Source organism: Pseudomonas sp. MF5691 (assembly GCF_016405645.1).
GTDB lineage: Bacteria > Pseudomonadota > Gammaproteobacteria > Pseudomonadales > Pseudomonadaceae > Aquipseudomonas > Aquipseudomonas shahriarae.
The window spans coordinates 1-43,481 of sequence record NZ_JAEKDC010000034.1 but is presented as its reverse complement, the minus strand read 5'-3'; the positions used below and the strand labels follow the sequence as shown (position 1 = coordinate 43,481).

The following is a 43,481-nucleotide window of genomic DNA, read 5'->3' as shown; positions in this document are numbered from 1 at the left end:
GAACTCAGTAGTGAAACGATGCATCGCCGATGGTAGTGTGGGGTTTCCCCATGTGAGAGTAGGTCATCGTCAAGATTAAATTCCGAAACCCCAATTGCGAAAGCAGTTGGGGTTTTGTTTTGGGCGGTCGAAAAGGTTCTGGCCTATCGCCATTGCATAGAAAGCAAGCTGTCCCTGCGCTCTCGCCATAAGCCAGCTTGCTTTCTATGCAATGGCTCTGCGCATGGCTATCATGCGTGCCTCATTGTGAGGCGAGACTTGCATGCTGACGTTGTTAAAACTTCTGAAAGATGGCCGATTCCACTCGGGTGAAGCGCTAGGCGCCGCCCTGGGCGTCAGTCGTAGTGCTGTGTGGAAGCAACTCCAGCATCTGGAGATCGAGCTGGATCTGACAATTCACAAGGTCAGGGGGAGGGGCTATCAATTGGCGTCCCCGCTGGTTCTATTGAGCGCTGATGAGATCGCCCTCAAGTCACAGGTCTGCGCAGGTTCAGTTTTTATATCCGAGACCATCGGCTCCACTAATGCCGAGGCTTTGCGCCTTATTGAGGCGGGGCAGGTGGCGCCGTTTCTTGTTCTCTCAGAACAGCAGACCGCAGGAAGGGGGCGTCGAGGGCGTAAATGGGTCAGTCCATTTGCACAGAATGTTTACTACAGCCTTGTGCTTCGTATCGATGGCGGTTTACGACAGCTAGAAGGGCTGAGTCTCGTCGTGGGCTTGGCGGTGATGCAAACGTTGCGCGACTTTGGTGTCCACGGTTCGGGTTTGAAGTGGCCTAATGACGTGCTCGTTGGTTCGAAGAAGATAGCTGGCATCCTTCTTGAGTTGGTAGGGGACCCTGTTGACGTATGCCATGTAGTGCTCGGTATTGGTATCAATGCGAACATGCAGAGCGCCGCGGAAGTGGATCAGCAGTGGACATCAATACAGCTCGAAACAGGTCGTGCGGTAGACCGAAATCATCTGGTCGCACACCTGAGTCAGGCGTTACAAGGTTATCTCGATCATCATAGAGATTCCGGCTTTTCGGTAATTCGCCAGGAGTGGGAGCAAAATCATCTATGGCAGGGAAAGGCGGTGTCATTGATCGCAGGTGTTAACCAGGTGGACGGGGTTGTGCTGGGTATTGATGATCAAGGCGCTCTACGTCTCGAAGTAAACGGTGTTGAGAAAATATACAGTGGTGGTGAGTTAAGCCTGAGGTTGCGTGATGATTCTTGAACTCGACTGTGGGAATAGTTTCATCAAATGGCGAGTGCTCGAGGCAAGCCACTCAGCCGTTTTTGCTGAAGGGGTTGTTGATTCCGATGTGGCGTTGCTGGGTAGCCTTCATTCGTTGACTGGACTGTCGCTGCAGCATTGCAGATTGGTCAGCGTTCGCGCGCAGGAAGAGACGAACCGCCTGGCGGGTGTGTTGGTTGCGGCCTTTGGTGTTTCTATCAGCTGTGCTGCGCCGTCGCGTGAAATGGCCGGCGTGCGCAATGGGTATGAAGACTACGCCCGTCTAGGGCTGGATCGTTGGCTGGCGATGCTTGGAGGCTTCCAGCTAGCCTCGGGAGCATGCCTGGTGCTTGATTTTGGTACGGCGGCCACTGCCGATTTCATCACGGCTGATGGCGAGCATCTTGGAGGATTTATCTGCCCGGGCATGCCCCTGATGCGCAATCAGCTGCGAACCCATACCCGTAAAATACGGTATGACGATGTTGCTGCTGAGCGTGCGTTGGAAAGCCTGGTGCCTGGCCGTACCACTGCCCAAGCCGTTGAACGAGGTTGCACGCTCATGCTCCGCGGTTTTGCTCAGTCACAACTGGAACTGGCCCGCAGTTATTGGGGGGAAGACTTCTCGGTGTTTCTTACGGGGGGGGATGCGGAGTTGGTCGCTGACGCCTTGCCGGGCGCTCGCTTCGTTCCGGACCTGGTATTTGTTGGCTTGGCGATGGCGTGCCCTTTGTCCTGAGGTTTTTATGCGTTGGTTGTTTCTGTTGCTGCTGGTCCTCAATGTTTTTTATTACGTCTGGCACCAGCAAGAGGCTCCGCTGCGTGCAAAGGATGTCACTCCGTTGGCGCTGTACCGGGGCTCCCAGCAAGATATTCAGCTGCTGAGCGAGTCGGCGGACTCTGTGTCGCGGCGTGACAAGGCCAAGGCTCCGGAGGCGCCTGCTGGCTGCTTGTATATCGGAGGGTTTTCGAGTCATGAGCAAGCGCAGTTCCTGGAGCAGCGGCTTATCAGTCTGGATATCAGGGTCCGGATCCAGTCGTTGGTCTCAGCGGGTGCGCCTTCTTTCTGGTTGCGTGTAGCGCCTGAAAGCCGCCGCCTGGCTGACGATCTGCCTTTTGAAAGCCTTGCTAATGAATTCAATGAGTTAAAACATAAAATAATGCCGTGCGAAGGCATTGCAACTGTCGAATAGTTTGCATAGAATGGCGCCCGCTCCACAGTGATGACCCTCTTGGGAAGTTGGTGTGAAGCGATCGTCACGCAGCTAACCTCATATTTTTTATGAGAAAATGCTTGACAGAAGGTCGGCGTAATGTAAAATGCCGGCTCGCTTAGGAGGGGTTCCCGAGCGGCCAAAGGGATCAGACTGTAAATCTGACGTCTACGACTTCGAAGGTTCGAATCCTTCCCCCTCCACCATTTTTAGCGTGAGCTGCAAGCTCCGCGGGTATAGTTTAGTGGTAGAACCTCAGCCTTCCAAGCTGATGATGCGGGTTCGATTCCCGCTACCCGCTCCAAGTTTGCAGGTTGTGCAAGGTGTTTCGCTCTTGTAGCTCAGTTGGTAGAGCACACCCTTGGTAAGGGTGAGGTCAGCGGTTCAAATCCGCTCAAGAGCTCCATATAACAAGGCAGATATGAAAATATCTGCCTTTGTTTTAACAGCTGCCTCGGCTTGATCTTGTTTTGCCTGGTGTTATCGGGTTGTTTCAAGTCTATTGGGGTTGGTTGTTGTAAAGTCTTTTTCAGGCCTGCATAATGGTCGGCCTGATTTTGTTTTAGGTCAGTAGCTCAATTGGCAGAGCGACGGTCTCCAAAACCGTAGGTTGGGGGTTCGATTCCCTCCTGACCTGCCAGATTCACGTGGTGTATCTGGCTTTCTTTTCACAGGATCTTCATAGATGACTCCTAAGGCTGAAGCTCAAAGCTCTCGTTTCGATCTGGTTAAGTGGCTCGCTGTCGTCGCTTTGGTGGTCGTAGGCGTTGTTGGCAATCAGTATTATTCTGCTTCGCCGATCCTGTACCGCGTACTCGTATTGCTTGCTCTTGCTGCTGTGGCCGTTTTCATTGGTCTGCAGACAGTAAAGGGTAAGTCTTTCGCTGTGCTGGTAAAGGAAGCTCGCACCGAAATACGTAAAGTCGTTTGGCCAACTCGCCAAGAAACCACGCAGACCACGCTGATTGTTGTGGCTGTTGTTCTGGTTATGGCGTTGCTGTTGTGGGGTCTTGATTCCCTGCTCGGCTGGCTTGTTTCCTTGATTGTTGGCTAAGGGTGTCCCGTGGCTAAGCGTTGGTACGTTGTGCATGCTTACTCGGGTTACGAGAAGCATGTTATGCGCTCTTTGCTAGAGCGCGTAAAGCTGGCAGGCATGGAAGATGGCTTCGGCGAAATTCTGGTTCCCACTGAAGAAGTGGTTGAAATGCGTAATGGCCAGAAACGCAAAAGCGAGCGCAAGTTCTTCCCTGGCTATGTGCTGGTACAGATGGACATGAATGAGGGTACTTGGCACTTGGTCAAGGACACTCCTCGCGTCATGGGCTTCATTGGCGGTACCGCTGATAAGCCTGCACCGATCACTGACAAGGAAGCAGAAGCGATTCTGCGTCGTGTTGCTGACGGTAGCGACAAGCCGAAGCCGAAGACGTTGTTCGAGCCGGGTGAGGTTGTTCGTGTCACTGATGGTCCGTTTGCTGATTTCAACGGCACTGTCGAAGAAGTTAACTACGAAAAGAGCCGGATCCAAGTGGCGGTGCTCATTTTCGGTCGCTCTACTCCGGTAGAGTTGGAGTTCAGCCAGGTCGAAAAGGTCTAGCTGACAAAGCATCCCAACCCCGCAGCCTTAGGCTGTGGGGTTTTGTCGTCACTGGGATAAACGCGCAAGTAACCGGGGAGCCTTTCGAGGCGCTTGAACCCGTAATTGGAGTGCCTCATGGCCAAGAAGATTACCGCTTACATCAAGCTGCAAGTGAAGGCCGCTCAGGCCAACCCTAGCCCACCCGTCGGTCCAGCTCTGGGTCAGCACGGCGTGAACATCATGGAATTCTGCAAGGCCTTCAACGCCCGTACCCAGGGTATTGAGCCAGGTCTGCCGACTCCAGTGATCATCACTGTATACAGCGACCGTAGCTTCACTTTCGAAACCAAGTCGACCCCGGCTTCGGTTCTGTTGAAGAAAGCTGCTGGTTTGACTAGCGGTTCCGCTCGTCCGAACACCGTTAAGGTTGGCACCGTAACTCGTGCTCAGCTGGAAGAAATCGCGAAAACCAAAAACGCGGATCTGACTGCAGCTGATATGGATGCAGCCGTGCGTACCATCGCCGGTTCTGCTCGTAGCATGGGCCTTAACGTGGAGGGTGTGTAATGGCTAAGCTGACCAAGCGCCAAAAGGCTATCGCCGGCAAAATCGAAGCGGGCAAGTCCTACAACTTTGTAGACGCTGCTGCTCTGCTGACCGAGCTGTCGACTGTCAAGTTCAGCGAGTCCGTTGACGTTGCTGTAAACCTGGGTGTTGACCCACGTAAATCCGACCAGGTCGTTCGTAGCGCTACTGTGCTGCCACACGGTACTGGCAAGACTGTACGTGTTGCTGTCTTCACCCAAGGCCCGGCAGCTGAAGCTGCTCTGGCCGCTGGCGCTGATCGCGTTGGCATGGACGACCTGGCTGCCGAAATGAAAGGCGGCGACCTGAACTACGACGTAGTTATTGCCTCCCCGGATGCAATGCGCGTTGTAGGTCAGTTGGGTCAGATCCTGGGTCCACGTGGTCTGATGCCTAACCCGAAAGTCGGTACCGTAACTCCAGACGTAGCTACCGCGGTTAAAAACGCCAAGGCTGGTCAGGTTCGTTATCGCACCGACAAAAACGGCATCATTCACACTTCCGTTGGCAAGGTCGGCTTCGACGCCGTCAAGCTGAAGGAAAACGTTGAAGCCCTGATCGCTGATCTGAAGCGTATCAAGCCAGCTTCTTCGAAAGGTATCTACGTCAAGCGCGTTACCCTGAGCACCACTATGGGCCCAGGTCTGGTCATCGACCAGGGTTCGCTGGACGTATAAGACACAGGTTGGCGCAAGTGATTGCGCCAATTGAAAAATTGGGGTCCCTGCCTGGCGGGGGCTATCCAAGACCGTAGGCGACGCAAGTCTTAAACCATCAAGCCTACGCAGATGGTGCTCCCGGTTCCTTACCGAATCAGACACCAAAACGACATCCGGCCTAGGCCAGATGAAACGGTAACAAGCAGGAGTTAAACCCGTGGCAATTAATCTCGAAGACAAGAAGGCCATCGTCGCTGAAGTCAACGAGGCTGCCAAAGCTGCTCTGTCCGCTGTCGTGGCTGATGCCCGTGGTGTGACAGTAGGCGCTATGACCGGACTCCGTAAAGAGGCTCGTGAAGCTGGCGTATACGTACGTGTTGTACGTAACACCCTGCTCAAGCGCGCTGTTGCTGACACTGAATACAGTGTCCTCAACGACGTGTTCACCGGCCCGACTCTGATCGCGTTCTCCAAGGACCATCCAGGCGCTGCTGCCCGTTTGTTCAAGGAATTCGCCAAGAGTCAGGATAAGTTCGAGATCAAGGCAGCTGCGTTCGAGGGCAAGTTCCTCGCAGCTAACCAAATCGACGTACTGGCAACACTGCCGACCCGTAACGAAGCTATTTCGCAGCTGATGAGCGTGATTCAAGGCGCTACCAGCAAGCTGGCTCGTACTCTGGCCGCAGTTCGCGAGCAAAAAGAAGCTGCAGCAGCCTAAGGCTGAGCAACGTCTCTCGCGTTTTTTTGTTTATTTCGATGGCCGCGTAGGCCGTCCCCCAATTCAGGAAATACAGCAATGTCTATCTCCCAAGACGATATCCTCAACGCCGTAGCTGAAATGTCGGTTCTGCAGGTTGTTGAGCTGATCAAAGCTTTCGAAGAAAAATTCGGCGTTTCCGCTGCCGCTGCTTCCGCTGGCCCAGCTGTTGCTGCTGTTGCTGCTGAAGAGCAAACCGAATTCAACGTCATGCTGCTGGAAGCTGGCGAGAAGAAAGTAAACGTGATCAAGGCAGTACGTGAACTGACCGGTCTGGGCCTGAAAGAAGCCAAGGCTGTAGTTGACGGCGCTCCTGCCCAGGTTCTGGAAGCTGTGTCCAAAGACGCTGCTGACAAAGCCAAAGCAGTACTGGAAGAAGCAGGCGCTAAAGTCGAGCTGAAGTAAGCATCGACCTTGCGTTTCCAGCCCAAGCGTTAAGCTGAAGGCTGATGGCTGGTGGCTCTTGCCACCGGCCTTTTTCCGTTCTTGGCTGTCGACTCGGTCGCCGCCACTAACGCGCTGTAGCCACCCGATGCGGTGGTGCAAACCAAGGGGTTTGCAAGATTTTCTGGCTGCTCCCGTCGGGGGGGCCAAACAAGCAGGTGACCAAGCTGGGGAACGCTGATGGCTTACTCATATACTGAGAAAAAACGTATCCGCAAGGACTTTAGCAAGTTGCCGGACGTCATGGATGTCCCGTACCTTCTGGCTATCCAGCTGGATTCGTATCGTGAATTCTTGCAGGCGGGAGCGACCAAAGATCAGTTCCGCGACGTGGGCCTGCATGCGGCCTTCAAATCCGTTTTCCCGATCATCAGCTACTCCGGCAATGCTGCGCTGGAGTACGTCGGTTATCGCCTGGGCGAACCGGCATTTGATGTCAAAGAATGCGTGTTGCGCGGTGTTACGTACGCCGTACCTTTGCGGGTAAAAGTTCGTCTGATCATTTTCGACAAAGAATCGTCGAACAAAGCGATCAAGGACATCAAAGAGCAAGAAGTCTACATGGGCGAAATCCCATTGATGACTGAGAACGGTACCTTCGTTATCAACGGTACCGAGCGTGTAATCGTTTCCCAGCTGCACCGTTCCCCGGGCGTGTTCTTCGACCACGACCGCGGCAAGACGCACAGCTCCGGTAAGCTCCTGTACTCCGCGCGGATCATTCCGTACCGTGGTTCGTGGTTGGACTTCGAGTTCGACCCTAAAGACTGCGTGTTCGTGCGTATCGACCGTCGTCGCAAGCTGCCGGCCTCGGTACTGCTGCGCGCGCTCGGCTATACCACTGAGCAAGTGCTGGACGCTTTCTACACCACCAACGTATTCAGCCTGAAGGATGAAACCCTCAGCCTGGAACTGATTGCTTCGCGTCTGCGTGGTGAAATTGCCGTCCTGGACATCCAGGATGAGAAGGGCAAGGTCATTGTTGAGGCTGGCCGTCGTATTACTGCGCGCCACATCAACCAGATCGAAAAAGCCGGTATCAAGTCGCTGGACGTGCCTCTGGACTACGTCCTGGGCCGCACTACCGCCAAGGTTATCGTTCACCCGGCGACAGGCGAGATCCTGGCTGAGTGCAACACCGAGCTGAACACCGAGATCCTGGCAAAAATCGCCAAGGCCCAGGTTGTTCGCATCGAGACCCTGTACACCAACGATATCGACTGCGGTCCGTTCGTCTCCGACACCCTGAAGATCGACTCCACCAGCAACCAATTGGAAGCGCTGGTCGAAATCTATCGCATGATGCGTCCTGGCGAGCCACCAACCAAAGACGCTGCCGAAACCCTGTTCAACAACCTGTTCTTCAGCCCTGAGCGCTATGACCTGTCTGCGGTCGGCCGGATGAAGTTCAACCGTCGTATCGGTCGTACCGAGATCGAAGGTTCGGGCGTGCTGTGCAAGGAAGACATCGTTGCGGTCCTGAAGACTCTGGTCGACATCCGTAATGGTAAAGGCATCGTCGATGACATCGACCACCTGGGTAACCGTCGTGTTCGCTGCGTAGGCGAAATGGCCGAGAACCAGTTCCGCGTTGGCCTGGTACGTGTTGAGCGTGCGGTCAAAGAGCGTCTGTCGATGGCCGAAAGCGAAGGCCTGATGCCGCAAGACCTGATCAACGCCAAGCCAGTGGCTGCGGCGGTGAAAGAGTTCTTCGGCTCCAGCCAGCTCTCGCAGTTCATGGACCAGAACAACCCGCTCTCCGAGATCACCCACAAGCGCCGTGTTTCTGCACTGGGCCCGGGCGGTCTGACCCGTGAGCGTGCTGGCTTTGAAGTTCGTGACGTACACCCGACGCACTACGGTCGTGTTTGCCCGATCGAAACGCCGGAAGGTCCGAACATCGGTCTGATCAACTCCCTGGCTGCCTATGCGCGCACCAACCAGTATGGCTTCCTCGAGAGCCCGTACCGCGTGGTGAAAGACGCCCTGGTCACCGACGAGATCGTCTTCCTGTCCGCCATCGAAGAAGCTGATCACGTGATCGCTCAGGCTTCGGCCACGATGAACGACAAGAAAGTCCTGATCGACGAGCTGGTAGCTGTTCGTCACTTGAACGAGTTCACCGTCAAGGCGCCGGAAGACGTCACCTTGATGGACGTATCGCCCAAGCAGGTAGTTTCGGTTGCAGCATCGCTGATCCCGTTCCTGGAACACGATGACGCCAACCGTGCGTTGATGGGTTCCAACATGCAGCGTCAAGCTGTACCGACCCTGCGCGCTGACAAGCCGCTGGTAGGTACCGGCATGGAGCGTAACGTAGCCCGTGACTCCGGCGTTTGCGTCGTGGCTCGTCGTGGCGGCGTGATCGACTCTGTTGATGCCAGCCGTATCGTGGTTCGTGTTGCCGATGACGAAGTTGAAACTGGCGAAGCCGGTGTCGACATCTACAACCTGACCAAATACACCCGCTCGAACCAGAACACCTGCATCAACCAGCGTCCGCTGGTGCGTAAGGGTGATCGCGTTCAGCGTAGCGACATCATGGCCGACGGTCCGTCCACCGATATGGGTGAGTTGGCTCTGGGTCAGAACATGCGCATCGCGTTCATGGCGTGGAACGGCTTCAACTTCGAAGACTCCATCTGCCTGTCCGAGCGTGTTGTTCAAGAAGACCGTTTCACCACGATCCACATCCAGGAACTGACCTGTGTGGCACGTGACACCAAGCTTGGGCCAGAGGAAATCACTGCAGACATCCCGAACGTGGGTGAAGCTGCGCTGAACAAGCTGGACGAAGCCGGTATCGTTTACGTAGGTGCTGAAGTTGGCGCTGGCGACATCCTGGTCGGTAAGGTCACTCCGAAAGGCGAGACCCAACTGACTCCGGAAGAGAAGCTGCTGCGTGCCATCTTCGGCGAAAAAGCCAGCGACGTTAAAGACACCTCCCTGCGCGTACCTACTGGTACCAAGGGTACTGTCATCGACGTACAGGTCTTCACCCGTGACGGCGTCGAGCGTGATGCTCGTGCACTGTCCATCGAGAAGACTCAACTCGACGAAATCCGCAAGGATTTGAACGAAGAGTTCCGTATCGTTGAAGGCGCGACCTTCGAACGTCTGCGTTCTGCCCTGGTAGGCCACAAGGCTGAAGGCGGCGCAGGTCTGAAGAAAGGTCAGGATATCACCGACGAAATCCTCGACGGTCTTGAGCACGGCCAGTGGTTCAAACTGCGCATGGCTGAAGATGCTCTGAACGAGCAGCTCGAGAAGGCCCAGGCCTACATCGTTGATCGCCGCCGTCTGCTGGACGACAAGTTCGAAGACAAGAAGCGCAAACTGCAGCAGGGCGATGACCTGGCTCCAGGCGTGCTGAAAATCGTCAAGGTTTACCTGGCAATCCGTCGTCGCATTCAGCCGGGCGACAAGATGGCCGGTCGTCACGGTAACAAAGGTGTGGTCTCCGTGATCATGCCGGTTGAAGACATGCCGCACGATGCCAATGGCACCCCGGTCGACGTCGTCCTCAACCCGTTGGGCGTACCTTCGCGTATGAACGTTGGTCAGATCCTTGAAACCCACCTGGGCCTCGCGGCTAAAGGTCTGGGCGAGAAGATCAACCGTATGATCGAAGAGCAGCGCAAGGTCGCAGACCTGCGTAAGTTCCTGCACGAGATCTACAACGAGATCGGCGGCCGCAAAGAAGAGCTGGACACTTTCTCCGACCAGGAAATCCTGGATCTGGCGAAAAACCTGCGCGGCGGCGTTCCAATGGCTACCCCGGTGTTCGACGGTGCCAAGGAAAGCGAAATCAAGGCCATGCTGAAACTGGCAGACCTGCCAGAAAGCGGCCAGATGCAGCTGTTCGACGGCCGTACCGGCAACAAGTTCGAGCGCCCGGTTACTGTTGGCTACATGTACATGCTGAAGCTGAACCACTTGGTAGACGACAAGATGCACGCTCGTTCTACCGGTTCGTACAGCCTGGTTACCCAGCAGCCGCTGGGTGGTAAGGCTCAGTTCGGTGGTCAGCGTTTCGGGGAGATGGAGGTCTGGGCACTGGAAGCATACGGTGCTGCATACACTCTGCAAGAAATGCTCACAGTGAAGTCGGACGATGTGAACGGTCGTACCAAGATGTACAAAAACATCGTGGACGGCGATCACCGTATGGAGCCGGGCATGCCCGAGTCTTTCAACGTGTTGATCAAAGAAATTCGTTCCCTCGGCATCGATATCGATCTGGAAACCGAATAACACGTGACGCGAATCGAGAGCGGGGCAGTGATGCCCGCTCTCTGCTCCGCCAGGAGGAAAGGCCTTGAAAGACCTACTGAATTTGCTGAAAAACCAGGGTCAAGTCGAAGAGTTCGACGCCATCCGTATTGGATTGGCATCGCCTGAGATGATCCGTTCGTGGTCGTTCGGTGAAGTTAAAAAGCCGGAAACCATCAACTACCGTACGTTCAAACCTGAGCGTGACGGCCTGTTCTGCGCCAAGATCTTTGGCCCGGTAAAGGATTACGAGTGCCTGTGCGGTAAGTACAAGCGCTTGAAGCACCGTGGTGTGATCTGCGAGAAGTGCGGCGTTGAAGTTGCACTGGCCAAGGTTCGTCGTGAGCGCATGGCGCACATCGAGCTGGCTTCGCCGGTTGCCCACATCTGGTTCCTGAAATCGCTGCCGTCCCGTATCGGCTTGCTGATGGACATGACCCTGCGTGATATCGAACGCGTTCTCTACTTCGAGAGCTATGTCGTTATCGACCCAGGCATGACCACCCTTGAAAAAGGTCAGTTGCTCAACGACGAGCAGTACTTCGAAGCGCTGGAAGAGTTCGGCGACGATTTCGATGCCCGCATGGGTGCCGAAGCTGTCCGCGAACTGCTGCACGCTATCGACCTGGAGCACGAGATTGGCCGCCTGCGTGAAGAAATTCCGCAAACCAACTCCGAAACCAAGATCAAGAAGCTGTCCAAGCGTCTGAAGTTGATGGAAGCCTTCCAGGGTTCCGGCAACCTGCCAGAGTGGATGGTGCTGACTGTTCTGCCGGTTCTGCCGCCAGACCTGCGTCCGCTGGTACCGTTGGACGGTGGTCGTTTCGCGACGTCCGACCTCAACGACCTGTACCGCCGCGTGATCAACCGTAACAACCGCTTGAAGCGCCTGCTTGATCTGTCCGCTCCGGACATCATCGTGCGCAACGAAAAGCGTATGTTGCAAGAAGCGGTCGACGCCTTGCTCGACAACGGTCGTCGTGGCCGCGCTATTACCGGTTCCAACAAGCGTCCTCTGAAATCCCTGGCTGACATGATCAAGGGTAAGCAAGGTCGTTTCCGTCAGAACTTGCTCGGTAAGCGTGTTGACTACTCCGGTCGTTCGGTAATTACCGTAGGCCCGACCCTGCGTCTGCACCAGTGCGGTCTGCCTAAGAAGATGGCGCTTGAGCTGTTCAAGCCTTTCATCTTCGGCAAGCTGGAAATGCGCGGTCTCGCGACCACCATCAAAGCGGCCAAGAAAATGGTCGAGCGCGAACTGCCAGAGGTTTGGGACGTTCTCGCTGAAGTGATTCGCGAACACCCGGTCCTCCTCAACCGTGCACCGACCCTTCACCGTCTGGGTATCCAGGCGTTTGAACCGGTACTGATCGAAGGTAAGGCTATCCAGCTGCACCCTCTGGTCTGTGCTGCGTACAACGCCGACTTCGACGGCGACCAAATGGCCGTGCACGTACCGCTGACACTGGAAGCCCAGTTGGAAGCGCGTGCGTTGATGATGTCGACCAACAACATTCTGTCGCCAGCCAACGGTGAGCCAATCATCGTTCCGTCGCAGGACGTTGTATTGGGTCTGTACTACATGACCCGTGAAGCGATCAACGCCAAGGGCGAAGGTCGTGTGTTCGCTGACCTGCAAGAAGTTGACCGTGTGTTCCGTGCCGGCGAAGCCGCACTGCACGCCAAGGTCAAAGTGCGCATTCACGAAACCGTCAACGACCGTGACGGCGGCAGCGTGAGCAACACCCGTATCGTCGACACCACTGTCGGCCGTGCGCTGTTGTACCAGGTTGTGCCAAAAGGTCTGTCGTACGACGTCGTCAACCTGCCGATGAAGAAAAAGGCGATCTCCAAGCTGATCAACCAGTGCTACCGCGTGGTTGGTCTGAAAGAGACCGTGATCTTCGCTGACCAGTTGATGTACACCGGTTTTGCTTATTCGACCATTTCCGGCGTTTCCATCGGTGTTAACGACTTCGTTATCCCGGATGAAAAAGCCCGCATCATCAGTGCTGCTACTGACGAAGTGAAAGAGATCGAGAGCCAGTACGCCTCCGGCCTGGTAACCCAGGGCGAGAAGTACAACAAAGTGATCGACCTTTGGTCCAAGGCCAACGACGAAGTGTCCAAGGCAATGATGGCCAACCTCTCGAAAGAGAAGGTTATCGACCGTCATGGCGTGGAAGTCGATCAAGAGTCTTTCAACTCGATGTACATGATGGCCGACTCGGGCGCACGGGGTTCTGCTGCGCAGATCCGTCAGCTCGCCGGTATGCGTGGCCTGATGGCCAAGCCGGACGGTTCCATCATCGAAACGCCGATTACTGCGAACTTCCGTGAAGGTTTGAGCGTACTTCAGTACTTCATCTCTACTCACGGTGCTCGTAAAGGTCTGGCGGATACCGCGTTGAAAACCGCTAACTCCGGTTACCTGACTCGTCGTCTGGTAGACGTTGCACAAGATCTGGTTGTAACCGAGATCGATTGCGGCACCGAGCACGGCCTGCTGATGACTCCGCACATTGAAGGCGGTGACGTTGTAGAGCCGCTGGGTGAGCGCGTATTGGGTCGTGTTATTGCCCGTGACGTGTTCAAGCCAGGTACCGAGGAAGTTATCGTTCCTGCCGGCACCCTGGTGGATGAGAAGTGGGTCGAGTTCATCGAACTCAACAGCATCGACGAAGTGATTGTTCGCTCGCCGATCAGCTGCGAAACCCGCTACGGTATCTGCGCCAAGTGCTACGGCCGTGACTTGGCTCGTGGCCACCAGGTGAACATCGGTGAAGCGGTCGGCGTTATCGCTGCCCAGTCCATCGGTGAGCCGGGTACCCAGCTGACCATGCGTACGTTCCACATCGGTGGTGCGGCAAGCCGGACCTCCGCAGCCGACAGCGTTCAGGTGAAGAATGGCGGTACTGTCCGTCTGCACAACCTGAAACACGTTGAGCGAGTGGATGGCCACCTGGTTGCTGTGTCCCGTTCCGGTGAGCTGGCGATTGCTGATGACTTCGGTCGTGAGCGTGAGCGTTACAAGCTGCCGTACGGTGCTGTGATTTCGGTTAAAGAAGGTGACAAGGTCGACGCTGGCGCAATCGTGGCCAAGTGGGATCCGCACACTCACCCAATCGTTACCGAAATGAAAGGTACCGTGACCTACGTGGGCATGGAAGAAGGCATCACGATCAAGCGTCAGACTGACGAATTGACCGGTATGACCAACATTGAAGTACTCGACGCCAAAGATCGTCCAGCTGCCGGTAAAGACATCCGTCCTGCCGTGAAGATGGTCGATGACAACGGCAAGGATCTGCTGCTGCCAGGCACTGACGTTATCGCTCAGTACTTCCTGCCAGCCAACGCCCTGGTCGGTGTAGCGGATGGTGCGAAGATCGCGATCGGTGATGTTATCGCGCGTATCCCGCAAGAAACTTCGAAGACCCGTGACATCACCGGTGGTCTGCCGCGTGTTGCCGACTTGTTCGAAGCTCGTCGTCCGAAAGAAGCGTCGATCCTGGCTGAAGTCAGCGGCACCATCGCGTTCGGTAAAGAGACCAAGGGCAAGCGCCGTCTGGTCATTACCCCGAACGACGGTAGCGATCCGTATGAAGAGCTGATTCCGAAGTGGCGTCACCTGAACGTGTTCGAAGGCGAACAGGTAAACCGCGGCGAAGTTATCTCCGACGGTCCGAGCGATCCACACGACATCCTGCGTCTGCTGGGTGTGAGTGCGCTGGCCAAGTACATCGTTAACGAGATCCAGGACGTTTACCGTCTGCAAGGCGTGAAGATCAACGATAAGCACATCGAGACCATCCTGCGTCAGATGCTGCGTAAAGTTGAAATCGCTGAATCCGGCGATTCGAGTTTCATCAAGGGCGACCAGATGGAACTGACTCACGTACTGGTAGAAAACGAGCGTCTGGCAACCGAAGAGAAATTTGTTTCCAAGTTCACTCGCGTGTTGCTGGGTATCACCAAGGCGTCGTTGTCCACTGAGTCGTTCATCTCGGCGGCCTCCTTCCAGGAGACCACTCGCGTACTGACCGAAGCAGCGGTAACCGGCAAGCGCGATTACCTGCGCGGCCTGAAAGAAAACGTGGTTGTGGGTCGACTGATCCCGGCCGGTACCGGCTTGGCCTACCACAGCGAGCGTAAGCGTCGCCGTGAACTCGACAAGCCGCTGCGCGTAAGCGCCAGTGAAGTGGAAGCTGCACTGACCGAAGCGCTGAACTCTAGCGGTAACTGAGTTCTGCGATAAATAAGTCCGGGCCCTGGCAGCCCCGTTCGTCGGAACAAGACAGTTTTGTCGGGTTTCGATGGAGGGGGGAGGTCGGGGCCTTGCCTTGACTGGGGGCAAGATCCTCTTTAGACTCTTGTACCCCTAAATTTGGCGGGAATTCGTTCCTGCCATTTTGCTTTTCTTGCAAGACAATAGCGTCGCAAGACAACAGTGGAGCTAGTAGATGGCAACTATCAACCAGCTGGTACGTCAGCCGCGTAAGCGTATCGTCGAGAAATCCGACGTACCTGCGCTGCAGAACTGCCCGCAACGTCGTGGCGTATGCACTCGCGTGTATACCACTACGCCGAAAAAACCTAACTCGGCACTGCGTAAAGTATGCCGTGTGCGCCTGACCAACGGTTTCGAGGTTTCCTCGTACATCGGTGGTGAAGGTCACAACCTGCAAGAGCACAGCGTGGTACTGATCCGCGGCGGTCGTGTAAAAGACTTGCCAGGTGTTCGTTACCACACCGTACGCGGCTCCTTGGATACTTCCGGCGTTAAAGGTCGTAACCAGGGTCGTTCGAAGTACGGTACCAAGAAGCCTAAGTAGTAGCGGCTTTTTGTAAACTGAATCATCTTATTTTCTGAGTCGATAAGAGTAAGGTCGGAGGCGTCCCGCAAGGGCACCGATTCCGAACGAACCTGAAGACCGTTTGAGGGCTTATCCATGCCAAGAAGACGCGTAGCAGCCAAGCGCGAAGTGCTTGACGATCCAAAATACGGAAGCCAAATTCTGGCCAAGTTCATGAACCACGTGATGGAAAGCGGCAAGAAAGCCGTTGCCGAGCGTATCGTTTATGGCGCGCTGGAAAAGGTTAAAGAACGCAAGAACAGCGACCCCCTGGAAATCTTCGAGAAAGCTCTCGACGCCATCGCTCCGCTGGTCGAAGTGAAGTCGCGCCGTGTAGGCGGTGCTACTTACCAGGTTCCGGTCGAAGTTCGTCCGTCCCGTCGTAACGCCCTGGCAATGCGCTGGTTGGTAGACTTCGCCCGTAAGCGCGGCGAGAAGTCTATGGCTCTGCGTTTGGCCGGCGAGCTGTTGGACGCTGCTGAAGGTAAAGGTGCTGCTGTTAAGAAGCGTGAAGACGTGCACCGTATGGCTGAAGCTAACAAAGCTTTCTCGCACTACCGCTTCTAATCTTAGCTTCACTAATTTTGCGAGGGCTTTATGGCTCGTACTACTCCGATTAGCCGCTACCGTAACATCGGTATCGTTGCTCACGTGGATGCTGGTAAAACCACCACCACCGAGCGCGTACTGTTTTACACCGGCAAAAGTCACAAAATGGGCGAGGTGCATGATGGCGCCGCGACCACAGACTGGATGGTTCAGGAGCAGGAGCGTGGTATTACCATTACTTCTGCTGCTATTACCGCCTTCTGGAAAGGTTCTGCCAAGCAGTACAAGGACGAGCACCGCTTCAACGTAATCGATACCCCGGGCCACGTAGACTTCACCATTGAAGTTGAGCGTTCCCTGCGTGTACTCGACGGCGCGGTCGTTGTGTTCTGCGGTACTTCGGGCGTTGAGCCTCAGTCGGAAACCGTATGGCGTCAAGCCAACAAGTACGGTGTTCCACGTCTTGTTTACGTAAACAAGATGGACCGTGCTGGTGCGAACTTCCTGCGCGTGATCGGTCAGATCAAGCAGCGTCTGGGCCACACTCCGGTGCCAATCCAATTGGCTATCGGTTCCGAAGACAACTTCCAGGGCCAGATCGATCTGATCACCATGGAAGCCGTCTACTGGAATGACGCCGACAAAGGTATGGTTCCTGTTCGTAAGCCTATCCCTGCAGAATTGCAGGAGCTGGCTGACGAGTGGCGCAATAACCTGGTTGAGGCTGCTGCCGAAGCCAGCGAAGAGCTGATGAACAAGTACCTCGAAGGTGAAGAACTCACCAACGTGGAAATCAAGGCTGCTCTGCGTCAGCGTACTATCGCTGGTGAGATCGTCTTGGCTGTTTGCGGTTCTTCCTTCAAGAACAAGGGTGTTCCCCTGGTTCTCGACGCCGTTATCGACTACCTGCCTGCTCCAACTGACATTCCTGCTATCAAGGGTACTAACCCTGATAACGAGGAAGAAGAGATGGAGCGTCACGCTGACGACAGCGAGCCGTTCTCGGCTCTGGCGTTCAAGATCGCTACCGACCCATTCGTGGGTACCCTGACTTTCGTCCGCGTTTACTCGGGCGTGTTGGCCTCCGGCGACGGCGTGATCAACTCGGTCAAGGGCAAGAAAGAGCGTGTGGGTCGTATGGTGCAAATGCACGCAAACGCCCGTGAAGAGATCAAGGAAGTACGCGCTGGTGACATCGCGGCCTTGATCGGCATGAAGGATGTCACCACTGGTGAGACCTTGTGCGACGCTGCTAAGCCAATCATCCTGGTTCGCATGGACTTCCCGGAGCCGGTTATCTCGGTTGCCGTAGAGCCTAAGACCAAGGATGACCAGGAAAAAATGGGTATTGCACTGGGCAAGCTTGCTCAGGAAGATCCATCTTTCCGCGTCAAGACTGATGAAGAGACTGGTCAAACGATCATCTCCGGCATGGGCGAGTTGCACCTGGACATCCTGGTTGACCGGATGCGCCGTGAGTTCAACGTCGAAGCCAACATCGGTAAGCCTCAGGTTTCCTATCGTGAGCGCATCACGAAGAACTGTGAAATCGAAGGCAAGTTCGTTCGTCAGTCCGGCGGTCGTGGTCAGTTCGGTCACTGCTGGATCCGTTTTGCTCCTGCTGACGAAGGTCAGGAAGGTCTGCAATTCGTGAACGAAGTAGTAGGTGGTGTTGTTCCTAAGGAATACATCCCTGCTATCCAGAAGGGTATCGAAGAGCAGATGAAGAACGGTGTTGTTGCCGGCTATCCGCTGATCGGCCTGAAAGCAACCGTTTTTGACGGTTCTTACCACGACGTCGACTCCAACGAGATGGCGTTTAAGGTGGCTGCTTCCATGGCAACCAAGCAACTGGCCCAGAAGGGCGGTGGTGAGTTGCTTGAGCCAATCATGGCGGTAGAAGTTGTTACACCTGAAGACTATATGGGTGATGTCATGGGCGACCTTAACCGTCGTCGCGGCATGATCTTGGGTATGGAAGACACGGTTTCCGGCAAAGTGATTCGCGCCGAGGTTCCGTTGGGTGAGATGTTCGGTTACGCGACCGACGTTCGCTCCATGTCCCAGGGTCGCGCAAGCTACTCTATGGAATTCAAAAAATACAACACAGCTCCGGCGCACATCGCTGAAACTGTATCCAAAAAACAAGGCTGATTCAGTCCTTTAGGCAAGGAGTTAATTGTCGTGGCTAAAGAAAAATTTGATCGTTCCCTACCGCACGTCAACGTTGGCACTATCGGTCACGTTGACCATGGTAAAACCACTCTGACTGCTGCTCTGACTCGCGTTTGCTCCGAAGTATTCGGTTCCGCAATCGTTGATTTCGATAAAATCGACAGCGCGCCAGAAGAAAAAGCTCGTGGTATCACCATCAACACCGCGCACGTTGAATACAACTCGCTGATCCGTCACTACGCTCACGTTGACTGCCCAGGTCACGCTGACTATGTGAAGAACATGATCACCGGTGCTGCCCAGATGGACGGCGCAATCCTGGTTTGCTCGGCCGCTGATGGTCCGATGCCACAAACCCGTGAGCACATCCTGCTGTCCCGTCAGGTAGGCGTTCCGTACATCGTGGTTTACCTGAACAAGGCCGACCTGGTAGACGACGCTGAGCTGCTGGAACTGGTTGAGATGGAAGTGCGCGATCTGCTGAGCACTTACGACTTCCCAGGCGACGACACTCCGATCATCATCGGTTCTGCTCGTATGGCTCTGGAAGGCAAAGACGATAACGAAATGGGCACCACGTCCGTTCGTAAACTGGTTGAGACTCTGGACAGCTACATCCCAGATCCAGTTCGTGTTATCGACAAGCCGTTCCTGATGCCAATCGAAGACGTATTCTCGATCTCCGGTCGCGGTACTGTTGTAACTGGCCGTATCGAGCGCGGTATCGTCAAGGTTCAGGATCCACTGGAAATCGTTGGTCTGCGTGACACTACCGTCACCACCTGCACCGGTGTTGAAATGTTCCGTAAGCTGCTCGACGAAGGTCGTGCTGGCGAGAACTGCGGCGTTCTGCTGCGTGGTACCAAGCGTGACGACGTTGAGCGTGGCCAGGTTCTGGTTAAGCCAGGTTCGGTTAAGCCGCACACCAAGTTCGAAGCTGAAGTGTACGTGCTGAGCAAAGAAGAAGGCGGTCGTCACACTCCGTTCTTCAAAGGCTACCGTCCACAGTTCTACTTCCGTACTACTGACGTGACTGGTAACTGCGAACTGCCGGAAGGCGTTGAAATGGTAATGCCAGGCGACAACATCAAAATGGTTGTCACCCTGATCAAAACCATCGCAATGGAAGACGGTCTGCGCTTCGCAATCCGTGAAGGCGGCCGTACCGTTGGTGCTGGCGTTGTAGCTAAAATCATCGAGTAAGCATCTCTTCTGAGATAGCTTCGATGCTTTGAAAAGCCCCCGCTCAGCGGGGGCTTTTTTATTGGGTTGACACCTATCTGGGGCGTCTATAGAATTGCGCCTCCTTTTAACGGGCGCAGTGCGCTCGGTGGGAATAGCAGCCGGAGTCTGAAATCCAATGCAAAATCAGCAAATCCGTATCAGGTTGAAGGCTTTTGACCATCGCCTGATCGACCAATCCACCCAGGAAATCGTGGAAACCGCGAAACGTACTGGGGCACAAGTGCGTGGTCCTATTCCACTGCCTACCCGCAAAGAGCGGTTCACCGTTCTGGTCTCCCCGCACGTCAACAAAGACGCGCGTGACCAGTACGAGATCCGTACTCATAAGCGCGTTCTGGACATCGTCCAGCCAACGGATAAAACCGTTGATGCACTTATGAAGCTTGATCTGGCGGCCGGTGTGGAAGTACAGATCAGCCTCGGCTAAGACTCGGGTCTTAGTCGTGTAACGCTCTGAAATGGGCGGCCATAGCGGGTGAAAGCCCCGTACACTCATGAGGTTTACAACATGACTATTGGTGTAGTCGGTCGTAAATGCGGTATGACCCGTATTTTCACCGAAGAAGGTGTCTCCATTCCGGTCACGGTCATTGAGATCGAGCCGAATCGCGTCACCCAGTTCAAAACTGAAGAAACCGATGGCTATCGTGCAGTGCAAGTCACTGTCGGCGAGCGTCGTGCTTCGCGCGTGACTGCTGCTCAAGCAGGTCACTTCGCTAAAGCAAACGTTGCAGCTGGTCGTACTGTTATGGAGTTCCGTCTTGAAGATGGTGACTACCAGGCTGGCGATCTGATCAGCGCTGAAATCTTCGCCGCTGGTCAACTGGTTGATGTAACCGGTCAGTCCAAGGGTAAAGGCTTCCAGGGTACGATCAAGCGTTGGAATTTCCGTGGCCAAGACAACACTCACGGTAACTCCGTTTCCCACCGCGTCCCGGGCTCTATTGGCCAGTGCCAGACTCCTGGTCGTGTATTCAAGGGCAAAAAAATGTCCGGTCATATGGGCGCTGAGCGCGTGACCGTGCAGTCCCTCGAAGTAGTGCGCGTCGACGCTGAACGCAATCTGTTGTTGGTCAAGGGTGCTGTTCCTGGCGCTACTGGCGGCAACCTGGTTGTACGTCCAGCGGCCAAGGCTCGCGGTTAAGGGGAAGCTGACATGCAATTAAATGTAAATGACGCTCAAGCGATCGAAGTTTCCGAACTGACATTTGGCGGCGAATTCAACGAGACGCTCGTTCACCAAGCAGTCGTGGCCTACATGGCCGGCGGCCGTCAAGGTAGCAAGCAGCAAAAGACCCGTTCCGACGTTCGTGGTGGCGGTAAGCGCCCTTGGCGTCAGAAAGGTACTGGCCGTGCTCGTGCCGGTACTATCCGTAGCCCAATCTGGCGTGGCGGCGGTACCACTTTCGCAGCTCGTCCACAGGATCACTCTCAGAAGCTCAACAAGAAGATGTATCGCGCAGCACTGCGCTCCATCCTTGCTGAACTCGTGCGTACTGATCGTCTGGTCGTGGTTCAGGACTTCGCTGTTGAAGCGCCGAAAACCAAAGATCTGCTGAACAAGCTGAACGGCATGGGTCTGACTGATGTCCTGATCGTGTCTGAAGCTGTTGATCAGAACCTGTACCTGGCTGCTCGCAACCTGCCACACGTTGATGTACGTGACGTGCAAGGTTCCGATCCAGTTAGTCTGATCGCATACGACAAGGTGTTGATCACCGTGTCGGCCGTGAAGAAATTCGAGGAGCTGCTGGGATGAACCAGGAACGCGTATTTAAAGTTCTGCTTGGCCCGCACGTTTCCGAAAAGGCTACGGTTCTGGCTGACAAGAAAGGCCAGTTCGTTTTCAAGGTTGCAACTGACGCAACCAAGCTGGAAATCAAGAAGGCCGTCGAAAGCCTGTTCAGCGTGAAAGTAGAGCGTGTTACTACCCTGAATGTTCTGGGTAAGAGCAAGCGCACTGCTCGCGGTCTGGGCAAGCGTAATGACTGGAAGAAGGCAGTTATCTCCCTTCAGCCAGGCCAAGATCTCGATTTCAGCAGCAGTGCTGAGTAAGGAAGGGGTGCATCATGGCAATCGTTAAATGCAAACCGACTTCCCCTGGCCGCCGTTTTGTGGTCAAGGTGGTCAACCAGGAGCTGCATAAAGGCGCTCCTCACGCACCGCTGCTCGAGAAGAAATCGAAGACTGGTGGTCGTAACAACAATGGTCGCATTACCACTCGTCACATCGGTGGTGGCCATAAGCAGCATTATCGTCTGGTCGATTTCCGTCGCAACGACAAAGATGGCATCTCTGCCACTGTCGAGCGTATCGAATACGATCCAAACCGTACTGCTCACATCGCTCTGCTGCTGTACGCAGATGGCGAGCGTCGCTACATCATCGCGCCTAAAGGCGTGAGTGCTGGCGACCAGCTGATCGCAGGTGCCCTGGCACCGATCAAGCCGGGCAACGCTCTGCAACTGCGTAACATTCCAGTTGGTAGCACCGTACACGGCATCGAATTGAAGCCAGGTAAAGGCGCACAGATCGCTCGTTCCGCTGGTGCTTCGGCTCAGCTGATCGCTCGTGAAGGTGTCTACGTGACCCTGCGTCTGCGTTCTGGTGAGATGCGTAAAGTACTGGCTGAATGCCGTGCGACCCTGGGCGAAGTCTCGAACTCCGAGCACAGCCTGCGTTCGCTGGGTAAAGCTGGTGCCAAACGCTGGCGTGGCGTTCGCCCAACCGTTCGTGGTGTTGCCATGAACCCGGTTGACCACCCACACGGTGGTGGTGAAGGTCGTACCTCTGGTGGTCGTCATCCGGTATCGCCATGGGGCTTCCCGACTAAGGGCGCGAAGACTCGTGGTAATAAGCGTACCGACAAAATGATCGTCCGTCGTCGCAAGTAAATAGAGGGATACGACAGTGCCACGTTCTCTGAAAAAAGGTCCTTTTATTGATCTTCACCTACTGAAGAAGATCGAAGTGGCGGCGGAAAAGAACGATCGCAAACCAGTTAAGACCTGGTCGCGCCGTTCTATGATCCTGCCACAAATGGTCGGTTTGACCATCGCAGTACACAACGGTCGTCAGCACGTCCCAGTTCTCGTTAACGAAGACATGGTCGGCCACAAACTGGGCGAGTTTGCCGGTACCCGCACTTATCGTGGGCACGTGGCAGACAAGAAAGCCAAGCGTTAAGGGGTTAGGAAATGGAAGTAGCCGCTAAGTTGTCGGGCGCTCGAATCTCCGCCCAGAAAGCCCGCTTGGTCGCCGACCAGATCCGCGGGAAGAAGGTGGGCGAAGCGCTCAACCTGTTGGCTTTCAGCAGTAAGAAAGCCGCCGAGATCATGAAGAAAGTGCTGGAGTCGGCCGTAGCCAACGCCGAGCATAACGAAGGCGCAGACGTTGATGACCTGAAGGTCAGCACCGTTTTCGTCAACGAAGGGCGTTCGCTGAAGCGTATCATGCCGCGTGCCAAAGGCCGTGCTGATCGCATCGTCAAGCGGTCTTGCCATATCACTGTCAAGGTTGCTGACAAGTAACGGAGTCGAAGAGATGGGTCAGAAAGTACATCCCATTGGCATTCGCCTGGGAATCGTCAAGGAGCACACCTCCGTCTGGTACGCAGACGGTCGGACTTATGCGGACTATTTGTTCGCTGATCTGAAGGTGCGTGAGTATCTCCAAGACAAACTAAAAAGCGCGTCCGTAAGCCGTATCGATATCCATCGTCCGGCGCAAACTGCACGTATCACCATCCACACCGCTCGTCCAGGTATCGTTATCGGGAAGAAAGGTGAAGATGTTGAGAAACTGCGTCAGGACCTGACCAAGCAAATGGGTGTGCCTGTGCACATCAATATCGAAGAGATCCGCAAGCCGGAGCTCGACGGTATGCTGGTTGCGCAGAGCGTAGCTCAGCAGCTGGAGCGCCGCGTAATGTTCCGTCGTGCTATGAAGCGCGCTGTACAGAACGCCATGCGCATTGGTGCCAAAGGCATCAAAATCCAAGTGAGCGGTCGTCTCGGCGGTGCTGAAATCGCACGTACTGAATGGTATCGCGAAGGTCGTGTGCCATTGCACACCCTGCGTGCCGACATCGACTATGCCAACTACGAAGCTCACACCACTTACGGTGTGATCGGTGTAAAGGTTTGGATCTTCAAGGGCGAAGTAATTGGTGGTCGCCAAGAAGAACTGAAACCACAAGCACCAGCGCCTCGTAAAAAAGCTGCTAAGTAAGGGGTACGCCAAATGTTGCAACCTAAGCGTACGAAGTTCCGCAAGCAGATGACAGGCCACAACCGTGGTCTGGCTCAGCGCGGTAGCAAAGTCAGCTTCGGCGAGTTCGCGCTGAAGTCTGTAGCTCGTGGTCGTCTCACCGCTCGTCAGATCGAGTCAGCGCGTCGTGCTCTGACCCGTCACGTTAAACGTGGCGGCAAGATCTGGATCCGTGTATTCCCGGACAAGCCGATCTCCAAAAAACCTCTCGAGGTTCGGATGGGTAAAGGTAAGGGTAACGTGGAATACTGGGTAGCCCAGATTCAGCCAGGCAAAGTCCTGTATGAAATCGAGGGTGTAACTGAAGAGCTGGCGCGTGAGGCTTTTGCCCTGGCTGCTGCAAAGCTGCCGCTCGCCACCGCCTTTGTTAAACGGACGGTGATGTGATGAAAGCGAATGAACTTCGTGAAAAATCCGCACAGCAGCTGAACGAGCAACTGCTCGGCCTGCTGCGCGACCAGTTCAATCTGCGTATGCAGAAAGCAACTGGCCAGTTGGGGCAGTCTCATCTGCTCTCGCAAGTTAAGCGTGACATCGCTCGCGTGAAGACTGTGCTCAACCAGCAGGCAGGTAAGTGATCATGGCTGAAGCCGAAAAGACTGTCCGTACGCTGACTGGCCGTGTTGTCAGCGACAAGATGGACAAAACCATCACCGTTTTGATCGAGCGTCGCGTTAAGCACCCGATCTACGGTAAATATGTTAAGCGTTCGACTAAGCTGCACGCGCACGACGAAACCAATCAGTGCCACATCGGCGACAAAGTCACTATTCGTGAAACTCGTCCGCTGGCCAAGACCAAGTCTTGGGCACTGGTTGATGTTCTCGAACGCGCTGTGGAAGTCTAAGGACTAGGGGTCGGAGAAATTATATGATTCAGACTCAATCCATGCTCGATGTGGCCGATAACAGCGGCGCTCGCCGTGTTATGTGCATCAAGGTGCTGGGTGGCTCCCATCGTCGTTACGCTGGTATCGGTGACATCATCAAAGTTACCGTGAAGGAAGCAATTCCTCGCGGTAAAGTGAAAAAAGGCCAAGTGATGACTGCTGTTGTAGTCCGCACTCGTCACGGCGTACGTCGTGCTGATGGCTCCATTATCCGCTTTGATGGCAACGCTGCTGTTCTTCTGAACAACAAGCAAGAGCCGATCGGCACCCGTATCTTTGGGCCAGTGACCCGTGAACTTCGTACTGAGAAGTTCATGAAGATCGTCTCGCTCGCCCCAGAAGTGCTGTAAGGAGATCCGACATGCAAAAGATTCGTCGTGACGACGAGATCATCGTGATCGCCGGCAAAGACAAAGGTAAGCGCGGTAAGGTGCTGAAGGTTCTTGCTGATGACCGTCTGGTCATTGGTGGTCTGAACCTGGTCAAGCGTCATACCAAGCCTAACCCCGCGTCGGGCGTACAGGGCGGTATCGTCGAGAAAGAAGCGCCATTGCACGCTTCTAACGTCGCCATCTTCAACGGCGAAACCAACAAGGCTGACCGCGTTGGTTTCAAAGTAGAAGACGGTAAGAAAATTCGTGTCTTCAAGTCGACCCAAAAAGCGGTTGATGCTTGAACACTGCTAGGTAGATAAGACCATGGCACGACTAAAAGAGATTTACCGGAAGGAAATCGCTCCGAAGCTTAAGGAAGAACTTAAGCTTTCGAACGTGATGGAAGTTCCGCGCGTTACCAAAATCACCCTGAACATGGGTCTGGGCGAAGCGATCGGTGACAAAAAAGTCATCGAGCACGCTGTTGCTGACCTGGAAAAGATCACCGGTCAAAAAGTCGTTGTGACTTACGCTCGGAAATCCATCGCTGGCTTTAAAGTCCGTGAAGGTTGGCCGATCGGTGTCAAAGTGACTCTGCGCCGTGAGCGTATGTACGAGTTCCTGGATCGTCTGCTGTCGATCTCCCTGCCTCGGGTTCGCGACTTCCGCGGCCTGAATGCCAAGTCCTTCGATGGTCGTGGTAACTACAGCATGGGCGTGAAAGAGCAGATCATCTTCCCGGAAATCGACTACGACAAGATCGATGCTCTCCGCGGTCTGGACATCACCCTGACCACCACTGCCAAGAACGATGATGAAGGCCGCGCTCTGCTGCGTGCGTTCAAATTCCCGTTCCGCAACTGATTGGAGTAGGACCATGGCCAAGATGAGCATGAAAAACCGCGAGCTGAAGCGTCAGCTCACGGTTGCCAAGTACGCCAAGAAGCGTGCAGCACTGAAAGCTATCATCGTTGATCTGAACGCAAGTCCAGAAGCGCGTTGGGAAGCTACAGTAGCTCTGCAGAAGCAGCCACGTGACGCAAGCGCTTCGCGCATGCGTAACCGCTGCCGCCTGACCGGTCGTCCGCACGGCGTTTACCGCAAGTTCGGCCTCGGCCGTAACAAACTGCGTGAAGCGGCAATGCGTGGTGACGTACCTGGTCTGGTTAAAGCCAGCTGGTAAGTACTTTCGAAGTCTCGGTGGCCAGGATCGCAAGATACTGACCGCCGGTGGCCTAGAATCTGGAACAAGCCCCTTTTGGGGCTTGTTTCATTTCCGGAGTGTGTCTAAAATACGCGGCTCGCCTGAGCCCGTGTGTTTTATGCCCGGAGATTCTCGGTGACATATGTAGCCGCAAGGCTAATTTTTTTGTATTAGGAGCGTCTAGCCCATGAGTATGCAGGACCCGTTAGCGGACATGCTAACTCGTATCCGTAATGCCCAGATGGCTGAAAAGTCCGTCGTAAGCATGCCATCTTCCACGTTGAAGGTAGCTGTTGCCAAAGTCCTGAAAGACGAAGGCTACATTGCGGGTTATCAGATCAGCAGCGAAATCAAGCCACTGCTGTCCATCGAGCTGAAGTACTTCGAAGGCCGTCCGGTCATCGAGGAAGTGAAGCGCGTTAGCCGTCCAGGCCTGCGTCAGTACAAGTCCGTTGAAGATCTGCCGAAAGTTCGTGGCGGTCTTGGCGTGTCTATCGTCTCCACCAACAAAGGTGTGATGACGGATCGTGCTGCGCGCGCTGCCGGTGTCGGCGGCGAAGTTCTTTGCACTGTGTTCTAAGGGGGGATAAGCATGTCTCGCGTCGCTAAGAACCCCGTTAAGCTGCCAGCCGGTGTCGAAGTAAAATTCGCAGGCCAACAGCTTTCGGTGAAGGGTGCCAAGGGTACTCTTGAACTGAACATCCATTCGTCCGTTGAGATCGTTGAAGAAGCTGGTGAGCTGCGTTTCGCTGCTCGCAATGGCGATCAACAAACTCGCGCAATGGCCGGTACCACGCGTGCGTTGGTAAACAACATGGTCCAAGGCGTAAGCCAAGGCTTCGAGCGTAAGCTCCAGCTGGTCGGTGTTGGTTACAAAGCGCAAGCAAAAGGCACGGTTTTGAACCTGGCCCTTGGCTTCTCGCACCCAGTGGATTACGAACTGCCGGAAGGCATCACCGCTGAAACTCCTAGCCAGACCGATATCCTGATCAAGGGCATCGACAAGCAGCTGGTAGGTCAAGTGGCTGCCGAGATCCGCGACTTCCGTCCACCAGAGCCGTACAAAGGCAAAGGTGTGCGCTACGCGGACGAAGTCGTCCGTCGTAAAGAAGCCAAGAAGAAGTAGGGCATAGCAAATGACCGACAAAAAAGTTACTCGACTGCGTCGCGCTCGCAAAGCACGCCTGAAAATGCACGAACTCGAAGTCGTGCGTCTCTGCGTGTTCCGCTCGTCGCAGCACATCTACGCCCAGGTCATCTCGGCCGACGGCAACAAAGTCCTGGCAAGCGCCTCGACTTTGGATAAAGAACTGCGTGATGGTGCCACTGGCAACATCGACGCGGCCACTAAGGTTGGCCAGTTGGTCGCTACGCGTGCTAAGGCCGCTGGCGTCTCGCAAGTGGCTTTCGACCGCTCTGGCTTCAAGTACCACGGCCGCGTTAAAGCGCTGGCTGATGCTGCTCGTGAAGCTGGGCTGGAGTTCTAAGTTATGTCAAATAACGACCAAAAGCGCGACGAAGGCTACATTGAGAAGCTGGTTCAAGTTAACCGCGTAGCCAAAACCGTTAAAGGCGGCCGTATCTTCACCTTCACCGCGTTGACCGTGGTTGGTGATGGTAAGGGCCGTGTTGGCTTCGGCCGTGGCAAGTCGCGTGAAGTGCCTGCTGCGATCCAGAAGGCAATGGAAGCTGCTCGTCGCAACATGATCCAAGTTGACCTGAACGGCACCACTCTGCAGTACGCAATGAAGTCCGCTCACGGCGCTTCGAAGGTGTACATGCAGCCTGCTTCTGAAGGTACCGGTATCATCGCTGGCGGCGCTATGCGTGCTGTCCTCGAGGTTGCAGGTGTTCAGAACGTTCTGGCCAAGTGCTACGGCTCGACTAACCCGGTAAACGTGGTTCACGCCACTTTCAAAGGTTTGAAAGCTATGCAATCTCCTGAATCCATTGCCGCCAAGCGTGGCAAAAGCGTCAAGGAGATCTTCTGATCATGGCTACCGTTAAAGTAACGCTGATCAAAAGCATGACCGGCCGCATCCCTAACCACAAATTGTGCGTTAAGGGTTTGGGTCTGCGTCGCATCGGTCACACTGTAGAAGTCCAGGATACTCCCGAGAATCGCGGGATGATCAACAAGGCTTACTACATGCTGCGTGTCGAGGGTTAATCGATGAAACTCAATGATCTGAGTCCAGCGCCGGGTTCCCGTCGCGAAAAGCATCGTCCGGGCCGTGGTATCGGTAGCGGTTTGGGTAAGACTGGTGGCCGTGGCCACAAAGGTCAAACCTCCCGCTCCGGTGGCACCATCGCTCCAGGCTTTGAAGGCGGTCAACAGCCGCTGCATCGTCGCCTGCCGAAGTTCGGTTTCGTTTCCCTGAAGGCCATGGACCGCGCAGAAGTGCGTCTGTCCGAGCTGGCTAAAGTGGAAGGCGACATCGTTACCGTGCAGACCCTGAAAGATGCCAACGTGATCAACGTCAACGTACAGCGTGTGAAAATCATGCTGTCCGGTGAAGTGACTCGCGCTGTCACTATCGGCAAGGGAATCGGCGCCACCAAAGGTGCGCGTTCGGCTATCGAAGCAGCTGGCGGCAAGTTCGAGGAATAAATGGCTAAGCAAGGTGCTCTCTCAGCGCTCGGCAAAGGCGGTATGTCTGAACTTTGGGCTCGTCTGCGTTTTCTGTTCCTGGCGATTATCGTCTACCGAATAGGCGCACACATCCCGGTTCCAGGTATCAACCCGGACCGACTCGCAGACCTGTTTCGACAGAATGAGGGGACCATTCTTAGCTTGTTCAACATGTTTTCCGGCGGCGCGCTGGAGCGGATGAGCATCTTTGCACTGGGGATCATGCCGTACATTTCGGCATCGATCATCATGCAGTTGATGAGCGCCGTCAGCCCGCAGCTGGAGCAGTTGAAGAAGGAAGGTGAAGCTGGTCGTCGCAAGATAAGCCAGTACACCCGCTACCTCACTGTCGCTCTTGCTCTTGTCCAGGCTATTGGCATGTCCATTGGTCTGGCAGGGCAGGGCGTAGCGTTCACTGGTGACTTTGGCTTCCATTTCGTCGCGGTAACCACATTTGTGGCTGGTGCGATGTTCATGATGTGGCTGGGTGAGCAGATTACTGAGCGTGGTGTTGGCAACGGTATCTCGATGTTGATTTTCGCAGGTATCGTCGCCGGTCTTCCGAGGGCAATCGGGCAGTCTTTCGAGTCTGCACGTCAGGGTGATATCAATATCTTCGCCTTGGTTGCCATCGGTTTGCTGGCAGTAGCGATTATCGGTTTTGTGGTGTTCATTGAGCGTGGCCAGCGTCGTATTGCTGTTCACTACGCCAAGCGTCAGCAGGGCCGTAAGGTCTTCGCTGCGCAGACCAGCCACTTGCCGCTGAAAGTGAATATGGCCGGTGTTATTCCTGCTATCTTCGCGAGCAGCATTTTGCTGTTCCCGGCTTCGCTGGGTGCCTGGTTTGGTCAGTCTGAAGGTATGGGCTGGTTGCAGGACATCTCGCAGTCGATCGCTCCTGGTCAGCCGTTGAATATTCTGCTGTTTAGTGCAGGGATTATTTTCTTCTGCTTCTTCTATACGGCGTTGATGTTCAATCCGAAAGACGTAGCGGAAAACCTGAAGAAGTCCGGTGCCTTTATTCCGGGTATTCGTCCAGGCGAGCAGTCGGCGCGCTACATTGATGGCGTTCTGACCCGTTTGACCCTGTTCGGTGCTCTATATATGACGGCCGTGTGCTTGTTGCCCCAGTTCCTGGTGGTTGCAGCAAACGTTCCGTTCTACCTTGGCGGGACCTCGTTGCTGATCGTGGTCGTGGTTGTGATGGACTTCATGTCCCAAGTACAATCGCACCTCGTTTCGCACCAGTACGAATCCCTGATGAAGAAAGCCAACCTGAAGGGCTACGGCAGCGGCATGTTGCGCTGAGTACCCCATAAGGTTCGAGGAGTTGGTGATGAAAGTTCGTGCATCGGTGAAAAAGCTGTGCCGTAACTGCAAGATTATTCGCCGCGAAGGTGTTGTTCGAGTAATTTGCAGCGCGGAACCGCGTCACAAACAGCGCCAAGGCTGAGTGTGATCCGCTTGAAGCCCGGCAGCTAGTGCGCTGCCGGGTTGATTATTTGTTATTACAGCGATATTATCTCGCGCCCTATTTCTTGGCTTCCGGGGCGTAGGTAGCTGTCAATTGGAGTCCCACTGAATGGCCCGTATTGCAGGCGTTAACATTCCAGATAACAAGCACACTGTTATCTCGCTGACCTACATCTATGGTGTTGGTCGCACTACTGCGCAGAAAATTTGCGCAGTTGCTGGGGTAAACCCAGCCGCTAAGATCAAGGATCTGAGCGACGAGCAGATTGAATTGCTGCGTGGCGAAGTGGCGAAGTTCACCACTGAAGGTGACCTGCGTCGCGAAATCAACATGAAAATCAAGCGTTTGATGGACCTCGGTTGCTATCGCGGTCTGCGTCATCGTCGTGGTCTTCCAGTGCGCGGTCAGCGTACCAAGACTAACGCGCGTACCCGTAAAGGTCCGCGTAAGCCGATCCGCAAGTAATCGCCCCAGCGAATCGACAGGAAAATTATCATGGCAAAACCTGCTGCTCGTCCTCGTAAAAAAGTTAAAAAGACAGTGGTTGATGGCATCGCCCACATCCATGCATCTTTTAACAACACCATCGTGACCATCACCGACCGTCAAGGTAACGCGCTTTCTTGGGCTACCTCCGGTGGTTCGGGTTTCCGCGGTTCCCGCAAGTCCACCCCGTTTGCTGCTCAAGTAGCTGCTGAACGTGCTGGTCAAGCTGCGCTGGAATATGGCCTGAAAAACCTCGACGTTAACGTCAAGGGTCCAGGTCCAGGTCGTGAGTCTGCTGTCCGTGCTTTGAACGGCTGTGGCTATAAGATCGCCAGCATCACCGACGTGACGCCAATCCCGCACAACGGGTGCCGTCCGCCGAAGAAGCGCCGCGTGTAATCCAGGAGATTGTAAAGAATGGCTCGTTACATTGGTCCAAAATGCAAACTCGCTCGTCGCGAAGGCACCGATCTCTTCCTGAAGAGCGGCGTGCGCGCGATCGAATCGAAGTGCAACATTGAAGCAGCACCTGGTATCCACGGCCAACGCCGCGGTCGCCAGTCCGATTACGGCACCCAACTGCGTGAAAAGCAGAAGGTCCGTCGTATCTACGGCGTTCTCGAGCGTCAGTTCAGCGGCTACTACAAAGAAGCTGCTGGCAAGAAAGGTGCAACCGGTGAAAACCTGCTGCAACTGCTCGAATGCCGTCTGGACAACGTTGTATACCGTATGGGCTTTGGTTCGACTCGTGCCGAATCCCGTCAGCTGGTATCGCACAAATCCGTCAGCGTAAACGGCCAAACCGTTAACGTTCCGTCCTACCAGGTTCGTGCTGGTGACGTGGTCGCGATTCGCGAGAAAGCAAAAAACCAACTTCGCATTGTCCAAGCTCTCGATCTGTGTGCCCAACGTGGCCGCGTAGAATGGGTAGAAGTAGACACTGAGAAGAAGTCGGGCGTTTTCAAGAACGTTCCTGCTCGCAGTGATCTGTCCGCCGACATCAACGAAAGCCTGATTGTCGAGCTCTACTCCAAGTAAGGGCTAGAAAATAGGTGCATCCATGCAGATTTCGGTAAATGAGTTCCTGACACCCCGCCACATTGATGTGCAGGTTGTCAGTCCAACCCGCGCCAAGATCACTCTCGAGCCTCTCGAGCGTGGTTTTGGCCACACCCTGGGCAACGCGCTGCGCCGCATCCTGTTGTCCTCAATGCCCGGCTGTGCAGTAGTCGAGGCCGAGATTGACGGTGTGCTCCACGAGTACAGCGCCATCGAAGGTGTACAGGAAGACGTAATTGAAATCCTGTTGAACCTTAAAGGTCTGGCTATCAAGCTGCACGGCCGTGACGAAGTTACGCTGACCTTGTCGAAGAAGGGTTCGGGGGTGGTTACCGCTGCCGATATTCAGCTGGATCATGATGTCGAGATCGTTAACCCCGATCACGTAATCGCTAACCTGGCGTCTAACGGCGCTTTGAACATGAAGCTCACCGTAGCTCGTGGTCGTGGTTATGAACCGGCCGACTCGCGTCAGAGCGATGAAGACGAAAGTCGCAGCATTGGTCGCTTGCAGCTTGACTCTTCGTTCAGCCCGGTTCGCCGTATCGCATACGTGGTGGAAAACGCCCGTGTCGAGCAGCGTACTAACCTGGACAAGCTGGTTATTGATCTGGAAACCAACGGTACTCTGGATCCTGAAGAGGCTATTCGCCGCGCTGCAACCATTCTGCAACAGCAGTTGGCTGCGTTCGTCGACCTCAAAGGTGACAGCGAACCAGTGGTAATCGAGCAGGAAGACGAGATCGATCCGATCCTGCTTCGCCCGGTTGACGATCTGGAACTGACTGTACGTTCGGCTAACTGCCTTAAGGCGGAAAACATTTACTACATCGGTGACCTGATTCAGCGTACCGAAGTAGAACTGTTGAAGACTCCGAACCTGGGCAAGAAATCCTTGACTGAAATCAAGGACGTTCTGGCCTCCCGCGGTCTGTCCCTCGGCATGCGCCTCGACAACTGGCCGCCTGCAAGTCTTAAGAAGGACGACAAGGCGACTGCCTGATCGTCGTAATCACCGAACGTGAGTTTGGTAAGGAATGAACCATGCGTCATCGTAAAAGTGGTCGTCACCTGAGCCGTACCAGCTCGCACCGCAAGGCCATGTTTCAAAACATGGCGGTGTCGCTGTTCGAGCACGAGCTGATTAAAACTACACTGCCGAAAGCCAAAGAACTGCGTCGCGTTGCTGAGCCGCTGATCACTTTGGCCAAGACAGACAGCCTGGCTAACCGCCGTCTGGCTTTCGACCGTACTCGTTCGAAAGCTATCGTTGGTAAGCTCTTCAACGACCTGGGCAAGCGTTATGCTACCCGTGAGGGTGGCTACCTGCGCATCCTCAAGTGCGGTTTCCGCACTGGCGACAACGCGCCTATGGCGTACGTCGAGTTGGTTGATCGTGCTACTGCTGGCGAAGCTGTATCCGCCGAGTAAGACGACAGTCTGCTACGAAAAACCGGGCCTAGTGCCCGGTTTTTTGTGGGCGATTGAAAAGCAACGTGATGTTCACTCATTGCCCTTTGGCTATGCCGGTCGATTGGGTGTTAGTAAAAATCTATTGAGTGGCATGATTTAATACATTTGAAGGTGTCATCTTCCTGGTCAATACTGCCTCCAAGCCGATTAGCCGGCAGTTCCAAGACTGACCTGAGGAGATTGAGCATGAGCCAGAATAAAACCCTTACAACTGCCAGCGGTGCTCCCGTTGCGGATAACCAGAATTCCCGTTCCGCAGGCCCGCGTGGCCCGTTGTTGCTCGACGACTTTCACCTGATCGAGAAGCTTGCCCACTTCAACCGTGAAAACATCCCAGAGCGCCGCGTACACGCCAAAGGCTCGGGAGCGTATGGGACCTTCACGGTTACCAAGGACATTACCCAATACACCAGTGCCAAACTGTTTGAAGCTATCGGTAAGCAGACTCCGACCTTTCTGCGCTTCTCCACCGTAGGTGGCGAACGCGGCTCGGCAGACACCGAACGCGACCCACGTGGCTTCGCGCTGAAGTTCTACACCGAAGAAGGCAACTGGGACATCGTTGGTAACAACACCCCGGTGTTCTTTATCCGTGACCCGCTGAAGTTCCCCGACTTTATCCACACTCAAAAGCGCCTGCCGCAAAGCAACCTGAAAAGTGCACAGATGATGTGGGACTTCTGGTCGCACTCGCCTGAGGCGCTGCACCAGGTCACCATCCTGTTTTCGGACCGTGGCATCCCTGACGGCTACCGTCATATGCACGGCTTTGGTAGCCACACCTACAGCTTGATCAACGCCAATGGCGAGCGTCATTGGGTGAAGTGGCACTACAAGACCAAGCAAGGCATCAAGAACCTGGCGCCTGCCGATGCAGCGCGTCTGGCCGGTACCGATCCGGATTACGCCCAGCGCGATCTGTTTGGGGCCATTGAGCGCGGTGACTTCCCTAAATGGCGTGTGTGCATCCAGATCATGACTGAGGCCCAGGCCAACGCTCACTACGAGAACCCCTTCGACGTAACCAAAACCTGGTCGCAGAAAGAGTTTCCGTTGATTGAAGTGGGTGAGCTGGAGTTGAACCGCAACCCGCAGAACTACTTCGCCGAAGTGGAGCAGGCCGCGTTCGGCCCAAGCAACATGGTGCCAGGCGTCGGTTTGTCGCCGGATCGCATGCTGCAGGGCCGTGTATTCGCTTACGCCGATGCGCACCGCTACCGTATCGGCACTAACCATCAGCACCTGCCAGTGAATGCTCCACGCAGTCCGGTCAACACCTATCAGCGTGACGGGTCCATGGCGTTCGGCACCAACGGCGGTGCGGCTCCCAACTACGAGCCAAACAGTTACGCCGATGCGCCAAAACAGGCGCCGCAGTACGCAGAACCAGCCTTGGCGCTCAGGGGTGCGGCCGATCGTTACGACCACCGCGAAGACACTGATTATTACAGCCATGCCGGTGCGCTGTTCCGCCTGATGAACGCTGAGCAAAAAGCGCTGTTGATTAACAACATCGCCGGCGCGATGGCCGGGGTTTCCAGTGATGTGGTTCAGCGTCAACTGCAGCACTTCTTCAAAGCTGATCCAGCTTATGGAGAAGGAATCGCAACAGCGCTGGGTGTATCGCTTAACTGACTCTAAGTGATAAGCAGAACCGCCCTCATTTGGGCGGTTTTTGCGTTATTTCAGCTACTTTTCTCTGAAAATCTTCACTTTTCTGCCGTTCGTCTCGTGACCTGCAGGTCAGCATGGTTCAAACTAGGGCCTTTCAAGCAGGGAGATGTAGGGCGATGCAAGGTCACCCCGACGTAATCGATTACCTCAACACGTTGCTGACGGGCGAACTGGCAGCTCGTGACCAATATTTCATTCACTCGCGGATGTACGAAGACTGGGGCTTTACCGAGCTCTACGAGCGTATCAATCACGAAATGGAAGAAGAGGCACAGCACGCCGACGCGCTGATGCGCCGTATCCTGATGCTCGAAGGCACGCCGCGTATGCGTCCTGACGACCTGGATACCGGTACCACCGTGCCTGAGATGCTCGCCAGCGACTTGCGCCTGGAATACAAGGTCCGCGCTGCGCTGTGCAAAGGCATCGAGCTTTGCGAGAAGCACAACGACTACGTGACCCGGGAAATCCTGCGCGTACAGTTGAACGACACTGAAGAAGATCACACCTACTGGCTGGAAAAGCAGCTGGGTCTGATCAAGTTGATCGGTCTGGAAAACTACCTGCAATCGCAGTTCTGATTTTGCCGGCATAAAAAAGCCCCTGTCACCGTAGCGGTGACAGGGGCTTTTTGTTGGGCCCGAAAACTCAGGCCCGGTCGCGCGCCAGCAACGGCTTCAGATAGTAGCCAGTGTGGGACTGCGGCATCTCGGAAACCTGCTCCGGCGTACCCACCGCAATAATCTGCCCACCCTTGGAGCCGCCTTCCGGCCCCAGGTCCACCAGCCAGTCGGCCGTCTTGATTACATCCAGGTTGTGCTCGATCACGACTACCGTGTTGCCGTGGTCGCGCAGGCGGTGCAGCACGTCGAGCAACTGCTGAATATCCGCAAAGTGCAAGCCGGTGGTCGGCTCATCGAGGATATACAAGGTCTTGCCGGTATCGCGCTTGGACAGCTCGCGAGACAGCTTAACCCGCTGCGCCTCACCACCGGACAGCGTAGTCGCCGACTGCCCTAGCTTGATATACGACAAGCCCACGTCCATCAGGGTCTGGAGTTTGCGTGCCAGGGCCGGCACTGCGTCAAAGAACACCCGCGCCTCCTCGATGGTCATCTCGAGGGTTTCATGGATGTTCTTGCCCTTGTACTTGATCTCCAGGGTTTCGCGGTTGTAACGCTTGCTCTTGCACACATCGCACGGCACGTAGATGTCCGGGAGGAAGTGCATCTCGACCTTGATCAGGCCATCGCCCTGGCACGCCTCGCAGCGCCCGCCCTTGACGTTGAAGGAGAAGCGCCCTGGCCCATAACCCCGCGAGCGGGACTCCGGCACACCGGCGAACAGTTCGCGAATCGGCGTGAACAGCCCGGTATAGGTTGCAGGGTTGGAGCGGGGCGTGCGACCGATCGGGCTCTGGTCGATATCCACCACTTTATCCAGCAGCTCCAGGCCCTTGATGCTGTCATGGGCGGCAGCTTCCAGGGTGGTGGCACCGTTCAGTGCCGTGGCACTGAGGGGGAACAGCGTGTTGTTGATCAGCGTCGACTTGCCAGAGCCGGATACACCGGTCACGCAGGTCAGCAGGCCCAGGGGGATTTCCAGGTCGACATTGCGCAGGTTGTTGCCGCGCGCGCCCTTGAGGTGCAGCGCTTGTTTTTTGTTGCGTGGCGTACGTTTGGCCGGCACTTCGATTTTTACCCGGCCAGACAGGTATTTCCCTGTCAATGAGTCCGGATGGGCCATGACTTCCGCGGGAGTGCCCTGGGCCACAATATGGCCGCCATGCACGCCGGCACCAGGGCCGATATCGACCACATAGTCCGCCAGGCGAATGGCATCCTCATCGTGTTCGACCACGATCACCGTGTTGCCGATGTCCCGAAGGTGCTTGAGCGTGCCCAGCAGACGATCGTTGTCACGCTGGTGCAGGCCGATGGACGGCTCGTCGAGAATGTACAGCACGCCCACCAGGCCGGCGCCGATCTGGCTGGCCAGGCGTATACGCTGTGCCTCGCCGCCAGACAGGGTGTCGGCACTGCGATCCAGGGACAGGTAATCCAACCCCACATTGACCAGGAACTGCAGGCGCTCGCGAATTTCCTTGAGGATCTTGTCGGCAATTTCGCCGCGTCGCCCGGTCAGCTTCAATACGCCGAAGTATTCGCAGGCATCGCCGATGGGCAGGTTGGTCACGGCCGGTAGGGTTTTCTCGCCGACCCAGACGTGGCGGGCCTCGCGACGCAAACGGGTGCCGCGGCAATCCGGGCAGGGCTGGGTGCTGAGGAACTTGGCCAGCTCCTCGCGCACACTGGCCGACTCGGTTTCCCGGTAGCGCCGTTCCAGGTTAGGCACGATGCCTTCGAACGGGTGGGAGCGCTTGACGATGTCGCCACGATCATTGAGGTACTTGAAGTCGACGTTCTGCGAGCCGCTGCCGTGCAGGATGACTTTTTGTTGCTCGGCCGGCAGCTCGTTGAAGGGCACTTCCAGGCTGAATTTATAGTGGGCAGCCAGCGACCCGAGCATTTGGAAGTAGTACACATTGCGCCGGTCCCAACCACGTATCGCGCCCTCCGCCAGCGTCAGGTCGCCATTGACCAGGCGCTTGATATCGAAGAACTGCTTGACCCCCAGCCCATCACAGGTCGGGCAGGCGCCAGCCGGGTTGTTGAAGGAGAACAGCTTGGGTTCCAGCTCACTGATGGCGTGGCCGCAGATCGGGCAGGCGAAGCGCGCGGAGAAGATGATTTCTTCGCCCGGCTCGTCGTCCATCGGCGCCACCAGGGCAATACCGTCTGCCAGCTTCAGCGCGGTCTCGAACGACTCCGCCAGGCGTTGCTGCAGATCGGCACGTACCTTGAAACGGTCGACCACCACATCAATGGTGTGCTTCTTCTGTTTATCCAGCTTCGGCGCTTCATCCAGCTCATACAGCTTGCCGTTGATCCGGGCGCGGACAAAGCCCTGGGCGCGCAGCTCTTCGAAGACTGACAGGTGCTCGCCCTTGCGCTCACGAATCACCGGCGCCAGCAGCATCAGCTTGGCGCCTTCCGGCTGGGCCAGCACCAGGTCGACCATCTGGCTGACGGTTTGGGCTTCCAGCGGGATATCGTGATCCGGGCAGCGCGGAATACCGACGCGTGCATACAACAAGCGCAGGTAATCGTAGATTTCGGTAATGGTGCCCACGGTGGAGCGTGGGTTGTGGGAGGTCGACTTCTGTTCGATGGAAATGGCTGGCGACAGGCCTTCGATGGTGTCGACATCAGGCTTTTCCATCATCGACAGGAACTGCCGGGCGTAGGCCGACAGCGACTCCACATAACGACGCTGGCCTTCGGCATACAGCGTGTCGAACGCCAGCGATGATTTGCCGGACCCGGACAAGCCGGTGATGACAATCAGTTTGTCCCGGGGCAGGGTCAGGTCGATGTTCTTCAGGTTGTGGGTTCTAGCCCCACGAATCAGGATCTTGTCCAAGATGGCCTCGCACGGCGGGCGTATAAATAATGCAGGAGTATACGGTTAAAGACTGGATGAATATACACTGTCAGTTTGCCCATTTCAGCCTTACATGAAAGCTGCGCGGCAAAGCGCCGCATATACCCTCTCAAACGATGGGACTGGTAGAATCGCCGCCGGTTCACACGAGGTTTTTCCATGCACGATCCCCACAGCGAACGCATGAGTAGCGGCGAGACCCGAGCAGCAAGCGGTCTGGCCCTGGTGTTCGCCTTCCGTATGCTGGGCATGTTTATGGTGTTGCCGGTACTGGCGACCTATGGCATGGACCTCGCAGGCGCGACCCCGGCCCTGATCGGCCTGGCGATTGGCGCCTATGGCCTGACCCAGGCGATTTTCCAGATTCCGTTCGGGATCATTTCCGACCGCATTGGCCGCCGACCGGTGATCTACCTGGGGCTGATCATCTTTGCCCTGGGCAGTGTGCTGGCGGCCAATGCCGATTCGATCTGGGGCGTGATCGCCGGACGTATCCTGCAGGGCGCCGGGGCGATTTCTGCGGCGGTGATGGCGCTGTTGTCGGACCTGACCCGCGAACAACATCGCACCAAGGCCATGGCCATGATCGGCATGACCATCGGCCTTTCGTTTGCCGTGGCCATGGTGGTCGGTCCCTTGCTGACCCGCGCCTTTGGCTTGCACGGCCTGTTCCTGGCCACTGGCGGCATGGCCCTGTTGGGTATCGTGATCGTGGCCTTTATGGTGCCGCGCTCCACCGGGCCGCTGCAGCACCGTGAATCGGGCGTGGCGAAGCAGGCGCTGCTACCGACCCTCAAGCACCCGGATCTGCTGCGCCTGGATTTAGGTATCTTCGTATTGCACGCGATGTTGATGTGCAGCTTCGTCGCCTTGCCCCTGGCGCTGGTGGAAAAGGCCGGGTTGCCCAAGGAGGAGCACTGGTGGGTGTACCTGACCGCATTGCTGATTTCGTTCTTCGCCATGATCCCGTTCATCATCTATGGCGAGAAGAAACGCAAAATGAAACGAGTTTTGCTCGGCGCCGTCGCGACATTGATGCTCACTGAACTATTCTTCTGGCAGTTCGGCGACAGCCTACGGGCACTGGTAATCGGCACGGTGGTGTTTTTCACCGCGTTCAACCTGCTGGAGGCGTCACTGCCTTCGCTGATCAGTAAAGTGTCACCGGCAGGCGGCAAAGGCACGGCAATGGGGGTGTATTCCACCAGCCAGTTCCTCGGTTCGGCGCTGGGCGGCATCATGGGCGGCTGGATGTTCCAGCATGGCGGTTTGTCGGTTGTGTTCCTCGGATGCGCCGGGCTGGCTGCACTTTGGCTGGTCTTTGCTGTTACCATGCGCGAACCTCCCTACGTCACAAGTCTGCGTTTGCCGCTATCGCCCGAGGCGATCCGTGAAAGCGGTCTGGTAGAACGCCTGAAGGCCGTCGTAGGGGTAACAGATGCAGTCGTGGTCGCGGAAGAAGCGGCCATTTACATCAAATTGGACACCGAACTATTGGATCGCGCGACGCTCGAGCAACTGGTCAACCCAGTGCCGACAGCGCGCCCAGCCTAGGAGAACGTTATGGCCCGTGGGGTTAACAAAGTCATATTGGTCGGTACATGCGGCCAGGATCCCGAAGTTCGCTACTTGCCTAACGGTAACGCCGTGACCAACCTGAGTCTGGCGACCAGCGAACAGTGGACCGACAAGCAGACCGGCCAGAAGGTCGAGAAAACCGAATGGCACCGTGTGTCGATGTTCGGCAAGGTTGCAGAGATCGCCGGTGAATACCTGCGCAAGGGTTCGCAGGTCTACATCGAAGGCAAACTGCAGACCCGCGAGTGGGAAAAAGACGGCATCAAGCGTTACACCACAGAAATCGTGGTCGACATGCAAGGCACCATGCAACTGCTGGGCGGCCGTCCACAGGGCGACCAACAGGGCCAGGGCGGCATGTCCAACTCGGCACCGCGTCCACAGCAGTCCCGTCCGCAGCCAAGCCAGCAGCCACAGCGTGAGTCGCGTCCAGCGCCACAGCAGGCGGCACCACAGCCAGCCGCTGACTTCGACAGTTTTGATGATGATATTCCGTTCTAAGGCCACCTTGGCCCGGACTATCCCGTAACACCAGGAACCCCCGCTGGCATTTGCCTCGGGGGTTTCTTGTTTTTAGGTAGGGAAACTCCCCGGCTCTGGCATTTGTCCCTAGGCGTCACAAGATTTAGGCTGTAGCGCACTCCCTTAACCAAGAAGGAAGCCCCGATGACCTGGTCTGCCCGGCAGTATTCGATGTTTGAACAACAGCGCACCCGTCCCGTCCGGGATCTGGTCGCCGCCATTCCCGCAGGCGACGTACGAACTGCAGTCGACCTGGGGTGTGGCCCCGGCAACTCCACCGAGGTGTTGGCCCAGCGTTTCCCCCAGGCGACGATTACTGGCTTGGACAGCTCGCAGGACATGCTGGTCAGCGCCCGTGAGCGGCTGCCGGCACTCAACTTTGAATTGGCCGATATCGGCGCCTGGAAGCCTGCGCGACAGTTTGATGTGATCCTCGCCAACGCCTCGCTGCAGTGGGTACCGGACCACGCCACCCTCTATCCGCACCTGGTGGCGCAATTGACGCCGGGCGGGACGCTGGCGGTGCAAACCCCGGACAACCTCAACGAGCCCGCCCACCGCCTGGCCCGTGAAGTGGCAGCGCAAGGGCCGTGGGCGGACAAGATCGGTGCGGTCAAGCACAACGAGCGCCACGGGGCACGTGATTACTACGAGATGCTGAACAAGCATTGCAGCACCGTCGATGTATGGCACACCACCTATTACCATCCGCTCAGCGGCCATGAGGCGGTGGTGGAATGGTTCAAGGGCACGGGCCTGCGGCCATTTCTGGCGCCGCTGGATGAGGCCGAGCAAGGTGCTTTTCTCGACGTCTACCTGGCGCGTATCCGCGAGGCTTACCCGGCCCTGGCCGATGGCACGGTGTTGCTGCCATTTCCACGGCTGTTCGTCCTCGCGACACGCTGACAGTCAGCCTTCAGGCCTTCAGGAACTCGTCTGCCGACACCACGCTGGCGTAGGCAAAGGCCAGTGACGCCATGTAGGCATCATGCACCTGTGCCGCCGGAACGGTCTTGCCATTGAATTCCTGATCGCGGGTAGCACAGGCGTCGTGGATCACCGTCACGTTGTAGCCATAGTCCGCCGCTGCGCGAACCACGGCGTCGATGCACATGTGGCTCATGCTGCCGACGACCACCAGGTCGGTGATGCTGTGTCGTTCGAGTAATTCGCGCAGATTGGTTTGGCGAAAAGCATTTACAAAGTGCTTGAGCACCACCGGCTCGTCGTTTTCGTTCTGCACCTTGGCATGTATATGGGCGCCTTCAGAGCCCGGGGTGAAGAAGGGCGCATCTGCCGAGGTGAACTCATGGCGCACGTGGATCACTGCATCGCCGGCCTGACGAAATGCGTGGAGCACCTGTTGCGCCTTGTCGGCCGCCGCTTCCACACCGGCTAATGGCCACTTGCCTTGGGGGAAGTAGTCGTTCTGGATATCAATTAGGATAAGTGCTTGCTTGGCCATGTGTGTTTTCTCGTGAGGGGTTGATGCGCCCAGTATCGTAGCTGGCGCATGGCGCGGGGATTGGCTCTACCGACAATAACAGGGGGAAAACTGACAATGGCTGTGGAACGCGCGATCGTCGAGCTCGGCGTGCTGATCTACCGTGGCGCGCAGATGGCGGCAGTACACGGTTTGACCGACCTGTTCGGCGTCGCCAATCGTATCGCCGCCGAGCATCAGAGCCAGCAGCTACCCTTGCTGCGTGTCAGCCACTGGCAGGTCAATGCCGAGGGTACGCCGGTTCGGGCATTTGACAGCCAGCCGGGTCCCGATCAACCGTTGATGGCTGTGCTGGTGCCGCCGTCGATTGGCGAGTTTTGCGAAGAACAGGCGCCGCCCGCGCTGTTGCACTGGCTGCGCCAGCAACATGCGGCCGGCACCGTGCTGGGAGGCGTGTGCATCGGTTCGATCATGCTGGCGCGCAGCGGCTTGCTCGATGGGCGTAGCGCCACTGCCCACTGGTCTTCGGCCAGCGCCTTCGCCAGTCGTTTTCCTGCGGTGCGCCTGGAGGCCGATAAGCCTATCGTCGACGATGGCGACCTGATTACCACTGCCGGGCTGATGGCCTGGTCCGAGCTGGGCCTGCGCCTGGTCGACCGCCTCATGGGCCCGAGCATCGCCGCCGACACCGCGCGCTTTCTGGTGATTGAGCACAGTGACAGCGCCAGCCAGTGCGGCAGCAATTTTGCGCCGATCCTCGGCCATGGCGACGCGGCCATTCTCAAGGTCCAGCACGCGTTACAGGCCAGTGGCGCGGTGGATGTCTCCCTCGCGGCGATGGCTCAGGCCGCCGGCCTGGAAGAGCGCACTTTCCTGCGCCGGTTTCGCACTGCCACCGGCCTGAAACCCACCGAGTACTGTCAGCACCTGCGGGTGGGCAAGGCGCGACAGATGCTGGAGTTCACCACTACCACCATTGATCAGATTGCCTGGACTGTGGGCTATCAGGACCCCAGCGCCTTTCGCGGGATCTTCAAAAAAATCACCGGCCTTGCGCCCAGTGATTACCGCAACCGATTCGGCGTCAGGGCCCCGACCTGAATCCCGAACACGCCAACCCCCTATTTGTGAGCGGGCTTGTCGGATCGCCGCATCGCCGCGAAGACGTCGGCCCAGCCAACATTGATGTTGACTGACCCACTGCTTTCGCGAGCCAGCCCGCTTGTATGGTTAGACTTGTAGGGGTGGTGGGACTAAAAGCCAGCATCTGACTCTAGCCAGTACAGACCGTGGGAGACTTCGTCCCACCCCTTCACCAAAGCGCCGATAAGGAATGCATCGG

51 protein-coding genes and 4 tRNA genes are annotated in these 43,481 nt (G+C 56.1%); 53 read left to right on the top strand and 2 right to left on the bottom strand.

All coding sequences use genetic code 11. The features are described 5' to 3' along the window. Nucleotides 1–262 precede the first annotated feature (262 nt). The 49 genes from birA (at nt 263) to bfr (ending at nt 35,672) form a co-directional block, all read left to right on the top strand. On the top strand, nt 263–1,222 hold the full coding sequence (gene birA / locus JFT44_RS27060) for a bifunctional biotin--[acetyl-CoA-carboxylase] ligase/biotin operon repressor BirA (protein WP_057960767.1): 960 nt from the start codon (nt 263–265) through the stop codon (nt 1,220–1,222). Beyond that, nucleotides 1,212–1,961, top strand: a complete 750-nt coding sequence (locus tag JFT44_RS27055) for a pantothenate kinase (RefSeq protein ID WP_057438743.1) — start codon at nt 1,212–1,214, stop codon at nt 1,959–1,961. Before birA ends, JFT44_RS27055 begins: the two co-directional genes overlap by 11 nt. A 7-nt stretch (nt 1,962–1,968) precedes the next feature. Next, nucleotides 1,969–2,415: a hypothetical protein gene (locus tag JFT44_RS27050; RefSeq protein WP_057960766.1), complete on the top strand. Its 447-nt coding sequence runs from the start codon at nt 1,969–1,971 to the stop codon at nt 2,413–2,415. A gap of 142 nt (nt 2,416–2,557) precedes the next feature. Beyond that, nucleotides 2,558–2,642: transfer RNA gene (locus JFT44_RS27045), tRNA-Tyr, on the top strand. A 24-nt stretch (nt 2,643–2,666) separates the two neighbouring features. Beyond that, nucleotides 2,667–2,740 (top strand) — tRNA-Gly (locus JFT44_RS27040). A 26-nt stretch (nt 2,741–2,766) separates the two neighbouring features. Then, nucleotides 2,767–2,842 (top strand) — tRNA-Thr (locus JFT44_RS27035). Between the two features lie 158 nt (nt 2,843–3,000). Beyond that, a tRNA-Trp gene (locus JFT44_RS27030) sits at nt 3,001–3,076 on the top strand. 45 nt (nt 3,077–3,121) lie between these two features. Beyond that, nucleotides 3,122–3,490, top strand: coding sequence for a preprotein translocase subunit SecE (gene secE, locus JFT44_RS27025; protein WP_029299242.1), 369 nt, complete (start codon nt 3,122–3,124; stop codon nt 3,488–3,490). A 9-nt stretch (nt 3,491–3,499) separates the two neighbouring features. Further along, nucleotides 3,500–4,033, top strand: a complete 534-nt coding sequence (nusG, locus tag JFT44_RS27020) for a transcription termination/antitermination protein NusG (protein WP_003176436.1) — start codon at nt 3,500–3,502, stop codon at nt 4,031–4,033. A 117-nt stretch (nt 4,034–4,150) separates the two neighbouring features. After that, the gene (rplK, locus tag JFT44_RS27015; RefSeq protein WP_003210097.1) at nt 4,151–4,582 is read left to right on the top strand and encodes a 50S ribosomal protein L11; all 432 of its coding nucleotides are present in this window, start codon (nt 4,151–4,153) and stop codon (nt 4,580–4,582) included. Then, nucleotides 4,582–5,277 carry a 50S ribosomal protein L1 gene (gene rplA, locus JFT44_RS27010; RefSeq protein WP_003176434.1) on the top strand — a complete coding sequence of 232 codons (696 nt, stop codon included), beginning with the start codon at nt 4,582–4,584 and terminating at the stop codon, nt 5,275–5,277. The genes rplK and rplA overlap by 1 nt, the downstream gene beginning before the upstream one ends. A gap of 199 nt (nt 5,278–5,476) precedes the next feature. After that, nucleotides 5,477–5,977 (top strand): 50S ribosomal protein L10, encoded by a 501-nt coding sequence (gene rplJ, locus JFT44_RS27005; RefSeq protein WP_003176433.1) that lies wholly within the window; start codon nt 5,477–5,479, stop codon nt 5,975–5,977. 78 nt (nt 5,978–6,055) lie between these two features. Then, complete coding sequence (rplL, locus tag JFT44_RS27000; protein WP_003210093.1) at nt 6,056–6,421, top strand: 50S ribosomal protein L7/L12; 366 nt, start codon at nt 6,056–6,058, stop codon at nt 6,419–6,421. 219 nt (nt 6,422–6,640) lie between these two features. Beyond that, the gene (gene rpoB, locus JFT44_RS26995; protein WP_053138310.1) at nt 6,641–10,714 is read left to right on the top strand and encodes a DNA-directed RNA polymerase subunit beta; all 4,074 of its coding nucleotides are present in this window, start codon (nt 6,641–6,643) and stop codon (nt 10,712–10,714) included. A gap of 64 nt (nt 10,715–10,778) precedes the next feature. Then, complete coding sequence (rpoC, locus tag JFT44_RS26990) at nt 10,779–14,978, top strand: DNA-directed RNA polymerase subunit beta' (protein WP_057960765.1); 4,200 nt, start codon at nt 10,779–10,781, stop codon at nt 14,976–14,978. A 217-nt stretch (nt 14,979–15,195) separates the two neighbouring features. Then, nucleotides 15,196–15,567 (top strand): 30S ribosomal protein S12, encoded by a 372-nt coding sequence (gene rpsL, locus JFT44_RS26985; protein WP_002555494.1) that lies wholly within the window; start codon nt 15,196–15,198, stop codon nt 15,565–15,567. Nucleotides 15,568–15,684: 117 nt separating this feature from the next. After that, a complete protein-coding gene (rpsG, locus tag JFT44_RS26980; RefSeq protein WP_002555493.1) occupies nt 15,685–16,155 on the top strand; it encodes a 30S ribosomal protein S7 in 471 nt (156 codons plus the stop codon). A gap of 30 nt (nt 16,156–16,185) precedes the next feature. Next, nucleotides 16,186–18,291, top strand: coding sequence for an elongation factor G (fusA, locus tag JFT44_RS26975; RefSeq protein ID WP_029299268.1), 2,106 nt, complete (start codon nt 16,186–16,188; stop codon nt 18,289–18,291). A gap of 30 nt (nt 18,292–18,321) precedes the next feature. Then, nucleotides 18,322–19,515: an elongation factor Tu gene (gene tuf, locus JFT44_RS26970; protein ID WP_003176426.1), complete on the top strand. Its 1,194-nt coding sequence runs from the start codon at nt 18,322–18,324 to the stop codon at nt 19,513–19,515. A 157-nt stretch (nt 19,516–19,672) separates the two neighbouring features. Then, on the top strand, nt 19,673–19,984 hold the full coding sequence (gene rpsJ, locus JFT44_RS26965; RefSeq protein WP_003186070.1) for a 30S ribosomal protein S10: 312 nt from the start codon (nt 19,673–19,675) through the stop codon (nt 19,982–19,984). Between the two features lie 81 nt (nt 19,985–20,065). After that, nucleotides 20,066–20,701, top strand: coding sequence for a 50S ribosomal protein L3 (gene rplC / locus JFT44_RS26960; protein WP_065891200.1), 636 nt, complete (start codon nt 20,066–20,068; stop codon nt 20,699–20,701). Nucleotides 20,702–20,713: 12 nt separating this feature from the next. Beyond that, nucleotides 20,714–21,316: a 50S ribosomal protein L4 gene (gene rplD, locus JFT44_RS26955; RefSeq protein ID WP_057438746.1), complete on the top strand. Its 603-nt coding sequence runs from the start codon at nt 20,714–20,716 to the stop codon at nt 21,314–21,316. After that, the gene (rplW, locus tag JFT44_RS26950; RefSeq protein WP_002555488.1) at nt 21,313–21,612 is read left to right on the top strand and encodes a 50S ribosomal protein L23; all 300 of its coding nucleotides are present in this window, start codon (nt 21,313–21,315) and stop codon (nt 21,610–21,612) included. The genes rplD and rplW overlap by 4 nt, the downstream gene beginning before the upstream one ends. Nucleotides 21,613–21,626: 14 nt before the next feature. Beyond that, nucleotides 21,627–22,451 carry a 50S ribosomal protein L2 gene (gene rplB, locus JFT44_RS26945; protein WP_003176423.1) on the top strand — a complete coding sequence of 275 codons (825 nt, stop codon included), beginning with the start codon at nt 21,627–21,629 and terminating at the stop codon, nt 22,449–22,451. A 16-nt stretch (nt 22,452–22,467) separates the two neighbouring features. Beyond that, entirely contained in the window at nt 22,468–22,743 is a 276-nt protein-coding gene (rpsS, locus tag JFT44_RS26940; RefSeq protein ID WP_002555486.1) for a 30S ribosomal protein S19, read from the top strand. A gap of 11 nt (nt 22,744–22,754) precedes the next feature. Further along, entirely contained in the window at nt 22,755–23,087 is a 333-nt protein-coding gene (gene rplV, locus JFT44_RS26935) for a 50S ribosomal protein L22 (protein ID WP_003103908.1), read from the top strand. Between the two features lie 13 nt (nt 23,088–23,100). Then, entirely contained in the window at nt 23,101–23,787 is a 687-nt protein-coding gene (gene rpsC / locus JFT44_RS26930; RefSeq protein WP_003176422.1) for a 30S ribosomal protein S3, read from the top strand. 12 nt (nt 23,788–23,799) lie between these two features. Continuing rightward, nucleotides 23,800–24,213: a 50S ribosomal protein L16 gene (gene rplP, locus JFT44_RS26925; RefSeq protein WP_003232424.1), complete on the top strand. Its 414-nt coding sequence runs from the start codon at nt 23,800–23,802 to the stop codon at nt 24,211–24,213. Beyond that, nucleotides 24,213–24,404, top strand: a complete 192-nt coding sequence (rpmC, locus tag JFT44_RS26920) for a 50S ribosomal protein L29 (RefSeq protein ID WP_002555481.1) — start codon at nt 24,213–24,215, stop codon at nt 24,402–24,404. Before rplP ends, rpmC begins: the two co-directional genes overlap by 1 nt. A 2-nt stretch (nt 24,405–24,406) precedes the next feature. Then, nucleotides 24,407–24,673 (top strand): 30S ribosomal protein S17, encoded by a 267-nt coding sequence (gene rpsQ, locus JFT44_RS26915; RefSeq protein ID WP_003176419.1) that lies wholly within the window; start codon nt 24,407–24,409, stop codon nt 24,671–24,673. Between the two features lie 23 nt (nt 24,674–24,696). Beyond that, on the top strand, nt 24,697–25,065 hold the full coding sequence (gene rplN / locus JFT44_RS26910; protein ID WP_002555479.1) for a 50S ribosomal protein L14: 369 nt from the start codon (nt 24,697–24,699) through the stop codon (nt 25,063–25,065). An 11-nt stretch (nt 25,066–25,076) separates the two neighbouring features. Next, complete coding sequence (rplX, locus tag JFT44_RS26905; protein ID WP_029299388.1) at nt 25,077–25,391, top strand: 50S ribosomal protein L24; 315 nt, start codon at nt 25,077–25,079, stop codon at nt 25,389–25,391. A 22-nt stretch (nt 25,392–25,413) separates the two neighbouring features. Next, complete coding sequence (gene rplE, locus JFT44_RS26900) at nt 25,414–25,953, top strand: 50S ribosomal protein L5 (protein ID WP_003210069.1); 540 nt, start codon at nt 25,414–25,416, stop codon at nt 25,951–25,953. A 13-nt stretch (nt 25,954–25,966) separates the two neighbouring features. Further along, the gene (gene rpsN, locus JFT44_RS26895; RefSeq protein ID WP_003176414.1) at nt 25,967–26,272 is read left to right on the top strand and encodes a 30S ribosomal protein S14; all 306 of its coding nucleotides are present in this window, start codon (nt 25,967–25,969) and stop codon (nt 26,270–26,272) included. Between the two features lie 208 nt (nt 26,273–26,480). Beyond that, entirely contained in the window at nt 26,481–26,873 is a 393-nt protein-coding gene (rpsH, locus tag JFT44_RS26890) for a 30S ribosomal protein S8 (protein WP_017848802.1), read from the top strand. 12 nt (nt 26,874–26,885) lie between these two features. Then, the gene (gene rplF, locus JFT44_RS26885) at nt 26,886–27,419 is read left to right on the top strand and encodes a 50S ribosomal protein L6 (protein WP_003176412.1); all 534 of its coding nucleotides are present in this window, start codon (nt 26,886–26,888) and stop codon (nt 27,417–27,419) included. 10 nt (nt 27,420–27,429) lie between these two features. Continuing rightward, the gene (rplR, locus tag JFT44_RS26880; protein WP_003186037.1) at nt 27,430–27,780 is read left to right on the top strand and encodes a 50S ribosomal protein L18; all 351 of its coding nucleotides are present in this window, start codon (nt 27,430–27,432) and stop codon (nt 27,778–27,780) included. A 3-nt stretch (nt 27,781–27,783) separates the two neighbouring features. Continuing rightward, complete coding sequence (gene rpsE, locus JFT44_RS26875; protein ID WP_003186035.1) at nt 27,784–28,284, top strand: 30S ribosomal protein S5; 501 nt, start codon at nt 27,784–27,786, stop codon at nt 28,282–28,284. 2 nt (nt 28,285–28,286) lie between these two features. Further along, a complete protein-coding gene (gene rpmD / locus JFT44_RS26870; RefSeq protein ID WP_003176408.1) occupies nt 28,287–28,463 on the top strand; it encodes a 50S ribosomal protein L30 in 177 nt (58 codons plus the stop codon). Between the two features lie 3 nt (nt 28,464–28,466). Further along, complete coding sequence (gene rplO / locus JFT44_RS26865) at nt 28,467–28,904, top strand: 50S ribosomal protein L15 (RefSeq protein WP_003176407.1); 438 nt, start codon at nt 28,467–28,469, stop codon at nt 28,902–28,904. Continuing rightward, on the top strand, nt 28,905–30,233 hold the full coding sequence (gene secY, locus JFT44_RS26860) for a preprotein translocase subunit SecY (RefSeq protein WP_038443739.1): 1,329 nt from the start codon (nt 28,905–28,907) through the stop codon (nt 30,231–30,233). It abuts the gene before it with no gap. Nucleotides 30,234–30,261: 28 nt separating this feature from the next. Continuing rightward, the gene (rpmJ, locus tag JFT44_RS26855; protein ID WP_002555468.1) at nt 30,262–30,378 is read left to right on the top strand and encodes a 50S ribosomal protein L36; all 117 of its coding nucleotides are present in this window, start codon (nt 30,262–30,264) and stop codon (nt 30,376–30,378) included. 129 nt (nt 30,379–30,507) lie between these two features. Next, the gene (gene rpsM / locus JFT44_RS26850) at nt 30,508–30,864 is read left to right on the top strand and encodes a 30S ribosomal protein S13 (protein ID WP_024077676.1); all 357 of its coding nucleotides are present in this window, start codon (nt 30,508–30,510) and stop codon (nt 30,862–30,864) included. A gap of 30 nt (nt 30,865–30,894) precedes the next feature. Beyond that, a complete protein-coding gene (gene rpsK / locus JFT44_RS26845; RefSeq protein ID WP_002555466.1) occupies nt 30,895–31,284 on the top strand; it encodes a 30S ribosomal protein S11 in 390 nt (129 codons plus the stop codon). Between the two features lie 18 nt (nt 31,285–31,302). Next, nucleotides 31,303–31,923 (top strand): 30S ribosomal protein S4, encoded by a 621-nt coding sequence (gene rpsD, locus JFT44_RS26840; protein WP_003210056.1) that lies wholly within the window; start codon nt 31,303–31,305, stop codon nt 31,921–31,923. A gap of 22 nt (nt 31,924–31,945) precedes the next feature. Further along, complete coding sequence (locus tag JFT44_RS26835) at nt 31,946–32,947, top strand: DNA-directed RNA polymerase subunit alpha (RefSeq protein WP_003176403.1); 1,002 nt, start codon at nt 31,946–31,948, stop codon at nt 32,945–32,947. A gap of 41 nt (nt 32,948–32,988) precedes the next feature. Next, entirely contained in the window at nt 32,989–33,375 is a 387-nt protein-coding gene (gene rplQ / locus JFT44_RS26830; protein WP_007918448.1) for a 50S ribosomal protein L17, read from the top strand. A gap of 228 nt (nt 33,376–33,603) precedes the next feature. Then, nucleotides 33,604–35,052, top strand: coding sequence for a catalase (locus JFT44_RS26825; RefSeq protein ID WP_198831425.1), 1,449 nt, complete (start codon nt 33,604–33,606; stop codon nt 35,050–35,052). 155 nt (nt 35,053–35,207) lie between these two features. Continuing rightward, nucleotides 35,208–35,672, top strand: a complete 465-nt coding sequence (gene bfr / locus JFT44_RS26820) for a bacterioferritin (RefSeq protein WP_029299402.1) — start codon at nt 35,208–35,210, stop codon at nt 35,670–35,672. A 67-nt stretch (nt 35,673–35,739) separates the two neighbouring features. Here the strand turns inward: bfr and uvrA are convergent, their stop codons facing one another. Then, the gene (gene uvrA, locus JFT44_RS26815; RefSeq protein WP_029299403.1) at nt 35,740–38,574 is read right to left on the bottom strand and encodes an excinuclease ABC subunit UvrA; all 2,835 of its coding nucleotides are present in this window, start codon (nt 38,572–38,574) and stop codon (nt 35,740–35,742) included. A 180-nt stretch (nt 38,575–38,754) separates the two neighbouring features. Between uvrA and JFT44_RS26810 the strand changes: the two genes are divergently transcribed. The 3 genes from JFT44_RS26810 (at nt 38,755) to tam (ending at nt 41,601) form a co-directional block, all read left to right on the top strand. Beyond that, nucleotides 38,755–40,149, top strand: a complete 1,395-nt coding sequence (locus JFT44_RS26810; RefSeq protein ID WP_057960763.1) for an MFS transporter — start codon at nt 38,755–38,757, stop codon at nt 40,147–40,149. A 9-nt stretch (nt 40,150–40,158) separates the two neighbouring features. Continuing rightward, nucleotides 40,159–40,674, top strand: coding sequence for a single-stranded DNA-binding protein (locus JFT44_RS26805; protein ID WP_017849542.1), 516 nt, complete (start codon nt 40,159–40,161; stop codon nt 40,672–40,674). A gap of 165 nt (nt 40,675–40,839) precedes the next feature. Beyond that, on the top strand, nt 40,840–41,601 hold the full coding sequence (gene tam / locus JFT44_RS26800) for a trans-aconitate 2-methyltransferase (protein WP_057438952.1): 762 nt from the start codon (nt 40,840–40,842) through the stop codon (nt 41,599–41,601). 10 nt (nt 41,602–41,611) lie between these two features. Here the strand turns inward: tam and JFT44_RS26795 are convergent, their stop codons facing one another. After that, complete coding sequence (locus JFT44_RS26795; RefSeq protein WP_057960761.1) at nt 41,612–42,160, bottom strand: cysteine hydrolase family protein; 549 nt, start codon at nt 42,158–42,160, stop codon at nt 41,612–41,614. Between the two features lie 96 nt (nt 42,161–42,256). Here JFT44_RS26795 and JFT44_RS26790 point away from each other — a divergent pair, with 96 nt between their 5' ends. Then, nucleotides 42,257–43,240 (top strand): GlxA family transcriptional regulator, encoded by a 984-nt coding sequence (locus tag JFT44_RS26790; RefSeq protein WP_057960760.1) that lies wholly within the window; start codon nt 42,257–42,259, stop codon nt 43,238–43,240. Nucleotides 43,241–43,481 lie beyond the last annotated feature (241 nt).

Coding starts and splice junctions, on each gene's coding strand:
- rpsQ (WP_003176419.1), top strand. CDS start 24,407: ATGGCTGAAGCCGAAAAGACTGTCCGTACGCTGACTGGCCGTGTTGTC.
- rplD (WP_057438746.1), top strand. CDS start 20,714: ATGCAATTAAATGTAAATGACGCTCAAGCGATCGAAGTTTCCGAACTG.
- fusA (WP_029299268.1), top strand. CDS start 16,186: ATGGCTCGTACTACTCCGATTAGCCGCTACCGTAACATCGGTATCGTT.
- rplA (WP_003176434.1), top strand. CDS start 4,582: ATGGCTAAGCTGACCAAGCGCCAAAAGGCTATCGCCGGCAAAATCGAA.
- rpsD (WP_003210056.1), top strand. CDS start 31,303: ATGGCTCGTTACATTGGTCCAAAATGCAAACTCGCTCGTCGCGAAGGC.
- rplL (WP_003210093.1), top strand. CDS start 6,056: ATGTCTATCTCCCAAGACGATATCCTCAACGCCGTAGCTGAAATGTCG.
- rpmC (WP_002555481.1), top strand. CDS start 24,213: ATGAAAGCGAATGAACTTCGTGAAAAATCCGCACAGCAGCTGAACGAG.
- bfr (WP_029299402.1), top strand. CDS start 35,208: ATGCAAGGTCACCCCGACGTAATCGATTACCTCAACACGTTGCTGACG.
- rplK (WP_003210097.1), top strand. CDS start 4,151: ATGGCCAAGAAGATTACCGCTTACATCAAGCTGCAAGTGAAGGCCGCT.
- rplO (WP_003176407.1), top strand. CDS start 28,467: ATGAAACTCAATGATCTGAGTCCAGCGCCGGGTTCCCGTCGCGAAAAG.
- birA (WP_057960767.1), top strand. CDS start 263: ATGCTGACGTTGTTAAAACTTCTGAAAGATGGCCGATTCCACTCGGGT.
- secY (WP_038443739.1), top strand. CDS start 28,905: ATGGCTAAGCAAGGTGCTCTCTCAGCGCTCGGCAAAGGCGGTATGTCT.
- rpsG (WP_002555493.1), top strand. CDS start 15,685: ATGCCAAGAAGACGCGTAGCAGCCAAGCGCGAAGTGCTTGACGATCCA.
- rpsN (WP_003176414.1), top strand. CDS start 25,967: ATGGCCAAGATGAGCATGAAAAACCGCGAGCTGAAGCGTCAGCTCACG.
- JFT44_RS26835 (WP_003176403.1), top strand. CDS start 31,946: ATGCAGATTTCGGTAAATGAGTTCCTGACACCCCGCCACATTGATGTG.
- rplW (WP_002555488.1), top strand. CDS start 21,313: ATGAACCAGGAACGCGTATTTAAAGTTCTGCTTGGCCCGCACGTTTCC.
- rpoB (WP_053138310.1), top strand. CDS start 6,641: ATGGCTTACTCATATACTGAGAAAAAACGTATCCGCAAGGACTTTAGC.
- rplB (WP_003176423.1), top strand. CDS start 21,627: ATGGCAATCGTTAAATGCAAACCGACTTCCCCTGGCCGCCGTTTTGTG.
- rpsH (WP_017848802.1), top strand. CDS start 26,481: ATGAGTATGCAGGACCCGTTAGCGGACATGCTAACTCGTATCCGTAAT.
- JFT44_RS26825 (WP_198831425.1), top strand. CDS start 33,604: ATGAGCCAGAATAAAACCCTTACAACTGCCAGCGGTGCTCCCGTTGCG.
- rplV (WP_003103908.1), top strand. CDS start 22,755: ATGGAAGTAGCCGCTAAGTTGTCGGGCGCTCGAATCTCCGCCCAGAAA.
- rplR (WP_003186037.1), top strand. CDS start 27,430: ATGACCGACAAAAAAGTTACTCGACTGCGTCGCGCTCGCAAAGCACGC.
- rpsC (WP_003176422.1), top strand. CDS start 23,101: ATGGGTCAGAAAGTACATCCCATTGGCATTCGCCTGGGAATCGTCAAG.
- rplN (WP_002555479.1), top strand. CDS start 24,697: ATGATTCAGACTCAATCCATGCTCGATGTGGCCGATAACAGCGGCGCT.
- rpsJ (WP_003186070.1), top strand. CDS start 19,673: ATGCAAAATCAGCAAATCCGTATCAGGTTGAAGGCTTTTGACCATCGC.
- rpsL (WP_002555494.1), top strand. CDS start 15,196: ATGGCAACTATCAACCAGCTGGTACGTCAGCCGCGTAAGCGTATCGTC.
- JFT44_RS27050 (WP_057960766.1), top strand. CDS start 1,969: ATGCGTTGGTTGTTTCTGTTGCTGCTGGTCCTCAATGTTTTTTATTAC.
- rpsK (WP_002555466.1), top strand. CDS start 30,895: ATGGCAAAACCTGCTGCTCGTCCTCGTAAAAAAGTTAAAAAGACAGTG.
- rplF (WP_003176412.1), top strand. CDS start 26,886: ATGTCTCGCGTCGCTAAGAACCCCGTTAAGCTGCCAGCCGGTGTCGAA.
- rpsE (WP_003186035.1), top strand. CDS start 27,784: ATGTCAAATAACGACCAAAAGCGCGACGAAGGCTACATTGAGAAGCTG.
- rplC (WP_065891200.1), top strand. CDS start 20,066: ATGACTATTGGTGTAGTCGGTCGTAAATGCGGTATGACCCGTATTTTC.
- rplX (WP_029299388.1), top strand. CDS start 25,077: ATGCAAAAGATTCGTCGTGACGACGAGATCATCGTGATCGCCGGCAAA.
- JFT44_RS27055 (WP_057438743.1), top strand. CDS start 1,212: ATGATTCTTGAACTCGACTGTGGGAATAGTTTCATCAAATGGCGAGTG.
- rpmJ (WP_002555468.1), top strand. CDS start 30,262: ATGAAAGTTCGTGCATCGGTGAAAAAGCTGTGCCGTAACTGCAAGATT.
- rpsM (WP_024077676.1), top strand. CDS start 30,508: ATGGCCCGTATTGCAGGCGTTAACATTCCAGATAACAAGCACACTGTT.
- secE (WP_029299242.1), top strand. CDS start 3,122: ATGACTCCTAAGGCTGAAGCTCAAAGCTCTCGTTTCGATCTGGTTAAG.
- JFT44_RS26795 (WP_057960761.1), bottom strand. CDS start 42,160: ATGGCCAAGCAAGCACTTATCCTAATTGATATCCAGAACGACTACTTC.
- tam (WP_057438952.1), top strand. CDS start 40,840: ATGACCTGGTCTGCCCGGCAGTATTCGATGTTTGAACAACAGCGCACC.
- JFT44_RS26810 (WP_057960763.1), top strand. CDS start 38,755: ATGCACGATCCCCACAGCGAACGCATGAGTAGCGGCGAGACCCGAGCA.
- JFT44_RS26805 (WP_017849542.1), top strand. CDS start 40,159: ATGGCCCGTGGGGTTAACAAAGTCATATTGGTCGGTACATGCGGCCAG.
- rplQ (WP_007918448.1), top strand. CDS start 32,989: ATGCGTCATCGTAAAAGTGGTCGTCACCTGAGCCGTACCAGCTCGCAC.
- JFT44_RS26790 (WP_057960760.1), top strand. CDS start 42,257: ATGGCTGTGGAACGCGCGATCGTCGAGCTCGGCGTGCTGATCTACCGT.
- rplE (WP_003210069.1), top strand. CDS start 25,414: ATGGCACGACTAAAAGAGATTTACCGGAAGGAAATCGCTCCGAAGCTT.
- rpmD (WP_003176408.1), top strand. CDS start 28,287: ATGGCTACCGTTAAAGTAACGCTGATCAAAAGCATGACCGGCCGCATC.
- rplP (WP_003232424.1), top strand. CDS start 23,800: ATGTTGCAACCTAAGCGTACGAAGTTCCGCAAGCAGATGACAGGCCAC.